General features: G+C 69.7%; 53 protein-coding genes and 1 riboswitch (1 of these 54 cut by a window edge). Of the genes, 31 read left to right on the top strand and 22 right to left on the bottom strand.

Translation table 11 applies throughout. The annotated features are described in order from the left end of the window. Positions 1-1,007 carry the 5' portion of an ergothioneine biosynthesis protein EgtB gene (egtB, locus tag BXA03_RS03340; RefSeq protein WP_076503856.1) on the bottom strand. Its footprint begins 253 nt before the window's first position, so the window shows 1,007 of its 1,260 coding nt (coding positions 1-1,007); the start codon lies at positions 1,005-1,007; its stop codon lies beyond the left edge, outside the window. 147 nt (positions 1,008-1,154) lie between these two features. Here egtB and BXA03_RS03335 point away from each other — a divergent pair, with 147 nt between their 5' ends. Continuing rightward, on the top strand, positions 1,155-2,489 hold the full coding sequence (locus BXA03_RS03335) for an NAD(P)/FAD-dependent oxidoreductase (RefSeq protein WP_076503853.1): 1,335 nt from the start codon (positions 1,155-1,157) through the stop codon (positions 2,487-2,489). Positions 2,490-2,660: 171 nt separating this feature from the next. Here the strand turns inward: BXA03_RS03335 and BXA03_RS03330 are convergent, their stop codons facing one another. Beyond that, positions 2,661-2,879: a hypothetical protein gene (locus tag BXA03_RS03330; protein ID WP_083715857.1), complete on the bottom strand. Its 219-nt coding sequence runs from the start codon at positions 2,877-2,879 to the stop codon at positions 2,661-2,663. A 348-nt stretch (positions 2,880-3,227) separates the two neighbouring features. Between BXA03_RS03330 and BXA03_RS03325 the strand changes: the two genes are divergently transcribed. From BXA03_RS03325 to BXA03_RS03315, 3 genes are all read left to right on the top strand, one after another. Next, entirely contained in the window at positions 3,228-3,443 is a 216-nt protein-coding gene (locus tag BXA03_RS03325; protein WP_076504784.1) for a hypothetical protein, read from the top strand. Between the two features lie 30 nt (positions 3,444-3,473). Further along, on the top strand, positions 3,474-3,746 hold the full coding sequence (gene infA, locus BXA03_RS03320; RefSeq protein WP_017760753.1) for a translation initiation factor IF-1: 273 nt from the start codon (positions 3,474-3,476) through the stop codon (positions 3,744-3,746). A 69-nt stretch (positions 3,747-3,815) separates the two neighbouring features. Beyond that, positions 3,816-4,157 (top strand): RNA recognition motif domain-containing protein, encoded by a 342-nt coding sequence (locus BXA03_RS03315; RefSeq protein WP_076503847.1) that lies wholly within the window; start codon positions 3,816-3,818, stop codon positions 4,155-4,157. Positions 4,158-4,292: 135 nt separating this feature from the next. Here the strand turns inward: BXA03_RS03315 and BXA03_RS03310 are convergent, their stop codons facing one another. The 3 genes from BXA03_RS03310 to BXA03_RS03300 all read right to left on the bottom strand — a co-directional run bounded on the left by BXA03_RS03310 (position 4,293) and on the right by BXA03_RS03300 (position 9,019). After that, positions 4,293-5,993, bottom strand: coding sequence for a long-chain fatty acid--CoA ligase (locus tag BXA03_RS03310; RefSeq protein ID WP_076503844.1), 1,701 nt, complete (start codon positions 5,991-5,993; stop codon positions 4,293-4,295). Positions 5,994-6,077: 84 nt separating this feature from the next. Then, the gene (locus BXA03_RS03305; protein ID WP_076503840.1) at positions 6,078-7,856 is read right to left on the bottom strand and encodes a PAS-domain containing protein; all 1,779 of its coding nucleotides are present in this window, start codon (positions 7,854-7,856) and stop codon (positions 6,078-6,080) included. Between the two features lie 245 nt (positions 7,857-8,101). After that, complete coding sequence (locus tag BXA03_RS03300; RefSeq protein WP_076503837.1) at positions 8,102-9,019, bottom strand: LysR family transcriptional regulator; 918 nt, start codon at positions 9,017-9,019, stop codon at positions 8,102-8,104. 129 nt (positions 9,020-9,148) lie between these two features. Between BXA03_RS03300 and BXA03_RS03295 the strand changes: the two genes are divergently transcribed. From BXA03_RS03295 to BXA03_RS03235, 13 genes are all read left to right on the top strand, one after another. Beyond that, positions 9,149-9,820, top strand: a complete 672-nt coding sequence (locus tag BXA03_RS03295) for an orotate phosphoribosyltransferase (RefSeq protein WP_076503834.1) — start codon at positions 9,149-9,151, stop codon at positions 9,818-9,820. Beyond that, complete coding sequence (locus BXA03_RS03290; protein ID WP_076503831.1) at positions 9,817-11,103, top strand: hydantoinase/carbamoylase family amidase; 1,287 nt, start codon at positions 9,817-9,819, stop codon at positions 11,101-11,103. The genes BXA03_RS03295 and BXA03_RS03290 overlap by 4 nt, the downstream gene beginning before the upstream one ends. Next, positions 11,100-11,963: a dihydroorotate dehydrogenase electron transfer subunit gene (locus BXA03_RS03285; RefSeq protein ID WP_076503828.1), complete on the top strand. Its 864-nt coding sequence runs from the start codon at positions 11,100-11,102 to the stop codon at positions 11,961-11,963. Before BXA03_RS03290 ends, BXA03_RS03285 begins: the two co-directional genes overlap by 4 nt. Beyond that, positions 11,956-12,906, top strand: a complete 951-nt coding sequence (locus BXA03_RS03280) for a dihydroorotate dehydrogenase (protein WP_076503826.1) — start codon at positions 11,956-11,958, stop codon at positions 12,904-12,906. The genes BXA03_RS03285 and BXA03_RS03280 overlap by 8 nt, the downstream gene beginning before the upstream one ends. 121 nt (positions 12,907-13,027) lie before the next feature. Then, positions 13,028-13,867 carry a GntR family transcriptional regulator gene (locus tag BXA03_RS03275; protein ID WP_369822390.1) on the top strand — a complete coding sequence of 280 codons (840 nt, stop codon included), beginning with the start codon at positions 13,028-13,030 and terminating at the stop codon, positions 13,865-13,867. Beyond that, a complete protein-coding gene (locus BXA03_RS03270; protein WP_076503823.1) occupies positions 13,864-14,652 on the top strand; it encodes a transporter substrate-binding domain-containing protein in 789 nt (262 codons plus the stop codon). Before BXA03_RS03275 ends, BXA03_RS03270 begins: the two co-directional genes overlap by 4 nt. 171 nt (positions 14,653-14,823) lie before the next feature. After that, on the top strand, positions 14,824-15,477 hold the full coding sequence (locus tag BXA03_RS03265) for an amino acid ABC transporter permease (protein ID WP_017757454.1): 654 nt from the start codon (positions 14,824-14,826) through the stop codon (positions 15,475-15,477). Between the two features lie 12 nt (positions 15,478-15,489). Then, positions 15,490-16,143: an amino acid ABC transporter permease gene (locus BXA03_RS03260; protein WP_076503820.1), complete on the top strand. Its 654-nt coding sequence runs from the start codon at positions 15,490-15,492 to the stop codon at positions 16,141-16,143. Next, positions 16,127-16,903 (top strand): amino acid ABC transporter ATP-binding protein, encoded by a 777-nt coding sequence (locus tag BXA03_RS03255; protein ID WP_076503817.1) that lies wholly within the window; start codon positions 16,127-16,129, stop codon positions 16,901-16,903. The genes BXA03_RS03260 and BXA03_RS03255 overlap by 17 nt, the downstream gene beginning before the upstream one ends. 63 nt (positions 16,904-16,966) lie before the next feature. Then, positions 16,967-17,956, top strand: a complete 990-nt coding sequence (locus BXA03_RS03250; protein ID WP_076503814.1) for a Bug family tripartite tricarboxylate transporter substrate binding protein — start codon at positions 16,967-16,969, stop codon at positions 17,954-17,956. Between the two features lie 154 nt (positions 17,957-18,110). Further along, positions 18,111-18,692 (top strand): YceB family lipoprotein, encoded by a 582-nt coding sequence (locus tag BXA03_RS03245; RefSeq protein ID WP_076503811.1) that lies wholly within the window; start codon positions 18,111-18,113, stop codon positions 18,690-18,692. Between the two features lie 122 nt (positions 18,693-18,814). Then, complete coding sequence (locus BXA03_RS03240) at positions 18,815-19,864, top strand: glycerophosphodiester phosphodiesterase (protein ID WP_083715856.1); 1,050 nt, start codon at positions 18,815-18,817, stop codon at positions 19,862-19,864. 54 nt (positions 19,865-19,918) lie between these two features. Further along, positions 19,919-20,218, top strand: a complete 300-nt coding sequence (locus tag BXA03_RS03235; protein ID WP_076503808.1) for a hypothetical protein — start codon at positions 19,919-19,921, stop codon at positions 20,216-20,218. Between the two features lie 38 nt (positions 20,219-20,256). Here the strand turns inward: BXA03_RS03235 and BXA03_RS03230 are convergent, their stop codons facing one another. The 4 genes from BXA03_RS03230 to BXA03_RS03215 form a co-directional block, all read right to left on the bottom strand. After that, positions 20,257-21,126 carry a Bug family tripartite tricarboxylate transporter substrate binding protein gene (locus tag BXA03_RS03230; RefSeq protein WP_234983580.1) on the bottom strand — a complete coding sequence of 290 codons (870 nt, stop codon included), beginning with the start codon at positions 21,124-21,126 and terminating at the stop codon, positions 20,257-20,259. A gap of 125 nt (positions 21,127-21,251) precedes the next feature. Further along, the gene (locus tag BXA03_RS03225) at positions 21,252-21,641 is read right to left on the bottom strand and encodes a chorismate mutase (protein ID WP_076503803.1); all 390 of its coding nucleotides are present in this window, start codon (positions 21,639-21,641) and stop codon (positions 21,252-21,254) included. A 10-nt stretch (positions 21,642-21,651) separates the two neighbouring features. Beyond that, positions 21,652-22,134 carry an aromatic-ring-hydroxylating dioxygenase subunit beta gene (locus BXA03_RS03220; protein WP_076503796.1) on the bottom strand — a complete coding sequence of 161 codons (483 nt, stop codon included), beginning with the start codon at positions 22,132-22,134 and terminating at the stop codon, positions 21,652-21,654. Then, positions 22,131-23,489, bottom strand: coding sequence for an aromatic ring-hydroxylating dioxygenase subunit alpha (locus BXA03_RS03215; protein ID WP_083715855.1), 1,359 nt, complete (start codon positions 23,487-23,489; stop codon positions 22,131-22,133). Before BXA03_RS03215 ends, BXA03_RS03220 begins: the two co-directional genes overlap by 4 nt. A 108-nt stretch (positions 23,490-23,597) precedes the next feature. Between BXA03_RS03215 and BXA03_RS03210 the strand changes: the two genes are divergently transcribed. From BXA03_RS03210 to BXA03_RS03195, 4 genes are all read left to right on the top strand, one after another. Next, complete coding sequence (locus tag BXA03_RS03210; RefSeq protein WP_076503793.1) at positions 23,598-24,503, top strand: LysR family transcriptional regulator; 906 nt, start codon at positions 23,598-23,600, stop codon at positions 24,501-24,503. Between the two features lie 43 nt (positions 24,504-24,546). Continuing rightward, a complete protein-coding gene (locus BXA03_RS03205) occupies positions 24,547-25,233 on the top strand; it encodes a substrate-binding domain-containing protein (protein ID WP_076503790.1) in 687 nt (228 codons plus the stop codon). A gap of 186 nt (positions 25,234-25,419) precedes the next feature. Beyond that, positions 25,420-28,134, top strand: coding sequence for a response regulator (locus tag BXA03_RS03200; protein ID WP_083715854.1), 2,715 nt, complete (start codon positions 25,420-25,422; stop codon positions 28,132-28,134). A gap of 76 nt (positions 28,135-28,210) precedes the next feature. Continuing rightward, complete coding sequence (locus BXA03_RS03195; RefSeq protein ID WP_076503786.1) at positions 28,211-28,522, top strand: GNAT family N-acetyltransferase; 312 nt, start codon at positions 28,211-28,213, stop codon at positions 28,520-28,522. A gap of 24 nt (positions 28,523-28,546) precedes the next feature. On the opposite strand, the gene BXA03_RS03190 is transcribed toward BXA03_RS03195, so the two are convergent. Beyond that, positions 28,547-30,643, bottom strand: a complete 2,097-nt coding sequence (locus BXA03_RS03190) for a PAS domain-containing protein (RefSeq protein WP_076504777.1) — start codon at positions 30,641-30,643, stop codon at positions 28,547-28,549. Positions 30,644-30,751: 108 nt separating this feature from the next. On the opposite strand from BXA03_RS03190, the gene BXA03_RS26490 reads away from it, so the two are divergent. Together BXA03_RS26490 and BXA03_RS03180 are read left to right on the top strand one after the other, a co-directional pair. After that, positions 30,752-30,991: a hypothetical protein gene (locus BXA03_RS26490; protein ID WP_076503783.1), complete on the top strand. Its 240-nt coding sequence runs from the start codon at positions 30,752-30,754 to the stop codon at positions 30,989-30,991. A 188-nt stretch (positions 30,992-31,179) separates the two neighbouring features. Further along, the gene (locus BXA03_RS03180; protein ID WP_076503782.1) at positions 31,180-31,638 is read left to right on the top strand and encodes a ferritin-like domain-containing protein; all 459 of its coding nucleotides are present in this window, start codon (positions 31,180-31,182) and stop codon (positions 31,636-31,638) included. A 112-nt stretch (positions 31,639-31,750) separates the two neighbouring features. Here the strand turns inward: BXA03_RS03180 and BXA03_RS03175 are convergent, their stop codons facing one another. The 10 genes from BXA03_RS03175 to BXA03_RS03130 all read right to left on the bottom strand — a co-directional run bounded on the left by BXA03_RS03175 (position 31,751) and on the right by BXA03_RS03130 (position 42,449). Further along, a complete protein-coding gene (locus BXA03_RS03175) occupies positions 31,751-32,626 on the bottom strand; it encodes an alpha/beta fold hydrolase (protein ID WP_076503781.1) in 876 nt (291 codons plus the stop codon). Then, on the bottom strand, positions 32,623-33,687 hold the full coding sequence (locus BXA03_RS03170; RefSeq protein ID WP_076503779.1) for a branched-chain amino acid ABC transporter permease: 1,065 nt from the start codon (positions 33,685-33,687) through the stop codon (positions 32,623-32,625). The genes BXA03_RS03175 and BXA03_RS03170 overlap by 4 nt, the downstream gene beginning before the upstream one ends. An 18-nt stretch (positions 33,688-33,705) precedes the next feature. Continuing rightward, positions 33,706-34,698: a branched-chain amino acid ABC transporter permease gene (locus BXA03_RS03165; protein ID WP_058643720.1), complete on the bottom strand. Its 993-nt coding sequence runs from the start codon at positions 34,696-34,698 to the stop codon at positions 33,706-33,708. After that, positions 34,695-35,420 (bottom strand): ABC transporter ATP-binding protein, encoded by a 726-nt coding sequence (locus BXA03_RS03160; RefSeq protein ID WP_076503776.1) that lies wholly within the window; start codon positions 35,418-35,420, stop codon positions 34,695-34,697. Before BXA03_RS03160 ends, BXA03_RS03165 begins: the two co-directional genes overlap by 4 nt. Then, a complete protein-coding gene (locus tag BXA03_RS03155; RefSeq protein WP_076503773.1) occupies positions 35,417-36,181 on the bottom strand; it encodes an ABC transporter ATP-binding protein in 765 nt (254 codons plus the stop codon). The genes BXA03_RS03160 and BXA03_RS03155 overlap by 4 nt, the downstream gene beginning before the upstream one ends. A gap of 20 nt (positions 36,182-36,201) precedes the next feature. After that, positions 36,202-37,653, bottom strand: a complete 1,452-nt coding sequence (locus tag BXA03_RS03150) for an extracellular catalytic domain type 2 short-chain-length polyhydroxyalkanoate depolymerase (protein WP_076503771.1) — start codon at positions 37,651-37,653, stop codon at positions 36,202-36,204. 237 nt (positions 37,654-37,890) lie between these two features. After that, entirely contained in the window at positions 37,891-39,081 is a 1,191-nt protein-coding gene (locus BXA03_RS03145; RefSeq protein ID WP_076503768.1) for a substrate-binding domain-containing protein, read from the bottom strand. A 144-nt stretch (positions 39,082-39,225) separates the two neighbouring features. After that, complete coding sequence (locus BXA03_RS03140) at positions 39,226-39,501, bottom strand: hypothetical protein (protein ID WP_076503765.1); 276 nt, start codon at positions 39,499-39,501, stop codon at positions 39,226-39,228. Then, positions 39,498-41,015 (bottom strand): sigma-54 interaction domain-containing protein, encoded by a 1,518-nt coding sequence (locus BXA03_RS03135; RefSeq protein ID WP_076504775.1) that lies wholly within the window; start codon positions 41,013-41,015, stop codon positions 39,498-39,500. Before BXA03_RS03135 ends, BXA03_RS03140 begins: the two co-directional genes overlap by 4 nt. Positions 41,016-41,042: 27 nt before the next feature. Next, a complete protein-coding gene (locus tag BXA03_RS03130; RefSeq protein ID WP_076503763.1) occupies positions 41,043-42,449 on the bottom strand; it encodes a DUF2130 domain-containing protein in 1,407 nt (468 codons plus the stop codon). A gap of 92 nt (positions 42,450-42,541) precedes the next feature. Between BXA03_RS03130 and BXA03_RS03125 the strand changes: the two genes are divergently transcribed. From BXA03_RS03125 to BXA03_RS03110, 4 genes are read left to right on the top strand one after another with little or no spacing between them, the layout of a single operon-like run. Next, positions 42,542-43,222, top strand: coding sequence for a CerR family C-terminal domain-containing protein (locus tag BXA03_RS03125; RefSeq protein WP_076503761.1), 681 nt, complete (start codon positions 42,542-42,544; stop codon positions 43,220-43,222). Continuing rightward, positions 43,219-44,817, top strand: a complete 1,599-nt coding sequence (locus BXA03_RS03120) for an efflux transporter outer membrane subunit (RefSeq protein ID WP_076503759.1) — start codon at positions 43,219-43,221, stop codon at positions 44,815-44,817. Before BXA03_RS03125 ends, BXA03_RS03120 begins: the two co-directional genes overlap by 4 nt. Before the next feature lie 28 nt (positions 44,818-44,845). Next, the gene (locus tag BXA03_RS03115) at positions 44,846-46,003 is read left to right on the top strand and encodes an efflux RND transporter periplasmic adaptor subunit (RefSeq protein ID WP_076503757.1); all 1,158 of its coding nucleotides are present in this window, start codon (positions 44,846-44,848) and stop codon (positions 46,001-46,003) included. Between the two features lie 16 nt (positions 46,004-46,019). Next, positions 46,020-49,133: an efflux RND transporter permease subunit gene (locus tag BXA03_RS03110; protein ID WP_076503755.1), complete on the top strand. Its 3,114-nt coding sequence runs from the start codon at positions 46,020-46,022 to the stop codon at positions 49,131-49,133. On the opposite strand, the gene BXA03_RS03105 is transcribed toward BXA03_RS03110, so the two are convergent. After that, positions 49,108-50,001, bottom strand: a complete 894-nt coding sequence (locus BXA03_RS03105) for an MBL fold metallo-hydrolase (RefSeq protein ID WP_076503753.1) — start codon at positions 49,999-50,001, stop codon at positions 49,108-49,110. The genes BXA03_RS03110 and BXA03_RS03105 overlap by 26 nt on opposite strands. A gap of 86 nt (positions 50,002-50,087) precedes the next feature. Here BXA03_RS03105 and BXA03_RS03100 point away from each other — a divergent pair, with 86 nt between their 5' ends. The 4 genes from BXA03_RS03100 (at position 50,088) to BXA03_RS03085 (ending at position 53,061) form a co-directional block, all read left to right on the top strand. Beyond that, positions 50,088-50,450: an ArsR/SmtB family transcription factor gene (locus tag BXA03_RS03100; RefSeq protein WP_083715851.1), complete on the top strand. Its 363-nt coding sequence runs from the start codon at positions 50,088-50,090 to the stop codon at positions 50,448-50,450. A gap of 33 nt (positions 50,451-50,483) precedes the next feature. Beyond that, complete coding sequence (locus tag BXA03_RS03095; RefSeq protein ID WP_076503751.1) at positions 50,484-50,918, top strand: YeeE/YedE family protein; 435 nt, start codon at positions 50,484-50,486, stop codon at positions 50,916-50,918. Between the two features lie 7 nt (positions 50,919-50,925). Further along, positions 50,926-51,357 carry a YeeE/YedE family protein gene (locus tag BXA03_RS03090; protein WP_076503749.1) on the top strand — a complete coding sequence of 144 codons (432 nt, stop codon included), beginning with the start codon at positions 50,926-50,928 and terminating at the stop codon, positions 51,355-51,357. Positions 51,358-51,765: 408 nt separating this feature from the next. Then, positions 51,766-53,061 carry an Hsp70 family protein gene (locus tag BXA03_RS03085; protein WP_076503746.1) on the top strand — a complete coding sequence of 432 codons (1,296 nt, stop codon included), beginning with the start codon at positions 51,766-51,768 and terminating at the stop codon, positions 53,059-53,061. An 18-nt stretch (positions 53,062-53,079) separates the two neighbouring features. On the opposite strand, the gene BXA03_RS03080 is transcribed toward BXA03_RS03085, so the two are convergent. After that, entirely contained in the window at positions 53,080-54,210 is a 1,131-nt protein-coding gene (locus BXA03_RS03080) for an HDOD domain-containing protein (protein WP_076503743.1), read from the bottom strand. Positions 54,211-54,414: 204 nt separating this feature from the next. Further along, positions 54,415-54,486: riboswitch (Fluoride riboswitch) on the top strand. The last annotated feature ends 67 nt before the right edge of the window (positions 54,487-54,553 follow it).

Below are 54,553 nucleotides of genomic sequence, written 5' to 3'. Positions count from 1 at the left end.
GTGGTCGCCGCGACTTCCCATTCGGCTTCCGTGGGCAGGCGGGCGCCAGCCCACTCGGCATAGGCGGCCGCCTCGTAGAAGCTGAGCTGTGCCACGGGGGCCGCGGGGTCCATGGGCCGCACGCCTTCCAGGCCGAAGACATGCCAGCCCGCCGTGCCGTGGTGACCCGACAGCGCCAGGCGCGGATCATCCGGGGGCAGCCAGTAGGCTGGATGCTGCCAGCCCTGCGACTGCACCGCGGCCCAGCCGTCGGACAGCCACCAGCGGGCCTGCGCGTAGCCGCCCTCGGCGATGAACTGCGCATACTCGCCGCAGGTCACCAGCCGGTCGGCCATGGCAAAGGGTTGAAGCAGTACGGCATGCCGCGGCCCCTCGTTGTCGAAGGCGAAGCCCGCACCCTCGTGCCCGATCGCCGCGAGTCCACCGGCGTGCGAGAGCCAGTTCAGAGCCGGCATGCCTGCTGCGAGTCGCAGCGAGGGTGCGGACGGCGAACGGTAGGCAGGAAGCAGCGGATTGCACGAGAAGGCATGCAGGATGTCGGTGAGCAGCAATTCCTGATGCTGCTGTTCGTGGTTCAGCCCCAGGGTGAGCACGGGCTCGATGCGTGCGAGCGTCTCCTCGTCGGCCGACGCGAGCAGGGCTTCAACCGCGGCATCCACATGCGCGCGGTAGGCCATCACCTCCTCCAGCGAAGGCCGCGTGAGCAGCCCACGATGAGGACGCGGATGCCGCGGCCCCAGTGCCTCGTAATAAGAATTGAACAGATAGTGGAACCGGCGATCCAGGGCTTGGTAGCCAGGCGCATGGTGATCGAGCAGCACGGCCTCGAAGAACCAGGTGGTATGTGCAAGATGCCACTTGGTGGGGCTCGCATCGGGCATCGACTGGATGCACTGGTCTTCGGCGGAAAGCGGCCCTGCGAGGGCCCGGCTGTGGGCCCGCACGCTCCGGAAGGCCTGCAGCAGGTCGGGCCCTTCGAACGCGGCGTTCGGGTGGTGTGAGGTCATGAGTCTCCGTACAAGTGCCCGCTTCCGGAAGCAGGCAGGCCTTGGGGATCGATGTTTGTAGCCGGCCACATGGCCGCCAGGCGTAGGACGACAGCGCGCAGGTCGCCATGCCCGGTCGGCGTGCCGGCCCCCTTCCATAATGAACCGATGTCCTCCCTCTCAAGCGCCCCCGCCCTTCCTCGCGTGGTGATCATCGGCTGCGGCTTCGGTGGCCTGGAGGCCGCGCGGACCTTGCGCGGCGAGCCAGTGGACATCGTGGTCATCGAGAAGACCAACCACCACCTCTTCCAGCCCCTGCTCTACCAGGTGGCAACGGCCGGACTTGCGGCGCCCTCGATCGCGGCGCCCACGCGATGGCTGTTCCGCGGGCAGCCGAACGTCACGACGATGCTGGGCGAGGTCTGCGGGATCGACCCCGCCGCCAGATGCGTTCGACTCGACAACGATCACGTCGTGCACTACGACCATCTCATCGTGGCAGCGGGCGCGACGCACAGCTACTTCGGCCATGACGACTGGGCGGCCCAGGCGCCGGGACTCAAGACCCTGGCGGATGCCTTCGAGATCCGGCGGCGCGTGCTGACCGCCTTCGAACGGGCCGAGCTTGAAGAAGACCCACAGCGCCGCCGCGCCCTTCTCACCTTCGTGGTCATCGGGGGTGGCCCGACCGGGGTGGAAATGGCCGGCACCCTGGCCGAGATCGCCCGGCACACGCTGGCGGGCGAGTTCCGCCGCATCGTGCCGTCGACGGCCGAGGTGCTGCTGATCGAAGGGAGCAACCGCGTGCTGCAGGCCATGCCCGAAGACCTCAGCGAACGGGCGCGCCAGCAACTCGAGAGGCTGGGAGTGAGGGTGCGACTCGATGCCCTCGTCACCCGGATCGACGCCCAGGGACTCGACGTGCGCGAGGGTGGTGCCAGCGGCGCCGCGACGCGCATCGACAGCGGCTGCGTGATCTGGGCCGCGGGCGTTGCCGCTTCGCCCCTGGGCCGTCTGCTCGCGCAGGCCACCCACGTCGAATGCGATCGCGCCGGCCGTGTCCGGGTGCAACCCGACCTCAGCCTGCCCGACCATCCAGAGATCAGCGTGGTGGGCGACCTCGCGGCGGCCTTGAGTCATGTTCCCGGCCAGGAACCCCGACCGGTACCGGGTGTCTCACCGGCGGCCAAGCAGATGGGCCGCCATGCCGCCCGCAACGTCCTGGCGCGGATCGCTGGCGGCGCCACCCACCCCTTTCGCTACAAGGACTGGGGCAACCTGGCAACCATTGGCCGGAATGCTGCCGTGGCCGACGTGCCGACCCCGTTCGGCCCTCTTCGTTTCTCAGGCTATCCGGCGTGGCTCTTCTGGCTTTTCGTGCACGTCTACTTCCTGATCGGCTTTCGCAACCGGCTGATCGTTCTGATGGACTGGGCCAGCGCCTACTGGACGTTCCGCCGACATGCGCGGGTCGTGCCCGAGGTGCGGGAGAGCGAGCGCTGAAGGCTTCGACGCTGTGCTCAGATAAGCGGCAATCCAAGGAAACCCACCAAGACAATGGGGTTTGGAACCGCCGCCACCACCTTATCCCCAACGTTTTCCACAGAAAAACTGGATAGGCGGCATCATCATTTTTTCCGGCAGCCGATGCCTGTGAGGGCGCGTCGGGGGGGGTCAATCCTCCCGCAACTTCTGCTGCCTGCAGATGTTGGAGCCGGTGGTCGTCAGCTGCAGCGAGCCGCCCATCCATTCGAGCCACGACAATGCGACCAACTCGTCGATCATTGCTTCGTCGATCTCGCCGGCACGTCGGCGTTGCAGAAGGTTGGCCACCCGCGGAAGCTCGATGCGCAACGCATCCTGCCGAGGTTTAGAAAGCGAGGCAGTGTTCATTCGTGCCCTTCCAAGCGTCGATAACACAGCGTAACACCCGGGCCGCGCGCCATCAGGAATTTTTAAGCAGAGTTGCGCGCAAACCGCTATACTCCAACGATTGGCCGGGGCGTACTCGCCGCCCCCGCCCTTGATTGGCACCGCGCAGCCTCCCGAGCTGCCCAGGCTTCGGCCCCGACAAATGGCCGGACGCCCATCTTCTTCGGCGAGTTCATCGCCCGTCCGCATCACCCTTTCTTGCGGGCTGGATCTTCCCCCTTCAGGGTTTCACTTTTCTGCGCATGGCGGCCCTTGGCTCGCCACCCAGCGCAGGTCCGCGCCGAGACGCGGATCACGGATTTCGATTTCATGCAGAACACTCCCGCCCAATCGCTGGGCCGCTACCTCATCACACCGCTGACGCGGCTGACTGACTCCGGCCAGTACGCCGCGTCCGTCTCCATCCGCCGCGGCATGCACGACCGGATCTTCCGGCTCATTCCGCGATTCGACAGCGCCGCCAATGCCGAGCGCTATGCCCTCGCCCAGGGCCAGCACTTCGTGCTGAACAACCAGCTGGCCTGACAGGCCGCCTCATCACTGACAAGGAGCTTCGTGGCCAAGGAAGAACTGATCGAAATGCAAGGCAAGGTGGAAGAAGTCCTGCCGGACTCCCGCTTTCGCGTCACGCTCGACAACGGGCACACCCTCATCTGCTACACGGGCGGAAAGATGCGCAAGCACCGCATCCGCGTGCTGGCCGGCGACAAGGTCTCGATCGAGATGTCGCCCTACGACCTGAACAAGGGTCGCCTCACCTTCCGCCATCTCGAGCAACGCTCGGGTGGAGCCTCTGCCGCGCCGCGCAAGCGTCCGCCGCAGCGCTGATCGCTTCCCTTCAACCTTCACCCCCCCTTGCCGCATCGAACTTCAAACGCGGCAGAACGAAAGAACCCTATGGAAAACAGACTCTACGTTGGCAATCTGGCCTACAGCACCCGTGACGAAAGCCTGCAGCGTCACTTCTCCGAATTCGGCCACGTCAACTCGGCCAAGGTCATGATCGACCGCGACAGCGACCGCTCCAAGGGCTTCGGCTTCGTGGAAATGGGCTCTGCCGAAGAAGCCCAGGCCGCTATCAACGGCCTGAATGGCCAGAGCATCGACGGCCGCGCCGTGACCGTGAACGTGGCCCGCCCGATGACGCCCCGCACCGGCGGTGGCGGCGGCGGCGGCGACCGTCGTGGCAACGGCGGCGGCTACGGCGGCGGCGGCGGTGGCTATCGCAATTCGTACTGAAATCTGACCATTGCGCCGCTGGCACACCACGCCGGCAGGTGCATGGACTGAATGAAAACGGCCCGCTTCATGCGGGCCGTTTTTTTTTTGCGCCCCCGCGGCCGCCCGAGGCGTCCGGGTGGAGCGGCGGGCGATCTACTTCGTCCCGTCCTCCGCTTCCTGCAGCAGGCGCCACATGACCTTGCCGCTCCCGCTCTTGGGCAGCGCATCGAGAAACTGCACCTGCCGCGGCACCTTGTAGGCGGCCATGTTCTCCCGGCACCAGCCGATGATGTCCTCGGCCGTGGTGTTCTTGTGCGTGGGCCGCAGCACCACCATGGCCTTGACCGACTCGCCGCGGTAGGTATCGCGCGTCGCGATCACGCAGGCCTCCTGGATGGCGGGGTGACGGAACATCAGCAGCTCGACCTCCGCCGGCCAGACCTTGAAGCCGCTTGCATTGATCATGCGCTTAAGGCGGTCGGTGATGAAGAAGTAGCCCTCCTCGTCCATGCGGCCCATGTCGCCCGAGCGGAAGAAGCGCTTGCCCTCGAACTCGATGAAGGCCGCCGCCGTGGCGTCGGGCCGCTTCCAGTAGCCCTCGAACACCTGGGGGCCGTGGATGATGATCTCGCCCGCCTCACCCGGCTGCAATTCCTGCAGCGTGTCAGGATCGACGACCCGGGCGTCCACACCCATGAAGGGCATGCCCAGGCATTGTTGCTTGGGATGGTCAGGCGGATTGCTGTGGGAGGGTGCCGCGGTCTCGGTGAGGCCGTAGCCCTCCTGGTAGGCGAGGCCGAACTCCTCGAGCAGCCGCTGCGCCACCGCCTGCGGCATGGCCGCACCGCCGCCGCCGATGTAGATGAGGCTGGACAGGTCGTAGTTCTTGAAATGCGGGCTCGCCAGCAGATCGATCACCATCGTGGGGATGTTGGTCCAGCTGGTGACCTTGCGGGTGGAGATCAGGTGGCCCGCCACGTCGCGATCCCAGCGCGGCATGATGACCAGCGCCGCCGCGGCGAGGATGGCCGTGTGCATCATGCTGACGATGCCGGTGATGTGGAACATGGGCACCACGGCCAGCACGACGGTGTCGGCATGGGCGCAGCCCCACATCTGGCCCGAGACGGCGTTGTGCATCAGGCTGCGGTGCAGGTGGATGCAGCCCTTGGGCAGGCCGGTGGTGCCGCTCGTGTAGGGCAGCAGGGCCATGTCATCGGCGCCGACCTCGTGCGCCGGTGCCGGCGCATTGCGGGCCATCAGTTCGGTCCAGGCGTGCACCTCCCCGCCTTCGAGCCGTGGCATCTCATGCCGTGTGAGCAGCCAGTTCTTCCAGGCGGGCGCCATCGAAGGACCGTCCGCCGCAGCGGGATCGAAGGCATCGGTGAACTGGGTGACGACCAGGTGGGCGAGTCGCTCGCCTTCGGGCAGCGCATTGCTGGCCTTGGCCATCTCCGGCGCCAGGTCGCCGGTGGTGATGGCGATCTTCGCGTCCGGGTCGCTGATGTAGTGCTTGAGCTCCTCGGCCCGGTTCATCGGGTTGACGGGCACCACCACGGCGTTCGCGCGCAGGATGGCGAAGTGCGCCACGACCAGCTGCGGCGTGTTCTGCATGTCCAGCACCACGCGGTCGCCGCGGCGCACGCCCAGCGCGTACAACGCGCCGGCCAGCGTCTCGACCTGCGCCGCCAGCTCGCGGTAGGAGGTGACGTGGTCGAAGTACACCAGCGCCGCCTTGTCGGGATAGCGCTGCGCGCTGGTTGCCAGGTTGTGCCACAGCGAGGTGGCGGGCGGCGTGATGTCGTGCGGCAGGCGTTTGGGCCAGAAGCGATAGTGCGGGCGGTCGGCAGGCATGGGTGGAGGAATGCGAGGTCGCGACAAAAGCCGCAGCCTACGCCCCGCCCCCCGGCGGCCGACACCGGGAAAGCCCCTTTGGCGTCACATAGGCGACGAGTCGGCGCCCTCGCCTGCCCATCCGCCGGCCGCACCGAACAGGCACACGCCGCCCGCGCCACGCGCCTTGGCCAGGTACATGGCGCTGTCGGCCCGGCGGATCAGCTCGTCCGGATCGTCGCCCACGCCAGTGGACAGCGCGATGCCCACGGATGCCTTCACCGACAGCCGCTGCGTGTCCACCTCCATCGGCTCGCCCAGCGCCTGCAGCATGCGCTCGGCCAGGGCGCGGGCCGGCGCGGGCTCGTTGGTGCCGTACTGCAGCAGGGCGAATTCGTCGCCACCGATGCGCGCGAGAACGTCGCCCGGGCCGATCACCTCGCGCATGCGCCGGGCAGCGGTGGTCAGCACCTTGTCGCCGGCCGCATGGCCGTAGCGGTCGTTGATGGGCTTGAAGTTGTCGATGTCGATGTAGTGCACCGCGAAACCTTCGCCGCCATGGCTGCCGGCCAGTGCTGCGCCCGCCATGTGCTCCAGGAAGACCTCGCGATTGACGAGCGAGGTCAGCCCATCGTGGCGCGCCAGGTAGCGGATGCGCTCCTCGCTGCGGCGGCGGTCGGTGATGTCGGTGTAGGTGAGCACCGCGCCGCCGCCATCCATGGGCACGCTGTAGACCTCGATCACCCGCCCGTCGGGTTGCTGGCGCTCGTAGCGGTAGGGCTGGTCGAAGGGAATCGCCTGCGGCTGGGCCGCCAGGCCGGGCGGCATCCCACGGGCCACGCGCTGGGCCAGCTGGATCGCCTGCACCTCGCGGAAGGACGGCCGCGACGCCATCAACTCCGGCGGCAGGTCCAGCAGCTCCACCACGCGCTTGTTGCAGACCTCCACCACGCCCTGCGGATTGACCATGATGATGCCCTGCTCCATGCGCTCGAGCGCCGCCTCCAGCATGGTGGACTTCTGGCGCAGCAGCGTGTCGCTCTCCCAGGTCCGCCAGTTCGCCATCAGCAACTGCTGCTGCTGGCGCTTGAGCAGCGTAATGTCGACGTGCGCGAAGAAGCAGGTGCCCCCCGCGCTGCGCTCGCCGATGACCCGGCTCCAGCGCGCGTCGGGCAGCGGCAGTTCGAAGGGCGCGCCGATGAAGTTCAGGTTCTCGCCCAGGATGGCGATGCCCTCGTCGAACATGGCCCGTTCGCCTTCGCGCGCGGTGGCCGACCAGGCCGACCGGAACACCTGCTCGAAAGTGCTGCCGATGGCGGCTTGCCGCTCGCGCAGGCCGTACATCGCCAGGAAGGGCTCGTTCACCCAGACGATGCGCTGATCGGGCGAGGTGATCATGACGCCGTCGGGCATGTGGTCGAGCAGCGCGTGGCTGTCGAGGCCGGCGATCCCGGCGTTGCCCGTGCTGCCAGACAGTTGGACGCCGCCCTCCTCGCGCCACATGCGCACCCGGCCGATGCCCGCCATCGGCAGGGACGACACCCACAGGCATCGCCCCCGATGCTCGAAGGCGAAGGGCCGGTGCTGCGCGCGGTGGCGCTGCAGGCCTTCGGCGACGAAGCGCTCCAGCTGGCCCAGCTCGTCCCCGGTCAGCCGCACGCCATAGAAGCGGCGCAGGTTGTCGCGGTAGGACTCGCCGACGTGCACATGGCCCTCATGCTCCGGAAAGAAGCGCAGGAACGTGCGGTTCCAGAGCAGGCAGCGGTCCTGGTCGTCGAAGAGGCACAGGGCCACCGCCAGGCCGTCCAGGGCATCGGCCATCACGCGGACGGGCGCGCTCAGGTCATGGACCAGGTCAGGCTTCAGCGGGTCGTCGAGATCCATCGAAAGAGGCGTGGCGCTGGCGATCAGGGCAAGGGCTTTCAGGGGGACATGCCTGCGGCCGGCAGACGGTCATCCGGAGTTTTCTTCTCTTATCGGCATTTCCGCGCCGTCCTGAATACATTTTGCCTCGTTCTTGACAATCTAAAACGCACGTTTGCTGAATTTGAAGAACTCGTCGCTCATGGCAGGGCCCTCGTGGAGGCTGCCCGCGCATCAGGCCGCTGGCGGCGGCCCCAAGCTCCGCGTCAGACCGGCGCGATGTGGTCGGCGAAGCGCTGCGCCACCGCCGGCAGCCCGGCGAAGCGCGGGGCGTACAAGCGCAGCTCGCGCTGCGCCCAGGCGTCGGTGAGCGGCACGGCCCGCAAAGGTGTGCCCTCGGCCAGCGCGCGGAAGGCGCCCTGCGGCATCACGCCCACGCCCAGCCCGGCCTCGACCATCCGGCACAGGGCGCTGAGGCTGTCCACCTCGATGTGGCGGCGCAACACGCGTCGGGTGCTGCTGGCCTCCTGCGCGAGGGCCTGCTGCACGGTGCTGCTGTCGCGCAGCCCCACCTGCGGCCAGTCGAGGGTTCGGGCATAGGCGACCCGCCGCAGCCGCGCCAACGCATGACCCCGCGGCACCACCAGCACCAGCTGCTCCTGCCGGTAGGGCCGGCTTTCCAGGCCCAGCACATCGTCGCTGGGCCCGCACACGCCCACGTCGGCCGTCCCCTCGCGCACCGCCTGTGCCACCGCGCGGCTGGCGGCCTGGCGCAGGTCGATGCGGATGTCGGGATGCTCACGCATGAAATCGGACAGATCGGCCGGCAGGAACTGCTCCACCGCCGACGCACTGGCGCACACGCGCACCCGGCCGCGGATGCCCTGCGCCGCCTCGGCAAGGTCCTCCCTCAGGTGCTCGACCGCCAGCAGGATGGCCTGGGCATGCTCCAGCAGCAACTGACCGAGCGGCGTGGCCCGCACCCCACGGGCGTGGCGCACGAGCAGCGGCGCCTGGGCCAGCGACTCCAGCTCGGCGATGCGCTTGCTGGCGGCCGAGGCGACCAGCTGCGCGCGCTCGGCCGCGCGGGCGATGCTGCCCGTCTCGCACACCAGCACGAAGAGGTCGAGGGTGCCGACATCGAGCTGACGGGCAAAGCTGCGGGGAGAAGGTGGACGGGACATGCAGGCCTTCAGGCGTCGGACCGCCCGGGTTCGAGCCATCGCGGATCGGAACGGCTGGCGGAGATTTTTGCACTTCGTCGCGCCGCAGCCGCTGCCTAGGATGCGCCGCTTGCTCCTTTCTGCAAGCCCATGATCTTTTCCGAATCCGACGCCGCCTCCGTGGCCCGCGCCCTGGTCGAAGCCGACGCCGTGCGCCTGGCCGAAGGCACCCCCTTCTTCTACACCTCGGGCTGGGCCAGCCCGGTCTACGTCGACGTGCATGCGCTGCTGGCCGAACCGGCGCGGCGCCGCCAGTTGCTGGACCGCATGGCCGAGGCCGTGGCGCCGCGGGTGCGCGAACAGAGCATCGGCGCCGTGGTCGGCACGGAAAGCTCGGGCATCGCCCTGGCCGCCTGGCTGGCCGAACGCCTGTCGCTGCCCCTGCTCACGCTGCGCAAGCGGCCCATCGGCTGGGGGGTGCAGGCCCAGTTGCAGGGCCGCCTGGCCCCAGGCTGCCGCACGCTGCTGGTGGACGACGTGAGCACCGACGGCCGCTCCAAGAATGCCGCAGCCGCCGCGCTGCGCCAGACCGGCGCGCAGGTGGACGACGTGCTGGTGCTGTTCGACTACGCGATCTATCCGCAGGTGCCACCCGCCCCGGCGCCGGTGACGCTGCACGCCCTGGCCTCGTGGCGCCATCTACACGCGGCCCTCCAGCAGGCGGGCCGCCTCGACGCCGCCGCGCTGGAGATGCTGGCCGAATTCAGCGCCTCGCCCATCGAATGGTCGGTGGCCCACGGCGGCACGGGGGTGGCGGCATGACGCCCTTCGATCTTCTGGACCGGATCGGCCAGGCCACCCATGACGGCCTCGGCATCACCCGCGAAAGCTATGGCGACGGCGAAAGCGCCGCGCTGACGCTGCTGACGCAGGAGGCCGAAGCAATGGGCCTGGCCGCCGAGACCGACCGCGCCGGCAACCTGTGGCTGCGCATCGCGGCCGACTGCCGGGACGCGCCGGCCGTGGTCATCGGCTCGCACGTCGACTCGGTGCCACAGGGCGGCAACTACGACGGCCTGGCCGGCGTGGTGGCGGGCATCGCGGTGCTGCAGACGCTGGAGGGCGACTGGCAAAGCCTTCCGCCGCTGCGCGTGCTGGCGCTGCGCGGCGAGGAAAGCGCCTGGTACGGCCGCGCCTATGTCGGCTCCCTGGCGCTGCTGGGCCGCCTGCCCGCCGCGGCGCTGGCGCTGCGCCATCGCACAGGCACCGGCACGCTGGGCGAAGCCCTGGCCGGCTGCGGTGCCGACGTGGCGGCCATCGCGCGCGGCGAGCCGCTGCTGCCGGCGCCCGTCGCCGCCTACCTGGAACTGCACATTGAGCAGGGTCCGGTGATGGTGGCGCGCAACTGGCCGGTGGCGGCCGTCACCGGCATCCGCGGCAACCTGCGTCACAACCGCGTGCGCTGCGTGGGCGAGACCGGCCACTCCGGCGCCGTGCCGCGCTGGCTGCGCCACGACGCCGTGCTCGCCGTGGCCCAGTTGCTGGCGCGCATGGACGAGCACTGGCGCGTGCTGCTGCAGATGGGCATGGACCTGGTGATGACCGCCGGCATCTTCACCACCCCCGCCGCCTCGCATGCGGTGTCGGTGATCCCGGGCGAGGTGCAGTTCAGCTTCGAGGTGCGCAGCCAGGACGCCGAGACGCTGCGCCGTTTCCATGCACTGCTGAAGCAGGAATGCGAGACGGTGGCCGCGGAGCGCGGCGTGCGCTTCGAATTCGACGAGCCTGTCGCCAGCGCGCCGGCCACCATGGACGAGGGCTGGATCCGCCGCTTCGAGGCCGCCAGCGCCGCGCTCGGCCAGCCGCTGGAGCGGCTGCCCAGCGGGGCCGGCCACGACGCCGCCGTCTTCGCCGCCGCCGGCATCCCTTCGGCCATGCTCTTCGTGCGCAACGCGCACGGCTCGCACAACCCGCACGAAGCACTGTCGGCGGAGGACCTGGACGCCGGCATCGCCGTGCTGCGCAACGCCGTCGCGTCGCTGCGTGCCGCACAGCCGACCGCCCCCGCCCTCCCCGTCCTGCTTCCCGCAGAGGCCGCGCCATGAACTGCACCGTTGTCGACGATCTGCCCGCCACCTGCGCCACGGCCGCGCCGGCCCGGGTGGCCAGCCACCGCTGCCGCGTGACGGCCCACCGGGCGGTCAACGCGCGCTACCGCTACCTGCGGCTGCAGGCCGAGGCCGACCTGGCCGGCAGCACGCGGCCCGGGCAGTTCTATCAGCTGCGCTGCCCGCAGACGAGCGCGCTGCAGCCCTTCCTGCTGCGACCCATGAGCGTCTACGGCACGGGGCCCGACGCAGGCACGGTCGAATTCCTCTATGCCGTCGCGGGCACCGGCACGCAGGCGTTGGCCACGCTGGCAGAAGGCCAGTCGATGGAGATCGTCGGTCCGCTGGGCCGGGGATTCACGCTCGACGCGCAGGCCCGGCGCGTGCTGCTGGTGGCACGCGGCGTGGGTTTGGCCACCATGGCGCCGCTGGTGCGCCAGGCGGCGCAGGCGGGCGTGGCCATCGACGTGCTGCTTTCCGCCCGCAGCCCGGCCGACGCGATGGCGGACGAACTGCTGCGCGGCGCCCCGGCCGCGGTGCATGCCGTCTTCGACAGCGACGGCAGCTCCGCCGTGGACCGCGTCGAGCCGCTGCTGGCAGAACTGCTGACCGCGGGTTGCGACGCCGTCTACACCTGCGGCTCCGAGCGACTGGCGCTGCTGCTGCGCCGGCTGCTGCAGCCGCATCCGCAGGTCCGGGCCGAGGTGGCGCTGGAGCAGCGCATGGCCTGCGGCATGGGCGTGTGCCTGTCCTGCGTGCGGCCCTTCGAGCGCAAAGGCCACGTCGCCCTGCAGCGCGTGTGCCGCGAGGGCCCCGTCTTTCCGCTACGCGAGATGCTGGGAGGCTGGCATGGCTGAGCTCTCGGTGCGCGTCGGCAGCCTGGCGCTGCGCAACCCGGTGATGCCGGCCTCCGGCTGCTTCGCCGTCGAATACCAGGAGGCGCTGGACCTGGGCGGCCTGGGCGCGCTGGTGATCAAGAGCGTCACACCCAAGACGCGCGTGGGCAACCCGACGCCCCGGGTGGCGGAGGTGCAGGGCGGCCTGCTCAATTCCATCGGCATCCCCAGCAAGGGGCTGGACGCCTTCGTGCGCGACGTGCTGCCGGCCTACCAGGGCTTCGGCACGCCGGTGGTCGTTTCGCTCTCGGCCGACACGGTGGCCGAATTCGCGGCGGCCGTGCAGGTGCTCTCGCGCCCCGGCGTGGCTGCCATCGAGGCCAACATCTCCTGCCCCAACCTGGAGGCCGACGGCCTGGCCTTCGCCATGCAGGCGCGCAGCACGCACGACGCCATCGCCGCCATGCGCCGCGCCACCGATTTGCCGCTGTGGGCCAAGCTGACGCCGAACGCGGGCGACGTGGCCGCCATCGCCCGCGCCGCCGAAGAAGCCGGCGCCGACGCGGTGGTGATGGGCAACACGGCGCTGGGCATGGCCATCGACGTGCACACCCGCCGGCCGCGGCTGGGCAACGGCATGGGCGGGCTGTCGGGGCCGGCGCTCAAGCCGGTCACGCTGCGCATGACCTACCAGTGCGCGCGGGCCGTGCGCATCCCGGTCATCGGCTGCGGCGGCATCGCCACCGCCGAGGACGCCGTCGAATACCTGCTGGCCGGCGCCACCGCCGTGCAGGTGGGCACGGCCTCCTTCATCGACCCCGGGGCGATGCAGCGCATCGTGGCGGGACTCCACGATTACTGCGCCGCCCACGGCGTGGCGCGGGTGGCCGAGCTGACCGGGGCCGTCCAGATGGAAGGCGAGGAACAACGCAGCTGGCGGGCACAGGCCGCCGCCTGGGCCTAGCGCCGCCGCCGCGACCGCCGCACTCCAAGCGTGCGGCCATCGCATGGCCGTGGTGCACGCCAGGGCGGTTCATCCCAGGAATGAACCACATTCGTGCGTCAGACTTGCATACCAGATGGGCATGCTTCGTGCTCACCATCCCGGCATGGCGATCTCGTCCACCGACATCAGCAACCGCATCGTCGAAGCGGTCCTGGCGCAGAAGCTGGCGCCCGGCTCCCGCCTGGGCGAGCAGGAGCTGGCGCTGCTCTTCGACTGCAGCCGCACCATCGTGCGCGAGGCGCTCACCCGCCTGGCGGCGCGCGGCATCGTCACGGTGAGCGCCCGCCGCGGCTGGTACCTGATCGAGCCCTCGCAGGACGAGGCGCGCGAGGCCTTCGAGGCCCGCCGCGTGATCGAGACCGGCCTGATCCGCCAGAGCGCCGGCGGCGTGCGCAAGGAGGCCCTCAAGCGCCTCAAGCAGCACCTGCAGCAGGAAAAGGCCGCCCTGCGGCAGGACGACATCGGCAAGCGCAGCTACCTGCTGGGCGACTTCCACGTCTGCCTGGCCGACTGCCTGGGCAACTCGCTGCTGGCCGACACCCTGCGCGACTACACCGCCCGCACCACGCTGATCGCGATGCGCTACCAGTCCACCCACGATGCCGAGCAGTCCTGCGAGGACCATGTGCGCATCGTCGAGGCCCTGGAGCGCGGGGCCATCGCCGAGGCCGAGGCGCTGATGGCCGAGCACATCGGCACGGTGCAGGCCGCCCTGAGCGTCTCTACCGCGCCCGACCCGCTGGCGCGCCTGCGCGAAGCCCTGGCGCCCGTGCGGGCGGCCGGCGCCAACCCCGACGCCGCCACCTCGGCACAGCTTTTGCGAACCACCCCGCCCAAGGCCGCTGCGCGCAAGCGCAGCGCCGCCGGCGGCCCCGATTCCTCCGACGACTCCTCCACCTACCTGGGAAAGCTCCTATGACGCCCTCCAAACGCCTCTTCACCCTCGGCCTGGCCGCCGCCGCCCTCTTCGCCGGTGCCGCGCATGCCCAAAGCGCGCTGGACAACGTGCTCAAGTCCAAGACGCTGAAGGTGGCCATTCCCACCGACTACCCGCCCTACGGCTTCGTCGGCACCGACATGGCGCCCCAGGGCCTGGACATCGACATGGCCAAGCTGATCGCCACCAAGATGGGCGTCAAGCTCGAACTGGTGCCCGTGACCAGCGCCAACCGCATTCCCTACCTGCAGACCAAGAAGGCCGACCTGGTCATCAGCACGCTGGGCAAGAACGCCGAGCGCGAGAAGGTCATCGACTTCAGCTCGGCCTACGCGCCCTTCTTCCAGGGCGTGTTCGCCAAGAAGACCGCCGCCATCAAGGACTTCAAGGATCTGACCGGCATGACCGTGGCCGTGACCCGCGGCGCCATGGAAGATCAGGAGCTGAACAAGGTGGCCCCGAGCGGCGTGGACTACCGGCGCTTCGAGGACAACAACGCCACCGTCGCCGCCTACGTGGCCGGCCAGACGCAGGTGATCGCCATGAGCGGCGCCGTGGCCGCCGAGATGATCCGCAAGAACCCGCAGATCAACACCGAGTTCAAGCTGCTGCTCAAGGACAGCCCCTGCTTCGTGGGCATCGCCAAGGGCGAGGATGCCCTCAAGGCCAAGGTGAACGAGATCATCGCCGCCGCCAAGAAGGACGGCACGCTGGACAAGATGTCCAAGCAGTGGCTCGGAAAAGCCGCTGGCGATCTTCCGGTCTGAAGCCCACCCCCGTTGCTTGCTCACTTCGTGTAGCCGCCTCCCCCCTCAAGGGGGCGCACCCAGCGGCCCGGCAAAGCCGGTTCCGCGGGTGCTCCCGAACGGGCTTCGCTTCGCTTGCCCTTGCCAATGGCGACTCGCGAGGCCGGTCTCCCTCGTTTCTCAGGGCCTTCCATGACTTTTGACTTCTGGGCCATCCTTTCGGAATGGCCGCTGCTCCTCAAGGGGGTGGCGTGGACCCTCGGGCTCACGGCCATCGCCACCGTGATCGGCATGGCGCTGGGCATCGGCTGCGCATGGGCGCGGGCCTGGGGGCCGGGCTGGCTGCGCTGGGTGGTGGGCACCTATGTGGAGCTGATCCGCAACACGCCCTTCATCGTGCAGTTGTTCTTCATCTTCTTCGGCCTGCCGGCCGCAGGGGTGAAGCTCACGCCCGAAGTGGCGTCGATCATCGCGATGGTGCTCAACCTGGGTGCCTATGCCACCGAGATCATCCGCGCCGGCGTCGAGGCCACGCCCAAGGGCCAGATCGAGGCCGCCGCCAGCCTGGCGCTGACGCGGGCCCAGACCTTCCTGCGCGTGGTGCTGCCGCCCGCCATGAAGAAGGTGTGGCCGGCCATGGTCAGCCAGATCATCATCGTCATGCTGGGCTCGGCGGTGTGCGGCCAGATCTCGGTCGAGGAACTGAGCTACGCGGCCAACCTGATCCAGAGCCGCAACTTCCGCGCCTTCGAGGCCTTCATCGTCGCCACGGCCATCTACCTGCTGCTGGCCGTCGGCGCGCGGCGCCTGTTCAACTGGGCCGGCCCCCGGTTCTTCGGCCGCTGAAGGAGCACCACGATGGTCGAATTCACCCTCTGGGACATCCTTCGCAACCTGCTGCTGGCCGCGCGTTGGACGGTGGTGCTGTCGCTGATCGCCTTCATCGGGGGCGGCATCGTCGGCGGCCTGCTGCTGGCCGCGCGGCTGCGCGGCGGCAATGCCGTGCAGCGCCTCATCGGCGGCTATGTGCAGCTCTTCCAGGGCACGCCGCTGCTGATGCAGCTCTTCCTGGCCTATTTCGGCATCGCGCTCTTCGGCATCGACGTGTCGCCGTGGACCTCGGCGGCCTTCGCCCTCACGCTCTACACCAGCGCCTTCCTCACCGAGATCTGGCGCGGCTGCGTGGCCGCCATTCCGCGCGGCCAGTGGGAGGCGTCGTCCAGCCTGGCACTCAACTTCGGCGAGCAGATGCGGCATGTGATCCTGCCGCAGGCGGTCAAGATCGCCATCGCGCCGACGGTCGGCTTTCTGGTGCAGGTCATCAAGGGCACGGCCCTGGCCTCGGTCATCGGCTTCGTGGAGCTGACCAAGGCCGGCGGCATGATCGCCAACGCCACCTTCCGCCCCTTCACCGTGTTTGCCTGCGTGGCGCTCATGTACTTCGCGCTGTGCTTCCCCGTCAGCCTCTACGCCAAGCATCTCGAAAGAAAGACCCATGGCCGCCGTTCCTGAAACCCACGCCCATGTCGAGCCCGGCGCGCCCATCGTGCGCATCACGGCGCTCAAGAAGTCCTACGGCAGCAACCAGGTGCTCAAGGGCATCGACCTGGAGGTGGCGCGCGGCGAGGTGATCGCCATCATCGGCAAGAGCGGCTCGGGCAAGAGCACGCTGCTGCGCTGCATCAACGGGCTGGAGGAGTTCCAGGAGGGTTCGCTCACCGTCGACGCCAAGCCGCTGCTGCACGACAGCGCCATGGCCATGCGCGAGCTGCGCCAGCGCGTGGGCATGATCTTCCAGAGCTTCAACCTCTTCCCGCACCTGTCTGTGTGCCGCAACGTGATGCTGGCGCCCACGCTGGTCAAGAAGAAGAACAAGGGCGAAGCCGAGGCGCAGGCGCGCAAGCTGCTGGCCCGCGTCGGCCTGGCCGAGAAGTTCGACGCCATGCCCGACCAGCTCTCGGGCGGCCAGCAGCAGCGCGTGGCCATCGCCCGTGCGCTGGCCATGGAGCCGGCCGTGCTGCTGTGCGACGAAATCACCTCCGCGCTGGACCCCGAACTGGTGGGCGAGGTGCTGCGCGTGGTGGAGTCGCTGGCCGACGAGGGCATGACGCTGCTCATGGTCACGCACGAGATGAACTTCGCCCGCAAGGTGAGCGACCGCGTGATCTTCATGCACCAGGGCCGCGTGCACGAGATGGGCCCGCCGGCCGAGCTGTTTGGCAATCCGCAGACGGCGGAGCTGAAGCAGTTCCTGTCGTCGTTGCACGACTGATCGCCTCCAAGGCGGCAGAGGCCGCTCACTATCATCGGCGCCCTCACAAGAACGGAGACGCCGATGAAGCAAGAGCACCGCATCTATCGCCGCCGCGGCCTGGCCGCCCTGCTGGGCGCGCTGGCCCTGGTCACCAGCCTGGCCGCGCAGGCCGCCTTTCCCGACAAGCCGCTGAAGATCGTCATCGGCTTTCCCGCCGGAGGTCCGCTCGACCAGCATGCCCGCCTGCTCACCGACCGGCTGCAGGCCATGCTGGGCCAGCCCGTGCTGGTGGACTACAAGCCCGGCGCGGGCGGCTCGGTCGGCGCCGACTTCGTCGCCAAGAGCCCGGCCGACGGCTACACGCTGATGCTGGCCAACACCGGCGTGGCGGTGATCAACGGCGCGCTCTACCGCAACCTGCCCTACAACACGCTGCGTGACTTCACGCCCGTGGCGCGCACCGCCATGCAGCCACTGGCGCTGCTGGTCAACAACAACGTGCCCGCCAAGACGCTGGGCGAGTTCATCCAGTACGCCAAGGCACGGCCGGGCCAGATCAACTACGGCTCGGCGGGCAACGGCGGCATCAGCCACCTGGTGCCGGAGATGTTCAAGAGCGCGGCCGGGATCTTCATGGTCCACATCCCCTACCGCGGCAGTGCGCCGGCCTTCACTGACCTGATGGGCGGACAGGTGCAGTTCATGGCCGAGTCCATTCCCCAGGCTGCGAGCTACCACAAGCAGGGCAAGGTGCGCGCGCTGGCCGTGACCAGCCGCGAGCGCAACCCGGCGCTGCCGGACATTCCGACCGCCATCGAGGCCGGCCTCAAGGGCTTCGAGGTGGTGGGCTTCTACGGCTTCTTCGTGCCGGACGGCACGCCCAAGGACGTGGTCGACAGACTGAGCGGCGCCTTCCAGCAGGTGCTGGCCCAGCCCGACCTGAAGAGCCGCATGGTGAGCCAGGGCGCCGATCCGGCTTTCCTGGGCAGCGCGGACTTCGGCCGCTTCCTGCAGACGGAGACGCCGCGCTGGGCGGCGGCCGTGAAGGCATCGGGCGCCCGGCTCGACTGAACAGCACGACAGCTTTGGGTGGCCACATGCCCACTCGACGCCGACGGGTTGCGCAACCGCATCGGCTTCTACGATCGAGCGCCAGCGAAACACGCTGACACCACGTCGGCGCTGGCCCAGGAACCCACCCGAAGCTGGCCCCTCCAATTCCCGCATGACGCACCGTGACCTCGCTTTCCGCCGCCGCCTGCTCACTGGCGGCGGCGCCCTGCTCCTGCTGGGTGCCGCCCCGCTGCGCAGCGCCTGGGCCGGCTTCAACTTTTTCACCAGCGAATACACCGCCTCGCGCGAGGAACTGCAGGCCCAGGTGGCCAAGAAATTCCCGCTGCGGCAGAGCGCCGGTGGCCTGTTGGACGTCACGCTGCGCGACCCGCGGCTGGACCTGGACCCGGGCGCCAACCGCGCGATGCTGACCACCGCCGTCACCATCGCCAGCCCCTTCCTCAACCCCTCGCAGGTGGGCGGCCAGTTGGCCGTGAGCAGCATGCTGCGCTACGACCCCGAGACACTGAGCCTGCGCCTGGACCAGCCGCGCGCCGAGCGCGTCGTGTTCGACGGCGTGGGCGGCCAGGACGCCGTGCGCCTGCAGCGTGCGGGCGCCGCCGTCGCGCAGGAACTGCTGCAGGGCCAAGCCCTGCACACCTTCCGCAAGGAAGACCTCACCGTCGGCCGCAAGACCTATGCGATCGGCGACATCACGATGCTGGCGGACGGCATCAAGGTGCAGCTGAAGTAGCCGCCTGGCTTGGCAGTGCGGCAGCCGGTGCCGCCATCGGCTGCACAACACGCTCTCGCCTGCGGGCAAACCCCGGCGCCCGCCCAGGCACCACCGTCATCGACGGCATCCAGAATCAGGGCATGTCCACGCCATCTCTACCGTCTCTGTCCCGCCGCGCGCTGCTCGGTCGCGGCACCGTCATCCTTCTGCCCGCATTCGCCAGCCTGGCGGCCTGCCGCGCCCTGCCCACGGCGCCTGAGCAGCGCCTGCTGGACCTGCAGGCGCATCGCGGCGGCCGCGGCCTCGCGCCCGAGAACACGCTCGCCGCCTTCGACAACGCGATCAGCCTCGGCGTCACCACGCTCGAGCTGGACATCGGACTCACGGCCGACGGCGTTGCCATGATCTCGCACGACACCGCCCTCAACCCCGACCACACGCGCGATGCGCAAGGCCGCTGGCTGAACGCCACGGGCCCGGCCATCCACCAGCTGACCCTGGCCCAGCTCAAGACCTATGACGTGGGCCGGCTGAACCCGAACACCCAATACGGCCAGCAGTTCCCCACCCAGGTGCCGCGCGATGGCGAGCGTATCCCCACGCTGGCCGAACTGTTCGCACTGGCCGAGCGTCGCGGCGCGAGCCAGATCCGCTTCAACATCGAGACCAAGGTCGACCCCACCAAGCCGACGGAGACCGCGTCGCCCGAAGCCATCACCGACGCCATCCTGGCCGAGGCGCGGCGCGCCGGGCGCCTGCCCCACGTGACGCTGCAGAGCTTCGACTGGCGCAGCCTCGTGTATGCCGGGACGCGCGAACCCCGTCTCTGGCGCGCCTGGCTCACCAGCCCGCGCACCGTGCAGGACAGCCGCTGGACCGCGGGCCTGCGGCTGGCCGACCATGGCGGCAGCGTACCGCGGCTGATCGATGCCGCATCGCGGCGCGGCAAGGGCCTGTCCATCTGGTCGCCGGCCTTCGGCGACCTGCAGCCGCAGCAGGTGAAGGAGGCCCACGACCTGGACCTGAAGGTGCTGCCCTGGACAGTCAACAACCCCGCCGACATGGCGCGGCTGATCGACATGGGCGTGGACGGCCTGATCACCGACTATCCCGACCGGCTGCGGGCGCTGATGCAGGAACGCGGCTTGCCGCTGCCGCCTGCGCAGCCCGCACGGCCCGCCTCCGCCTGACCGTTGCAGGCTGCGCCCTTGCACCGTACCGATCTCGAACACCCCGCTTGCGCCATGAACACGACCACCGACGCCGCCACCGCCCAGGACCAGCTCGCCCGACTCGCCGACCTGCTCGCCGCCACCCGCCGTGATCCGCTGCAACTTGGCCGTCTTTGCGACCACGCACGGCAAGCCTCTGCACTGCAGACCGCCTTGCCGCCGCGCTATGCGCCCGTGCTGCTCGACGTGGTGGACCGCCTGGAATCCAGCGCCCTGTTCAGCGAGGAAAGCTGCTCCTTCAGCCAGAAGGACCTGCTGGACAGTCTGCAGCTGTGGGTGGACAAGGCGCGGGGCGTGCTGCTGGGCGGCTGAATCGTGCGCGTCCGCCCCGATGGAATGCGGTGGGGGGCTCAGTCCGGCTTGAGGCCGGCGCGCTCGATCACCGGCTTCCATCGCTGCAGCTCTTCACGCATGAAGGCCGCGAGTTGCTCCGGGGTCCCGCCGACCGGATCGAAGTAGGCGCCGAGCAGACGCTGGCGGACCTCGGGCTCGGCGAGCACGGCGGCGATCTCCCGGCTCATGCGCTCGACCACCGGCCGCGGCGTGTCGCGCGGTGCCATGTAGGCGAACCACGGCACGGCCTGGATGTCCGGCAGGCCGGACTCGCGCAACGTGGGCAGATCGGGCAGCAGGGCGGAGCGCTGCGCGGAGGTCACAGCCAAGGCCTTGAGCTTGCCCGCCTTGACCTGCGGCATCACGGTCACCGGCGGCAGGCAGGCGAACTGCACATCCCCCTGCACCAGCGCCGTCACGGCCTGCGCCGACGAAGCGTAGGGAATGTGGACGGCGAATGACTGGGTCTTCGCCTTGACGAGTTCCACCCCGAGGTGCGCGATCGAACCGTTGCCGGTGGAAGCGAAGTTGTACTTGCCAGGGTTGCGCCGCAGCGCATCCAGCCATCCCTTGACCGAGTCGATGCCGGTCTGCGCGTTGACGGCACAGACGTTGGGTGTGGTGGCTGCCAGCGATACCGGGGCCAGGTCGCGGAAGGGGTCGTAGGGCAGGTTGCGGTAGAGCACCGTGTTGTAGACCAGCGGGGCATTGACCGACAGCAGGAAGGTGTAGCCATCCGGATTGGCCTTGGCCACCACGTCGGTGCCGGCGTTGCCGCCCGCCCCCGCGCGGTTCTCGACGATCACCGGCTGGCCCAGCCGCGGCGCCAGGCGGTCATTGACGATGCGCGCGAGGATGTCCGGCGACGAGCCGGCGCCAAAGGGCACGACGATTCGAATCGGGCGCCTGGGCCAGTCCTGCGACGCGGCAACGTTCTGGGCTTGAGCGGGCAAGACTGCCGCAACGATGGCAGCGAGCGCCGTCCATCGGAGGGTATGTCGACGCAGCAGGGTCATCGCCCATCCTCCACCGGGGCCATGGCCGCATGGTCCTGCTGCTCGCGCGCGATGAAACCGGCCACCATCGCGCGATAGCAGGCGTCCACCACTTCGGGATAGGCGCCCTTGGCCTCGGCCAGCGCTCGCACCTTGGCGAACACCTGCTCCTGCCGGGCAGGCGCCGAGACCTGGAAGGCGTCACGCTTGAATCGCGCGGCATCGCGCACATAGCGCCCCCGCTCGGCCAACAGCGCGACGATCTGCTCGTCCAGCGCATCGATGCCGGCGCGGATCTCGGCCAGGGAGTTGCAAAGCGGCCTGTAGCCGGGATCGAGGAACCGCCGCAGCGGCGGGCCGTGCGGATCGGGCTCCGCGCCTGAAAGGTGGGCAGTGGGAATGTTCATGAAGCCGGCCTCAGATGGGGTAGATGATCGAGTTCGGGATCATCTCGCTGTCGTACACCACCAGCCGCGACGCGAACTTGAGCGCGCCGTCGGGCATACGCACCACCTCGTCGATCGTGCGGCCCACGTTGAACACGGTGGTCAGCTGCGACAGCTTGGTGCGGAAGACGGCGTAGTTGGCCTCGCAGTGGATGCGGCCGTCCACCACCTCCCGCACCAGCGGCGTGCCCACCACGTGGCGCTGGTAGTAGGGGTCGTGGTAGAGCGTCTCGCGGATGCCGTAGACCCGGTCCCGCAGCATGGCCTTGCTCTCGAAGGACAGCGTGGCCAGCGGAAAGCCCCGTTCGTGGTTCTCGCGCGGCTGGAGCCGGTAGGAGCAGTCCTCGGTGAAGAACTCGGGCCAGGCGTCCCAGTCGGCGGCATCGAGCGCGCTGGCGTAGCGGGCATAGAGCTGGCTGAGCGCGAACCAGTCCTCGAAATTGAGCGGGCTCATCGGGCGGCGCTCCCTTCCCCATGGCCGTGGGACGCGTCGCCTCCGGATGCACACGGCGACGGTCGGGGCGCCGCCGCGGCCGGTGGGCCATCCGCACCAGGCGCCTCCATCACACCGCGCCAGTAGTCGTACATGCCGCGGATCAGCGTCTCGGTGACCATGTGGTCGGCATCGCCCACGTCGCGGCCGCCCAGTTCGGCCAGGGCCCGGTGGCCGGGCTTGCTTTCGAAGGCCATCTGCGACAGCTCGATCACCTCGCCGTCGTCGGCGGACACGAAGCCCGCCGGGCCGAAGAGGTTGGCCTGGCGCAGGCGGCGCTGCTGCATCTCCTCGGTGTCGTCCTCGAAGCCGAAGTGCGTCCATTCGAAGAAGAAGGCGCCGTGGCCGTCGGGCTGGATGTGGCGCGTCGAGACGCTGTTGACCTGCTGCTGCAGGATCACGCTGGGGAACAGCGTCGTCATGACGGCAGTCGGGCCGCCCCACCACGACTCCGGCACGATGTCCAGGAAGCGCGCGTCCTCCAGCGACATCTTCTCCTTGAAGCTCGACACCTGCGTCACCTGCGAGGCGGCGCCCTGCTGGCCGCGGGTGGAGATCATGGCCGCGTGGCGGTGGCGCGCGTCCATCACCAGCTGCGACTTGTTGTCCGCGCGCCAGAGGCCGAAGGTCACGAACCAGGTGTGCAGCAGGCCGGGGTGGTACGGGTCCTTGATGTTCTCCTGCATCAGCTTCCAGTTGCCGGGAATGCGCTGGCGGTTGTAGCCCAGGATCTTGAGCTTGCGGCCGTTGAAGAGCCGGTCGAACCAGCGCAGGATGACCGGGCCCATGAAGTCTTCCAGCGACTCGACCTCATGGTCGAAGCTGGCGAAGACCACGCCACCGCGCGTGGCCACCTTGAGCTTGGTGAGGCCGTGGTCCTCGGGCTTGAAGTCCTCGGGCATGCCGCCCTGCATCTCCCCCGCCTCGTCGCGCACACCGCGGCGGAAGGGCACGCCCATCAGCTTGCCGGTGAGGTTGTAGTTCCACTGGTGGTAGGGGCAGGTGAAGCTCTTGCGGTTGCCGTGGCGCTCGCGGCAGAAGGCCATGCCCCGGTGGGCGCAGACGTTCTCCACCACATGGATGCTGCCGTCCTGTGCGCGCACCAGGATCACCGAGCGCTCGCCGACGGCGGTGCGCTTGAAGTCGCCGGGGTTGGGAATCTCCGCCTCCAGGCCGACGTAGCACCAGTGGCCCCGGTAGAAGAAGCGTTCCAGCTCCTTGCGGTGCAGGTCGTCGCGGGTGTAGGCGGCAAAGGGAATGCGGCTGGTGCCGCCGGCTTCCCAGCGCAGCGGGGCCTCGTGGGGCGCGCTGTTCATCGTGCGTGTCTCCGTCGTTGTCGTAGTGGGGCGCATCATCCGGCCGGGCACACTATCCACCAATAGAATCCGGTGAATAGGCCCCATCACTATCGTCAATAACACGCCATGGATCTCAGGCAGCTCGACCTGAACCTGCTGCTGGTGTTCAACCAGCTGCTGGCCGAGCGCAGCGTCTCGGGCGCGGCGCGGGCGCTGGGGCTGAGCCAGCCGGCGGTGAGCAACGCGCTGGCGCGGCTGCGCAAGGCGGTGGGCGATGAGCTCTTCCTGCGCACCTCGCGCGGCATGGAGCCCACGCCGCGGGCCGTGCAACTGGCGGAGCCGGTGGCCGCCGCGCTGCAGCTGCTGCAGGGCGCGCTGCGGCAGGACCAGGGCTTCGACCCCGCCACCAGCAACCGTGCCTTCACCATCGGCATGACCGACATCGGCGAGATCTACTTCCTGCCCGGCCTCATGGAAGCCCTGGCCGAAGCCGCCCCCGGCGTGACCGTGAGCACCGTGCGCAACACCGCGGTGCAGCTCAAGGACGAGATGGAGTCCGGCCATGTGGACCTGGCCCTGGGCCTGCTGCCGCAGCTGCGCACCGGCTTCTTTCAGCGGCGCCTGTTCACCCAACGCTATGTGTGCCTGATGCGCCAGGGCCATCCGCTGGACAAGCGCCGCATCGGGCTGCGCGAGTTCAGCGCGGCCGAACACCTGGCCGTGGTTTCCGCGGGCACCGGCCACGGCGTGGTGGAGGACGAGCTGGCCCGCCAGGGCATCGAACGCCGGGTGCGGCTGACGGTGCCGCACTTCGTGGCCCTGGGCCACATCCTGGCCGGCACCGACATGATCGCCACCGTGCCCGAGCGGCTGGCCCAGCGCATGGCCGGGCCCTTCGGCCTGCGCTGGCTGGCGCACCCGGCGCCGCTGCCCGAGATCGGCATCCACCTGCTGTGGCACGCGCGCCTGCACCGCGAGCCGGCCAACCAGTGGCTGCGCCAGCTGATCGCCACGCGCTTCGGCGACGGCTGACACAATCCGCCGTTCATCCGACAACCCCTCATCGACCCGCAGCATGACCGCCCCCCTGACGCTCATCTCCTCCATGGCCACCCGGCAGATCCTGAACGACCTGGCGGCCGATTACGAACGCCGCACCGGCCAGGCGGTGAAGGTGGAATCGGTGGGCGGCGTGGATGCCGCCAAGCGCGTGCAGGCCGGCGAGGCCTTCGACCTGGTGGTGCTGGCGGCCAACGCCATCGACCAGCTGGCCGCTGCCGGCAAGACGGCCGGCCCGCGCAAGGACCTGGTGACCTCGGGGGTGGCCGTGGCCGTGAAGGCCGGCGCGCCGCGGCCCGCCATCGACACCGAAGAGGCCGTCAAGCAGGCCGTGCTGGGCGCGCAGAGCCTGGCCTACTCCACCGGCCCCAGCGGCGTGCAACTGGCCAAGCTCTTCGAGCGCTGGGGCATCGCCGCCGAGATCCAGCCGCGCATCGTCACCGCGCCGCCCGGCGTGCCCGTGGGCAGCCTGGTGGCCAAGGGCGAGGTGGCGCTGGGCTTCCAGCAGCTGAGCGAAATGCTGAACCTCGAAGGCATCGACATCCTGGGCCCGCTGCCCGATGCGATCCAGATCGTCACCACCTTCTCGGGTGCCGTGGCGGCCACGAGCGAGCGGGCGGCTGAGGCCCAGGCGGTGCTCGACTTCATGGCGGGCCCCGACGCGGCCGATGCCATCCGGCGGCAGGGGATGGATCCGGCCTGACCCAGGCCTGGCGATGGCCTGCGCGGCCGGGTCGGTGCAAGACGGCGGGCGAAAGAGGCCCATGCGGGTCGCGGCTTTGTCCGTCACCATTTCGGCCTCCGGCAGTCGAAGATCCAAAGGCGGGCTGCGTGCGTAGGAAGCGGGCCCGCCTCGCCGTTCTTCCACCGCCATCACCTCCTGCCCACCATGCCGAATGCCACCGCCGCCTCGTTACTGTCCGCAGCAGACGAGCCACGCCCTGGCGTGACGAAGAGCGCATGGCCGCCGGCCGGCGGCGAGTGCGGCGCGCTGATCAGGGCACGGGACTGGAGCGCGACATCGCTCGGCGCCGTGGGCGAGTGGTCGCCCGCCCTGCGGATCACGGTGTCCAACATCGTGAACTCTCCCGTGCCCAAGGTTCTGATGTGGGGGCACGACCATGTCATGCTCTACAACGATGCCTATACGGCCGTGCTCGGTGCGCAACATCCGGCATCCCTGGGCCGCACCTCGCTGGAGGTCTGGCCCGAGATCGCGGAATGGAACCGCGACGTGCTCCAGCGGTGTCTGGGTGGCGAGATCGTCTGTTTCCGCGAGCACACGATGACGCTGGTGCACGACGACGGGCCGAAGGCGCATGTGTTCGACCTTTTCTACACGCCCGTCTACGACTCGGCAGACCTGGCGGCCGGCGTGATGTGCACCGTGCTCGACGTGACCGACCGCGCCCGGCAGGAAGAGGCGCTGCGCATCAGCAACCGACGCTTCCGCACCGCCATGGATGCCGTTCATGGCGTGCTCTGGACCAACACCGCCGATGGCCGCATGACCGGCGAGCAGCCGGGCTGGGCCGCCCTCACCGGCCAGACGCAGGCGCAATACGAAGGTTATGGCTGGGCCGACGCATTGCATCCCGATGATGCCCAGGGCGCCATCGCAACCTGGAACGCCGCCGTCGAGGGACGCACCCTGTTCATCCACGAACACCGTGTGCGCCGCAGCGATGGCGTGTGGCGCAATTTCGCCGTGCGGGGCCTGCCCATCCTGCGCGAGGACGGCAGCATCGACGAATGGGTGGGCGTGCACACCGACATCACCGAGCAGCGCGCTGCCGAACGAAGCCTGGTGGCCCAGGCCACGGCGCTCGCCGCGCAGGTGCGCCACCGGGAGCGGGCCGAGGAACAGCTGCGTCTGCTCAACGAGAACCTGGAGACCCGCGTCATCGCCGAGATCGACGAGCGCCGGCAGGCCGAGGCCAAGCTCGCCCAGGCGCAGAAGCTGGAGTCCATCGGGAAGCTGACCGGTGGCGTGGCCCACGACTTCAACAACCTGCTGCAGGTGATCTCGGGCAGCCTGCACCTGCTGTCCAAGGACATCGCCGGCAACGACCGGGCGCAGCGGCTGGTGGGCAATGCCATGGCCGGCGTGTCGCGCGGGGCCAAGCTCGCGGCACAGTTGCTGGCTTTCGGTCGCCGGCAGCCGCTGGAGCCGCGCGTGGTCAATGCCACGCGCATGGTGCAGGGCATGGACGACATGCTGCGCCGCGCCCTGGGTGGCGCGATCGAGATCGAGACGGTGCTCGGCGGCGGGCTGTGGAACACCTTCGTCGATCCGACGCAGATCGAGAACGCGGTGCTCAACCTGGCCATCAATGCGCGTGACGCGATGAATGGTTCGGGTCGCCTCACCATCGAACTGGCCAACGTGCATCTGGACGAGGCCTATGCGCTCAAGCACGACGAGGTGGCGCCCGGCCAGTATGTGATGCTGGCGGTATCGGACACCGGCTCCGGCATGCCGCCGGAGGTGATCGCCCGCGCCTTCGAGCCCTTCTTCTCCACCAAGCCGGAAGGCAAGGGATCGGGCCTGGGCCTGTCGATGGTCTACGGCTTCGTCAAGCAGTCCAACGGGCACATCAAGATCTATTCGGAACTGGGCCACGGCACCACCGTCAAGGTGTTCCTGCCCCGCGCCATGCAGGCGGAGGACGTGGCCGTCCGCGTGGACGCCGGCGCCATCGAGGGCGGGACCGAGGTCGTGCTGGTGGTGGAGGACGATGCCGAGGTTCGCGAGGTCGTCGTGGCCATGCTGGTCGACCTGGGCTACCGCGTGCTGCAGGCCTCCGATGCGTCCAAGGGGCTGGCGGTGATCGAGAGTGGCATTCCGGTCGACCTGCTGTTCACGGACGTGGTGATGCCGGGCCCGCTCAAGAGCCCCGAGATGGCCCGCCAGGCCCGCCAGCGCATCCCGGATCTGGCGGTGCTGTTCACCTCGGGCTACACCGAGAACTCCATCGTTCACGGCGGACGCCTCGATGCAGGCGTCGAACTGCTGTCCAAGCCGTACTCGCGCGAGGCGCTGGCGCGCAAGGTGCGCCACCTGCTCGGCAATCGGGCGCAGCGGCAGACCGCGGCGCCTGCGGCGACCGGGCAGGCCGGTGCGGCTGCTGCGGCTTCGCCCACACCGGCTGCTGTGCGGCAGACGGCTGCACCGGCATCCGCCCCGGCCGCGCGTGCGAGTGCCGGCGTGGTGCTGCTGGTCGAGGACGATCCGCTGATCCGCGTGACCTCGGCCGCCATGCTCACCGACGCCGGCTACGCCGTGGTCGAAGCCGGCAGCGCGGAGGAAGCCGAGTCCCTGGCCCAGCGCCATCGTCCGCAGGTCATGGTGACCGACATCAACCTGCCCGGCGCTTCGGGCACCGAGCTGGCCGCAGCCCTGCGCACGCAGCTGCCCGAGCTGGTGACGATCTTCGCCAGCGGCGATGCCTCGCCCCTGTTGCGGGGCGAGCTCAGCGGCAGCCTGATCCTGGCCAAGCCCTATACGTCGGCCGCCCTCGTTGCCGCCGTCAAGTCGGCGCGCGAGCCCGCGGCGCCGGCGCCGGATGCCCCGCCGGCGGCCGCCTCGGAAAGTCGCAGCTGACACAGGTCGCGGCAGGCGGCCTGCCGCGGCCTGAGCGATGATGGTCCGCCCACTTCGACGACGCCAAGGACCCCGCATGCCGCAGACGCCCACCCTCCGCAAGAACGAAGCCGTCCATCGCTACGAGATCCTGCTGGGCGACACGCTGGCGGGCTTCTCCGAGTACAACGTGCTGGCGAACGGGCTCATCTTCACCCACACCGAGATCCTTCCCGAATTCGAAGGACAGGGCCTGAGTTCCACGCTGGTCCGACATGCCCTGGAGGATGTGCGCGCCCTGGGCACGCGGGTGATCCCGGTGTGCCCGTTCGTGGCGGCCTATCTGCGCAAGCATCCCGAGTTCCACGACCTGATCGCGCCCGAAAGCCGGCGCGCTTTCGGGATCTGAGGCCGCGCCGGGCGCGGCCCGTACTCAGCCCCCCAGCATCTCGCGCACCCGCACGCCCAATTGCTCCAGCGGGAAGGGCTTGGTGAGCACGGCCATGCCGGGCTCAAGGTGGCCGTTGCCGATCAGCGCGTTTTCCGCATAGCCAGTGACGAACAGCACCTTGAGCTGCGGCCGGTGCACGCGCGCTGCATCCGCCAGCTGCCGCCCATTGAAGCCGCCGGGCAGGCCGACGTCGCTCACCAGCAGGTCGATGCGAACGCCTGATTCCAGCAGACGCAGGGCCGACGGCCCGTCATGCGCTTCCAGCAGCGTATAGCCGAGCTCGCCCAGGCATTCGAGCATCAACATGCGCACGGCCGGCTCGTCGTCGACCACCAGCACGGTCTCGCCCGCCGCACCCTGCGGCGCCAGGGCCTGGGTCATGTCCGCGGGCGCTTCGGCTGGACCGAAGTGGCGTGGCAGGTAGATGCACATGGTGGTGCCCTGCCCCAGCTCCGAATAGATGCGCACATGCCCGCCCGACTGCTGGGCGAAGCCGTAGATCATCGACAGCCCAAGTCCGGTGCCCTGCCCCATGGGCTTGGTGGTGAAGAAGGGGTCGAAGGCCTTGGCCTGCACTTCGGGCGTCATGCCGGTGCCGGTGTCGGTCACGCTGAGCGAGACGTACTGGCCCGCCGCCAGCCCCAGCGTGCGGGCGGTCTGCGCATCGATCCAGCGGTTGGCCGTCTCGATGGTGATGCGTCCGCCATCGGGCATGGCATCGCGGCCGTTGATGCACAGGTTGAGCAACGCGTTCTCGAGCTGGGGAACGTCCACGAAGGTGGTCCACAGGGCCATGGCGCCCACCGTCTCCACATGGATGCTCGGGCCGACGGTACGCCGGATCAGCTCCTCCATGCCAACCACCAGGTCGTTGAGGTTGGCGGCGGTGGGTGCCAGGGTCTGCCGCCGCGAGAAGGCCAGAAGCCGGTGCGTCAGCGCCGCCGCGCGCCGCGCCGCCGCCTGCGCCGTGCCCACGTAGCGGTCGATCTCGGCGAAGCGTCCCCGGGCGGCATGACGCTGGATCAGCTCCAGCGAGCCGGTGACGGCGGTGAGCAGGTTGTTGAAGTCGTGCGCCAGCCCACCGGTGAGCTGGCCCACCGCCTCCATCTTCTGCGAATGCCGCAGCGCCTCTTCCGCCGCCATCAGCTCCTTCACGGCCAGATTGACGCGTTGCTCGAGTTCGCGGTTGGCCTCGGCCAGCAGCCGCTCGGCCCGGACCCGCTCGGTCACGTCGTAGCCACCCACGAAGATGCCGGTCACCGCGCCGGCCGCATCGCGGATCGGCTCATACACGAAGTCGATGAAACGGTCGGCCTCCTCCGGCGTCTTGTTGCCCAGGTGGATGGGCATGGCCTTGGTGGCATAGGACTGGCCGCTGGCATAGACCTGGTCGAGCAGCTCGTAGAAGCCCTGCCCCTCCAGTTCATGCAAGGCCTCGCGCACCGTGCGGCCCAGGAAGTCGCGCTGACCCGCAATGGCGACATAGGCGTCGTTGACGTAGTCGTAGCGGTGATCCGGCCCGCTCAGGATGGCGACAAAGCCGGGCATCTGCTGCAGCGACTGGCGCTGGCGCTCGGTCACTTCGCGCAGGGCGGCGTCGGCAAGGACCTTGTCGGTGGTCTCGTTGGTGAAGATGAACAGCCCAGCGATCTCGCCGTCGGCATCGAGGATGCGCGAGTACGAGAAGGTCCACCAGGTGTCCGACTGACCGCGGTCGGTGGCGAGCTTCCAGTACAGGTCGGTGAAGCGCTGGCGCTGGCCGGCCATGGCCTGCGCAATGATCGGATGCGCCTGCGCCAGCGCGTCGGCCCACACCTCGTCGAAGGGAGCACCCATGGCCCATTCGACGCGCGGGCCGAGCAGCGGGATGTAGGTGTCGTTGAAGAAGAAGTGGAGCTGCGGGCCCCAGCAGAGGATCATCGACTCGGGCGAGTTGACGACGAGGCTGAGTGCGACCTTGAGCCCTTCGGGCCACTGTCCGGGCGGCCCAAGAGGATGGTCCCGCCAGTCCCGCTGCAGGATGAGTTCGGTGGCACGGCCGCCACCGGCCAGGAAGGGAGCGGAGCACGGCGTGTTCACCGGCGGATTGTAGGGAGGCACACTGCACCCACGGACGCGGTCGAGGCTCGCACGAAGCTTGCTTCGCCCGTCTGCGCGTTTCCACCTGCCACACACCCGCCGAGTTCCATGACCGACACCGCCCCTCACGTCCCGCCCGATGAAGCCGTCCAGTTCGAGGTCGTCGTCGACGAGATCCTGGCGCATCTGCGCGAGCGCAGCTTCTTCGTCTCGCGCATCACGCTGCGCAACAGTCTGCTGGCCTATGCCGCGCGCGAGGGCGTGACGCCGCTGAGCGGCGCCCGCGTGGCCGACGAGCTCATGCGGCTGCACATGGCGAGTCCGGCCGAGCTGCTGCAACTCTCGTAGCGCACGGTCCACGCTGACCCGGCACCCGCGCTTGGCGGGCGGTGCCAAGGCTGCTGCACCTACAGCGGCGCGCGCGGCGCGACGACGATCCGCGCGGGTGCGACCCTCAACCATGGCGGTTCCGCAGCCGGATGTCGCGCTCCCGCGAAATCCGGCCCTCGACACCCCCATCGGACAAGGAATCCACCATGGCCCAGACCACCAACGACATCATCGACACCCTGAACGACCTGCTGGAGAACTCGCGCGACGGCGAGTATGGCTTCCGCCTGTGCGCCGAAGAGGTGGAGAACAGCAGCCTGCGCACCACCTTCGCCAATCGCGCCACCGAATGCGCGCAGGCCGCGCGCGAACTGGAAGAACTCGTCGTTCGCCTGGGCGGCAAGCCCGCCGACGGCGGCACCGCCTCCGGCGCCCTGCACCGCGGCTGGGTGCACGTCAAGGGCGCCGTCGGCGCCAACAGCGAAGAGTCCATGCTCAACGAATGCGAGCGCGGCGAAGACGCGGCAGTGGCCCGTTATCGCAAGGCGCTGCAGCAGGATCTGCCGGCCGACGTCCGTGCAGTGATCGAGCGCCAGGCCCAGGGCGCCCAGAAGAACCATGACCAGATCAAGAGCCTGCGCGACCAGGCACGCGCCGCCAGCTGATCATCGGCACCAGGCCGGCGCCCGCATGCGGCGCAGGCACGAACGACAAGGCCCGCACATGCGGGCCTTGTTGCGTTTGGGGCCTGTCGACGGCCCGCACTGCCTGGGCGTGCTAGCGGGATGCGCCCAGGAAGGCAGCGATGGGCTCCAGCTGCGCTGGGACGTTCAACGCCGGCGCATGCCCGCACCCCGGCACCTCCAGCACCGTCAGCCGCCCCGCCGCACCGGGCCCGCGGTGGCGCATCGCCTCGACGGTCTCCGGCAGCACCAGATCGGACTCGGCGCCGCGCAGGATCATCACCGGCACTTCGATGGCGTCGTAGTGCGGCCAGATCAAGTAGTCGTCGTCGTGCACGGTGAACTGGCGCACCATGGCGGGGTCATAGTGGGGCGTCACGCGCCCGTCGGGCAGGCGTCGCGTCGAGGTCTCCGCCATGCGCCGCCACTGCACATCACTGAGCCAGCCGTAGGGCTTGTAGACCGTGCGCAGGAAGCCTTCCAGCTCACTGACCGTGTCGAAGGCCGGCGGGTTGCCCGCATACGCCTTGATGCGCTCGATGGCGGCCGAGGCGAGCTGCGGCGCGTTGTCGTTGAGCACCACGGCGGCGATGCGCTTCTTCATCGTCGGGACCACGAGGCCGGATGCGCAGACCGTGCCGATGGCGCCGCCCATGGAGGTGCCCACCCAGTGCACGCGCGCCAGACCCAGGTGTTCGCACAGCGCGTCGGCCAGGCGCGCATAGAAGGCCAGCTGGTATTCCTCGTCCGGCGCAGGGCTCCACTGGCTGAGGCCGCGCCCCAGTGTGTCGGGGCAGATCACGCGCCAGCCCTCGGCCACCAGGTGCGCCGCCAGTTCGTCCATGTCGCGGCCGGTACGGGCCAGGCCATGCCAGGCGATGACGGCCGGCGCGGCTGCATCGCCCCAATCCATCCAGTGGATCTCGCGGCCGACCAGCTGCGCATAGTGGGAAGTGGGGGTGACGCTCATTTCGCGCTCCTGCTGCGCAGCTTGCCGACGATGCCGGTGGGAAAGTAGTAGACCGAGAGCACGAAGAGCACGCCCAGCCACAGCAGCCAGCGGTCGGGCGAGAGCACGGCCGACAGCCAGGGCAGCCCGCTCGCCGCCTCGCTGCCCAGGCGCAGCAGGTCCTGCAGGTAGCTCTGCGCCACCACGAACAGCACCGCGCCGATGGCCGCGCCGTAGATGGTGCCCATGCCGCCGATCACCACGATCAGCAGCACGTCGACCATGATCTCGAAGCTGAGCGAGGTGTCCGGGCCGTTGTAGCGCAGCCAGATGGCGAGCATGGCGCCGGCCAGCGTGGCGAACAGAGCCGACAGCACGGCCGACAGCGTGCGGAACACCACCACGCGGTAGCCGATGGCCTCGGCCCGGAACTCGTTCTCGCGGATCGCCTGCAGCACGCGGCCGAAGGGCGAGTTGACGATGCGCAGCAGCGCCAGCACCAGCACCACGGCCAGCACGAAGAGCAGGTAGTAGCACAGCAGCCGGCCATCCAGCGAGACACCGAGGAAGGGCTCCTCGCTGAATTCGAAGCTGGGCGAGATCAGCTCTGGCAGCTTGAAGGTCAGCCCGTCCTCGCCGCCGGTGAAGTCCGACAGCTGCGAAGCCAGCGTCTGGAAGGCCGAGGCCACTGCCAGCGTGATCATGGCGAAGAAGATGGCCCGCACCCGCAGCGAGAACAGGCCCACCGCCAGTGCCAGCACCAGCGAGACCGCCAGCGCGCACAGCACGCCGACGACCACCGCGTCCCAGCCCGCGCCCATGCGCGTGGCTGCAATGGCCACGCCGTAGGCGCCGATGCCGAAGAACATGGTGTGGGCGAAGCTCACGATGCCGGTGTAGCCCAGCAGCAAGTCGAAGCTGGCGACCAGCACGATGAAGACCAGGATCTTGGCCGCCACGTTGAGCGCCTTGACGCCCGGGAACAGGAAGGGCGCGAAGGCCAGGCCCAGCAGCACGGCCAGCAGCAGCACCGCCAGCACCTTGCTGCGCGGCAGGTCGTTGGAGAGAAGGCGTCGAAGCATGATCGGTCCCCTCCCCTTTCAGCGGCTGCCCGCCACGGGATAAACGCCCTGCGGCCGCCACAGCAGGATCGCCACCATCAGCGCGATGTTGGAGAACAGCGCCACCTTGGGCGCGACGAAGCCGGTGTAGTTGGCCATCAGCCCCACCAGCAGTGCACCGATCAGCGCGCCGGTGGTCGAGCCCAGGCCGCCGATGATGATGACGATGAAGATCAGCACATTGACCTGCGCCCCCATCTGCGGGATCACGTTCTGCTGGTACAGGCCCCACATCACGCCGCCCAGGCCGGCCAGCGCGCTGCCCGCCACGAAGATGCCGACGAAGAGCACGCGGATGCGGTAGCCCAGGGACTCGACCATCTCGCGGTCCTGCACGCCGGCGCGGATCAAGAGGCCGATCTTGGTGCGGGCCAGCGTCCAGGCCAGCAGGCCGAAGACCAGCGCGCCGACGATCACCGCGAGCACACGGTACTTCTCCACCGCCGCATCGCCCCACAGCCAGGAGCCGCGCAGGCCCTCGGGCAGCGGCAGCGGGATCTGCGCCGGGCCCCAGATCACCTTGATCAGCTCCTCGCCGATGATCATGCCGCCCATGGTGATGAGGATCTGCTTCAAGTGCTGGCCGTAGACCGGCCGCACGATGAAGCGCTCGAAGGCCAGGCCCACCGCGCCCGCCACCAGCATGGCCACCACCATGGCCGGCAGCACCGCCACCAGGTTGGTGAGGATGGAGGTGGACTGCGTCCAGTCGCCCATGGCGCCCAGCACGCTGGTGGCCACGAAGGCACCCAGGGCGATGAACACCCCGTGGCCGAAATTCAGCACGTCCATCAACCCGAAGACCAGCGTGAGGCCCGAGGCGATGATGAACACGATCATGCCCATGGCCAGGCCGGCGATGGTCAGCGTGAGCCAGGTGGAGGGCGAGCCCACCAGCGGCAGGGCCACCAGCGCGAGCGCGGGCACCAGCAGCAGCGGCTTCCAGTCGATGTCTTTGGCGAGGGTCGTCATAGGGCCAGTCCCAGCAGGCGTTGCTGCAGTTGCGTGTCGGCCGAGAACTCGGCCATGCCGCCGGCGTGCACCACGCGGCCGTTGTCCATCACGGCGACGGTGTCGCCCAGGCGTTGGGCGAAGTGGATGTTCTGCTCCACCAGCAGGATGGTCACGCCGCTGGCCTTGAGCTCGGCGAAGGCGTCGATCATGTTGTTGATGATGGCGGGCGCCAGGCCCTTGCTGGGCTCGTCGATGATGAGCAGCTCGCGCGGCTCGACGATGGCGCGGGAGACGGCCAGCATCTGCTTCTGGCCGCCGGAGAGCTTGCCGGCTGGGTGGTTCCAGAACTTCTCCACCGCGGGGAAGAGCCGGAAGATCCACTTCAGGCGCGCCTCGTCCATGTCCTGCGCGCGGCGGGCGCCGCGGGCGGCCAGCAGCATGTTCTCCTTGACGGTCAGGTCCGCGAAGATGCCCATGGTCTCGGGCACATAGGCGATGCCCAGGTCGGCGATCTGCGGCGTCGGCAGGTTGGCGATGCTCTTGCCTGCAAACTGCACGCGGCCCTGCGCAACCTTCCACAGGCCCATGATCGTGCGCAGCGTGGTCGTCTTGCCGGCGCCGTTGCGGCCCAGCAGCATGGTGAGCTGGCCCTTGGGCACCACCAAGTCCACGCCGTGGAGGATGTGGTAGGCGCCGATGTGGGTGTGCACGCCTTCGAGCGTGAGCAGTGCGTCGTTCATGCCGCCTCCTTCGCCACGCCCAGGTAGGCTTCCTGCACGACCGGCGAGGCGATCACCTCGGCCGGCTCGCCATCGGCCACCAGCGTGCCGTTGTGCAGCACGATGATGCGGTCGGCCAGCTCGCGCACCACGTCCATCTTGTGCTCGACCAGCAGGATGGTCTTGGTCTTGTCCTGCTTGAGCCGGCGGATCAGGTCGAGGATGACCGGCGCCTCGGCCGCGTTCATGCCGGCCGTGGGCTCGTCGAACATGAAGACCTGCGGCTCCAGCGCCATCAGCAGTGCCACTTCCAGCTTGCGCTGGTCGCCGTGCGGCAGGCTGGCCACCACGTCGTGCTCGCGGGCCTTGAGGTTGGTCTCGGCCAGCAGCGCGTCGGCGCGCTCGGTCAGCGCGCGGTGGTCGCTCCAGATGCTCCAGAGGTTGAGGCCGCGCCGGTGCGGCCCTTCGTGCGCGGCCTGCACGGCCAGGCGCACGTTCTCCAGCACCGTGAGGTTGGGGAACAGATTGGTCAGCTGGAAGGCGCGGCCGAGGCCGGCGCGGGTGCGCGCCGAGGCCGGCAGCCCCGACAGGTCGCGGCCGTTCAGCAGCACCTTGCCCTCGGTGGCCTTGAGCTGGCCCGAGACCAGGTTGAAGTAGGTGGTCTTGCCCGCCCCGTTCGGGCCGACGATGGCCGTCAGCGTGCCCGGCGCGAAGCGGCAGCTGACGGCATTCACCGCCACATGCCCGCCGAAGCGGATGGTGAGGTTCTGGGTTTCAAGCAATTGCGGATGTCCTGTCGCGTTCAGTAGCAGGTGCCGACCTCGTAGTAGCCGGCGGCGGTCTTCTTCAGGGTGGTCTCGATGTAGATGTTCCACAACCCCATGCCCTGGTTGGAGCCATAGGCATAGGCGAAGCCGTAGAGCGCATAGGCCCGCGCGGCCACGGTGTGGCTGTAGTTGTCGGTGGTGGTGCACACGGGCGCCATACCGGTGGTGCTGGCGGTGGCCGTGGCCGAGGGCGCGCCGCGGGCGCCGGCGGCATTCACCGCACGCACCGTCCAGCCGTAGCTGCTGCCCGCGACGAGGTCGGTGTCGGTAAAGCTGGTGCCGGCGACCGGCGTGGGGTTGCGCCGCCCGCCGTTGCGGTAGACCACATAGCCCGCCGCACCCGGCACGGCAGACCAGCTCAGCTTCATACTGCTGGCCGTGGCGGCAGAGGCCGTCAGGCCGCCCGGCGCCGCGAGCGCGGCCGTGGCCGTGCCGCCCGACAGGTGTTTGACCATGGCCTGGATGGCGGCCATCTGCGGGCCCGCCTTTTTTGCATAGTCGGGGCTGTCATAGCCCCACCAGTCCCAGCAACCGTTGGTGGCCGTCACGCCGGTCTGCGGGTACAGCACGACGATGTTGTTCGTGTCGGCCCAGCGGTTGTAGCCGGTGTTGCGCACGTACTGCTGGCCGATCTGCGCCGTGTTCTGCTTGCAGCCGTGCAGCGCCACGTGCAGCCGGCAGGTGGCACTGCCGCTGGCGCAGGCCGCGGGCACATAGGCCCAGCCGGTCTGCGCCATGGCATGGCCGCCGACGAAGCCGCGCTGGTCGAACTCGATGAAGCTGCCGCCCAGCGTCGACACGTTGCGCGCATTGAGCGGGCCGTAGATCTGCTGCAGCAGCGCGCCGGCCAGGTCGAAGTTGCAGTCGTCGATGTAGGGGTCGCCCTTGACCGAGCAGGCGCTGCCGTAGTCGTCCGTCACAAAGGAATGCTCGGCCGCCAGGTCCTTCTTGTAGGCGATGTTGGCCGCCGGCACGAAGGCGCCGTAGTAGCTGCGCAGGTCGTCCATCACGGCCGTCTTGACCACGCTGTCGAGCGTGCCCGAGAACAGGTAGAGCCGGCTGGCCGCGAGGTTGGCCACCGGGTCGATGGCGCCACTCGTGGCCCAGTTGTTGGTGGTGGTCACCAGGCTGCTGACCGGGATGCTCGTGTCGTGCGCCATGCAGCGGCCGGTGGCGTAGACCACCGAGCCCTCGGCACAGTAGTACGGCCCGCCCGCCACCACGCCCGCACCCTTCTTGAAGGTGGCCGAATAGGCCACGTGCAGTTGCACCGCCATATAGCCGCCCGAGGACACGCCCGACACGCTGACCTGTGCCGGGTCGATATTGAGCTCCGGCAGCGGCACGGCCGCCGCCGCGCCAGCCAGCAGCCAGGCCGACACGAGCACACCGGCGGCGCGCCTGAGGGGCGCGGTGAACTTCTGCATGGTGCGTCTCCTGAAGGAAGGTGAGCCGTAGTGGCGCTGGGCGGGGACACCCACGGAACCGGCTTTGCCGGGCCGTGGGGTGTGCCCCCTTCGAGTATCAGAAGGGGGAGCCGCTAAGCGGCCTGGGGGATGTCGGTGGTCCGTTATCCACGGAACCGGCTTTGCCGGGCCGTGGGGTGTGCCCCCTTCGAGTATCAGAAGGGGGAGCCGCGAAGCGGCATGCGGGATGTCGCCCTGTTATCTCTTGTTGCGGATCGGAATGTCCATCTCCGACGGCTTGATCTCGTGCACCAGTTCCGGCACGCCCCAGGCGAAGGCCGGGTCCACCTTGATCTTGAAGTGGTACATGCTCTGCAGGGCCTGGTGGTCTTCCTTGCGGAAGGTCATGGTGCCCTTGGGCGTGTCGAAGCTCATGCCTTCCATGGTGCTGATGAGCTTGTTGGTGCCGGTGTCGCCGCCGGTCTTCTTGAGCGCGGTGACGACGGCCATGGCGGCCGAGAAACCGCCGGCGGTGAAGAAGTCCGGCGGGCTCTTGAATTCCTTGTAGTGCATGGACACCAGCGCCTCGTTCACCGGGTTTTTCGGAATGCCGAAGTAGTAGTAGGTGGCGCCTTCCATGCCGGGGAAGTTCTTGTAGCTGGCCATGGCCGGCAGGATGTTGCCGCCGGTGGCGATCTCGATGCCGTAGCGCTTGAGGTCCAGGTCGGCGATCTTGAAGGGGTTGCCCGCGCCGGCCCACACGATCCAGATCACCTTGCGGCCGGGCTGGTCCTTGAGCTTGTCGATCAGGCGCTGCGCACCGGCGGTGAAGTCCGTGGTGTTCTGCGGCAGGTATTCCTCATGGACGATCTTGGCCTTCTTGACCGCGTCCTTGAAGGCCTTCACGCCGTCGCGGCCGAAGGCGTAGTCCTGGGCCAGCGTGGCGATGGTGGTGCCCGGCTTGTCGAGCGCCACGGCGTTGGAGATGGCGTCCTGGCTCGAATTGCGGCCGGTGCGGAAGATGTACTTGTTCCACTTGTCGCCGGTGATCGAGTCGGCCACCGCGGGCTCGACGATCAGCAGCTTCTTGTATTCCTCGGCCACCGGCAGCATGGCCAGCGCCACGCCCGAAGAGGTGGGGCCGACGGCCAGCGCGGCCTTGTCGTCGGAATAGGCGGCGGCGAGCTGCGACTTGCCGAGGTCAGGCTTGCCCTGGTCGTCCTTCTCGATCACGACGATCTTCTTGCCGTTGACCATCATGGTGCCGCCCGTGGCGTAGTCCAGGCCCATCATCAGGCCGGTCTGGGTCTGCTTGCCGTAGGCCTCCAGCGGGCCGGTCTTGCTGTAGACGTGGGCGATGCGGATCTCGTTGGACTGGGCCCAGGCCGAAGCGGGGACCGCGACAGAGGCGGCGAGCGCGGCCAAGGCGACGAGGTGGCGACGGTTCATTCGTTGTCTCCTGAAAAAGGTGACTGAACATTGCACAGTTCGTGCCACTTGCTAAACCGTTGATATCAAAGGCTACTTCATTCGATCAAACTGCTTTATGCCTGATCTACGAACATCTGGCATGCCTGATTTTCGGTCGAATGTTCAATTTTCAGGCAGGGCTTTCCCGGAGGTCTGGCGCTCGGTGATCCACTGCTCGAACTGGCGCTCGGCCTGCTGGCGGAACTGGTTGCGCGCATGGTTGCAGGCCGCATGCGCCAGCCGCCGGTGCTTCGAGGAGCGGACACCGCCGAAGGTCGAGTCGACCAGATGCTCGATGGTGGCCGACTCCGGCCGGCCGGCGGGCTCGTCGAAATCCATCGGCAGGCCGCACCAATGGCAGTTGGGCCCGAAGGTGGCGCGCAGTGCCTTGACGCTCACGGGTTCGCCATCCGTTCGTACAGGGTCGCACGAGAGATGCCCAGCAGCCGCGCCGTCGCCAGCTTGTTGCCGCCGGTCGAAGCCAGTGCCGCGGCGATCGCCTTGCGCTCGAGTTCGGCCACCTGCTGCGACAAGGGGCGCAACAGCGCCGCCTGCTCGTCGGCATCCTGGCTGGTCTGCAGGGTGGCCGGCAGCTCGACCTGCTCCAGCCCGGCTTCGCGCAGGATGCGTTCGAGCTGCACCGCGTCGATGCGCTGCGACTCGCTTCGCATCGTGACCTGCTCCAGCACGTTGCGCAGCTCGCGGATGTTGCCGCGCCAGTGCTGGCCGGCCAGCAGGGCCAGCGCGTCGGGCAGCAGTTCGGGCGGCGCGTCGCCAGTGCGTTGGGCCACCTCGTCGCCCAGCGCCTCCACCAGCGCCGGGATGTCGCTGCGTCGCGCACGCAGCGGCGGCACGCGGATGGGCAGCACGTTCAGGCGGTAGTACAGGTCTTCGCGAAAGCGCCCCTGCGCCACCAGCGCCGGCAGGTCGCGCGAGGTGGCGGCGATCACGCGCGCATCGAAGGCCACCAGCTTGTTCGAGCCCAGCGGCTCGATCTCGCCCTCCTGCAGCGCGCGCAGCAGCTTGGCCTGCAGCGTGAGCGGCATGTCGCCGATCTCGTCCAGGAACAGCGTGCCGCCGTCGGCGAACTTGAACTTGCCCTCGCGGCCGCGCCGGTCCGCGCCGGTGAAGGCGCCGGGCGCGAAGCCGAAGAACTCGGCCTCCAGCAGCGTGTCGGGCACGGCCGCGATGTTGACGCTGACGAAGGGCCCGGCCGCCCGGGCCGAGGCACCGTGGATGGCATGGGCCAGCAGCTCCTTGCCGGTGCCCGTCTCGCCCAGCAGCAGCACCGGGCTGCTGGACTGGGCCGCGCGCCGCGCATGGCGCTTGACCTCCACGGCCGCCGGGCTGCTGCCGATGAAACTGGCGAAGCTGTATTTGGCCTGGCGCGGCAGCCCGCCTTCCAGCCCATTGCGCGCCGCGCGGCTGGCCTGGCTGGCCAGTTCGCGCCGGGCCTCGTCCAGGTCGCGCTGCAGCAGCGCGAACTTGGCCACCAGCGGCTGCAGCGTGGTCTGCGGATGGTCAAAGAGCACGATGCCGATGGCGCCGATCACCGGCCCCGTGCCATCGTCGTGCTCCTCGCGCAGCGGCAGGCGGCTGACGACGAAGGTGCCGGCCTTGTTGGTCAGCAGGTCCACCAGCACCGGCTCGCCGGTCTCCAGCACGCGGCGCATCTGGGTGTTGGGGATCACCTCCTCCACCATGTGGCCGACGAACTGGTCCACGCCATCGAAGCCCAGCGCCGGCAGGAAGCGGCGGTAGCCCTCGTTCACCCACACGATGCGGCCGCTGCGGTCGATCAGGAACATCCCCTGGCTGATGCTGGAGAAGAGCTGGAACATCGAGCGCGCCGCCAGCGCCAGGATGCCCTGGGCGTCCTGCGGCAGCGTGGGGTCGGAGGTTGCGGCAGACATGGCGCGCGATCGTAGCGGCGCCATGGCCTAGTCGTCGGTGCTGCCGGCGTCCTTGAGCTCGGCGAACTTGGCCGCCATGGTCGGGTTGCCGCGCGTGAGCTTCTTGATCGTCAGGTCCTCGGCCTTGTCGTTGGCCAGGCGCAGGTTGTTGGCCGACTTGTAGAGCGCGTCCTTGGTCTTCTCCAGGTCCTTGATGGCTTCGTCGATGCGCTTGACGGCCTCCTCGAAGCCATCGGACGCCAGCCGCCAGTTGCGGCCGAAGGCGGCCTTGAAGTCGTCCAGCTGCGTCTCGAAGCGGGTGATGTCCAGGTTCTGCGCCTTGACCAGCGCCAGCTCCGACTTGTAGGCCAGCGCCTTGGTGGCCGCATTGCGCAGCAGCGTGACCATGGGCAGGAAGAACTGCGGCCGCACCACGTACATCTTCGGGTAGCGGTGGAACACGTCGACGATGCCGGTGTTGTAGAGCTCGCTCTCGGGCTCCAGCAGCGAGACCAGTACCGCGTACTCGCAGCCCTTCTCGGTGCGGTCCTTGTCCAGCTCGCGGAAGAAGTCCTCGTTCTTCTTGCGCGTGGCGGTGGCGTCGCTCTCGTTCTTCATCTCGAACATGATCGAGACGATCTCGGTGCCGTCCTCGTCGAGGTCGCGGAAGATGTAGTCGCCCTTGCTGCCGCTGCGGGCGTCGTTGTCCTTCTCGAAGTAGGCACGCGGAAAGGCGGTGGCGCGGATGCGGTTGAACTCGGTCTCGCAGTGCTGCTCCAGCGTCTCGCCCACCATCTTGGTGGACAGCCGCGCCTTCATGTCGCGCAGGCGCTCGATGGCGTCGTCGCGGTCGCGGATCTGCGTCTCGTACTTGTCCTTGAGCATCTGCTCGGCCACCTGCTTTTCGAGCGCCACGCGCTCCAGGTTGTTGCGCAGGGCATCGCGCTCCTTCTCGACCGCGCCAACGGCTTCGGTGACGGCCAGCCGCTGCGCCATGCCGCCAGCGTCGAGGCGGGACTTCAGCGCCTGGATCTCGGCGTCCTTGGCAGCCGCGGCCTTCTGCACTTCGCTCGCGAGCCGCGCCTCGGCCAGGCGGGCCGCGGATTCGCGCTCCTGCCGGGCCTGTGCCAGTTCGTGAGCCAGCTGGTCGCGCTCGCGCTCGATGCTGCCCAGCGCCTCGTTCACCGCGAGCCGGCGCGCCACCTCGCCGGCGTCGAGCCTGGCCTTGAGCGCGAGGATCTCGGCCTCCCGGGCCGCGGCCTTTTTCTCCAGCTCGCTGGCGAGCTGGGCCCGCGCGAGTTCGACCGCACTGCGCTTGTCCTGCTCGGCCAGTTCCAGCCGCTCGTGCAGCTGGCGGTCGAAGTCGCTGTCGCGCACCTGCTTGAGGATGTCCGCGTAGCCGGACTCGTCGATCTTGAAGGCCTTGCCGCAGTGGGGGCACTTGATGTCTTGCATGCGGGCGATCCTAGCGCGGCGTCGGACAAAGGCGCGACCGCGGCACAGACTTTAATCATTCGTTTGATTTCGGTGGTCTAATCCGCACCCGCATGACCACCGCCACGCCCAAGCCGGCCCGGGGCGACGGGGCCGAGGCCCGCCAGCGCCTGCTGCTGGCCGCGCTCGCCCTGTTCGCCGACCAGGGCTTCGCCAAGACCTCCACCCGCGCCATCGCCGCGGCCGCCGACATGAACATCGGCGCCATCAGCTACTACTTCGGCGACAAGGCCGGGCTGTACGCCGCCTGCTTCACCGAGCCCATGGGCGGCAAGGCCGAAGAGACCACCGCCCTGTGGTCCGCGCCCGGCCTGTCGCTCGACGAGGCGCTGACGGTGTTCATGCGCGCCTACCTGGAGCCGCTCAAGCTGGGTGAGCGCGTGCGCCAGTGCATGCGCCTGCACCTGCGCGAGATGCTGGAGCCCAGCAGCCAGTGGGCCACCGAGGTGGAGCGCGAGATCAAGGGCCCGCACCAGGCCATGGTGCGGCTGCTGGCCCGGCATCTGGATGCCCGCGTGGACGACGACATCCATCGCCTGGCCTTCGCCGTCACCGGCCTGGCGATGCAGCCCTACGTGACGCGCGACTTCATCGACGTGATCCGCCCCGGCCTGCTGCGCAGCCCCCGTGCCGTCGACCAGTGGGCCGAACGGCTGGCCGGCATGGCGCTGGCCCTGGTGGCGGCCGAACGGGGCCGCCGCGCGGCCAATGCCTCCGAGGAACCTTCCGCATGACGACTCGAACCGCCCCGCCCGCCGCGCGGCTGCTGGCCGCGCTGCCGCTCGCGCTGGCCCTGGCTGCCTGCGGCGTGACCCGGCCGCCCGCCGCCGTGCAGGCGCCCGCGCCCGCGCAATGGCGCAGCCCGGTGCCGGCCGACGCCCTGCCCCACCACGGCTCGACGGCCGACCTCGCCCACTGGTGGCGCCAGGCCGGCGATCCGCTGCTGGGCGAGCTGATCAAGGCCGCCCAGGCCGCCAGCCCCAACGTGGCCAGCGCCGCCGCGCGCGTGACCGAGGCCCGCGGCGCCCGCACCCAGGCCGGCGCCGCCCTGGCGCCGCGGCTGGACGGCAACCTGTCGGCCACGCGCAGCGCCTCGCCGCTCAGCGGCACCAGCACGGGCAGCACCACGACCACCGGGACCGGCAGCACCAGCGTGCCCCCGGCGACCGTGCTGCAGGCCACGCTGCAGCCCAGTTGGGAGATCGACCTCTTCGGCGGCCTGCGCGCCAGCCGCGACGCCGCCATCGCCCGCCTCGATGCCGGCGAGGCCCGCTGGCACGACGCCCGCATCGCCGTGGCGGCCGAGACGGCCAATGCCTACTTCGCCGAACGCGCCTGCGCCCGCCAGCTGGCCGTGGCCGAGGCCGACACCCGCTCACGGACCGAGACGGCCCGCCTCACGGGCCTGTCGGCCGACGCCGGCTTCACCGCGCCGGCCGATGCGGCCCTGGCCCGCGCCAGCGCGGCCGATGCGTCGGGCCGGCTCACGCAGCAGCGCGCCCAGTGCCGCGTGCTGCGCCACGGACTGGTCGCGCTGACGGGCCTGTCGGCGGAAGACCTGGACCGGCGACTCGATGCCCAGTCCGCCGTCACCGCCCTGCCCACGCCACCGGCCGTGGACGCCGTGCCGGCCCAGACGCTCTCGCAGCGGCCCGACCTGTTCTCCGCCGAGCGCGCCGTGGCGGCTGCCAGTGCCGAGGCCGGCGCGGCGCAGGCCCAGCGCTATCCGCGCCTGACGCTCAGCGGCAGCGTGGGCCGGCTGCAGCTGCGCAGCCAGGGCTTCCGCGCCTCGCTCGACACCTGGAGCGTGGGCCCGGTGGCGCTGTCGGTGCCGCTGTTCGACGGCGGCGTGTCGGCCGCCAATGCCGAATCGGCCCGCGCCCGCTACGACGAGGCCGTAGTGCAGTACCGCGCCAGCGTGCGTCAGGCCGTGCGCGAGGTCGAAGAAGCGCTGACCAACCTCGACAGCACCCGCCAGCGCGCCGCCGATGCCGACACCGCCGTGCGCGGCTACCAGGCCAACTTCGACGCTGCCCAGTCGCGCTATCAGACGGGGCTGGCCAGCCTGTTCGAGCTGGAGGACGCGCGCCGCACGCTGTTCGCCGCGCAGACGGCGCGGGTCTCGCTGCAGCGCGAGAGCAACGAGGCGTGGGTCGCGCTCTACCGCGCAGTGGGTGGCGGCTGGCAACGGCCCGACGCCGACGGCGCAGCCACCGCCCCGGCCTCCACCGCCGGCATGTCGAACGCCGCCGTCGCCGCCCCAGGCGCCAAGCCCGCTTCGACGACCAGCCCGACCCCGTCCGGCGCCACCGCCACGCCGCGCCCCTGAACCCTGCCCCGCGCCCGGAAAGATCACCATGCAACGCTCCCGACGCCCGCTCCTCATCGCGATCCTGGTCGTGGCCCTCGTGGCCGTGGCCGCCTTCTTCCTGCTGCGCGGCAAGCCCGCGGAAGGCGAGGCGGCCAAAAAGGCCGACAAGCCCGCCGCCACCGCCCGCCCCGCGCTCACCGTCACGGTGGTGCAGCCGCAGCCCGCCGACCTGGTGGCCGGCCTGCCGGCCAACGGCAACATCGCCGCGTGGCAGGAGGCCATCATCGGCTCCGAGGCGGCCGGCCTGCGCCTGGCCGACGTGCGGGTGAACGTGGGCGACCTGGTCAAGAAGGGCCAGGTGCTGGCCACCTTCTCGGGCGACACGGTGCAGGCCGAAGTCGCCCAGGCCCGCGCCAGCCTGGCCGAGGCCGAGGCCGCCGCAGCCGATGCCGCCGCCAATGCCGAGCGTGCCCGCACGCTGTCGGCGACCGGCGCGCTGAGCCAGGCGCAGATCAACCAGTACCTCACCACCGGCCAGACCGCCAAGGCCCGCGTCGAGGCCGCCCGCGCCGCGCTGCAGGCGCAGCAGGTGCGCCAGCGCAACACGCAGGTGCTGGCACCGGACGACGGTGTCATCTCCTCGCGCACGGCCACCGTGGGCGCGGTGGTGGGCTCGGGCGCCGAGCTCTTCCGCCTGGTGCGCCGCGGCCGCCTCGAATGGCGGGCCGAGGTGGCCTCCAACGAGCTGCCCAGGGTGCGCGTGGGCCAGAAGGCCCGTGTGACGGCCGCCAGCGGCGTGACGGTCGAGGGCACGGTGCGCGCTCTGGCGCCCACGGTCGATCCGCAGACGCGCAATGCGCTGGTCTACGTCGACCTGCCCGCCAACGGCGACGTGCGCGCCGGCATGTACGCGCGCGGCGAATTCATGCTCGGTCGCATCGAGCAACTCACCGTGCCGCAGTCCGCCGTGGTGGTGCGCGACGGCTTCGCCAGCGTGTTCGAGGTGGGCGCCGACGGCAAGGTCGCCATGCGCCGCGTGACGACTGGCCAGCGCGCCGGCGACCGCATCGCCATCGCCGAAGGCGTGAAGCCGGAGATGAAGCTTGTCGAGCGCGGCGCCGCCTTCCTCAACGACGGCGACGTGGTGCAGGTGCAGGGCCAGCCGGCCCCGGCGGCCGCCGCCCCGGCCCCGGCCGCCAAGTGACGCGGGAGCATCCGGCATGAACCTTTCCGCCTGGTCGATCCGCAACCCCATTCCGGCGGCGATGCTCTTCGTCCTGCTGACGCTGGCAGGGCTGCTGTCCTTCAAGTCCATGAAGGTGCAGAACTTCCCGGACATGGACCTGCCGGTGGTGGTCGTCACCGCTGCCCTGCCCGGCGCCGCGCCAGGGCAGCTCGAAAGCGATGTGGCGCGCAAGATCGAGAACGCCATCGCCACCATCCAGGGCGTCAAGCACATCACCTCCACCCTGGTCGACGGCCAGGCCACCATCGCCACCGAGTTCGAGCTGGAGAAGCCCGTGCAGGAAGCCGTGGACGACGTGCGCTCGGCCGTGAGCCGCGTGCGCGCCGACCTGCCGGCCGACCTGCGCGACCCCATCGTGGCCAAGCTGGAGCTGTCGTCGCAGCCGGTGCAGGCCTATGCCATCGCCTCCGACAACTGGGACGACGAGCAGCTGTCGTGGTTCGTCGACGACACGCTGTCGCGCCGCATGCTGGCCGTGCCCGGCGTGGGCGCCATCACCCGCGTGGGCGGCGTCACGCGCGAGGTGCGCGTCGCGCTCGATCCGGCGCGCATGCAGTCGCTGGGCATCACCGCAGCGACGGTCTCGCGCACGCTGCGGCAGGTGCAGATGGAAAGCGCCGGCGGCCGGGCCGAGCTGGGCGGCGCCGAGCAGCCGCTGCGCACCCTGGCCACCGCCAAGACGGCGGCCGAAGTCGCCGCCATGCAGATCCCGCTGGGCAATGGCCGCCATGCGCGCGTGGACGAGGTGGCCACCGTCACCGACACCGTGGCCGAGCCGCGCGCCCTGGCCCTGCTGGATGGCAAGCCGGTGATCGGCTTCGAGATCTCGCGCAGCCGCGGCGCCAGCGAGGTGGAGGTGGGCGACGGCGTGCAGAAGGCGCTGGACAAGCTGCAGGCCGACTACCCGCACCTGAGGCTGCAGCGCACCTTCGACTTCGTGGACATCGCCCGCGGCGAGTACGACAGCTCCATGCGCCTGCTCTACGAAGGCGCGCTGCTGGCGGTTGTGGTGGTGTGGCTCTTCCTGCGCGACTGGCGGGCGACCATCGTCTCGGCCGTGGCGCTGCCGCTGTCGGTCATCCCGGCCTTCATCGGCATGTACCTGCTGGGCTTCTCGATCAACATCATCACGCTGCTGGCGCTCTCGCTGGTGGTGGGCATATTGGTCGACGACGCCATCGTGGAGGTCGAGAACATCGTGCGCCACCTGCGCATGGGCAAGAGCCCCTACCAGGCGGCCATGGAGGCGGCCGACGAGATCGGCCTGGCGGTGATCGCCACCACCTTCACGCTGATCGCGGTGTTTTTGCCCACGGCCTTCATGAGCGGCATTCCGGGCCGCTTCTTCAAGCAGTTCGGCTGGACGGCGGCGCTGGCCGTGTTCGCCTCGCTGGTGGTGGCGCGGCTGCTCACGCCCATGATGGCGGCCTATATCCTCAAGCCGCTGGTGGCCCATGACAAGGAGCCGGGCTGGATGCGCAGCTACATGCGCGCCTCGGCCTGGTGCCTGCGCCACCGCGGGCTGACGCTGCTTGGCGCGCTGGTGTTCTTCGTCGGCTCGCTGGCGTTGATCCCGCTGCTGCCCTCGGGCTTCATCCCGCCGGACAACAACGTGCAGACGCAGGTCACGCTCGAACTGCCGCCCGGCAGCAAGCTGGCCGACACGCGCCGCGCGGTCGAGGCGGCCAGCGAACGCATCCGCAGGGTGGGCCACATCGAGAGCATCTACGTCGCCATCGGCGGCGGCGCGGCCGGGGCCGACCCGATGGCCGGCGGCGCCGGCAGCGATCCGCGCAAGGCCACCATGACACTGCGCCTGGCGCCGCGCGGCGAGCGCCCGGTCAAGCAGGTGATCGAGCGCGAGCTGCGCCAGGTGATGGCCGAGGTGCCGGGCGTGCGGGTCAAGGTGGGCCTGGGCGGCTCCAACGACAAGTACATCCTGGCGCTGTCCAGCGAGGACCCACAGGCGCTGGCCACCGCCTCGCGCGACGTGGAGCGCGACCTGCGCACGATTCCCGGCGTGGGCAACGTCAGCTCCAACGCCAGCCTGGTGCGGCCCGAGATCGCGGTGCGGCCCGACTTTGCCCGCGCCGCCGACCTGGGCGTGACCAGCAGCGACATCGCCGAGACGCTGCGCGTGGCCACGGTGGGCGACTACGAGCAGTACCTGCCCAAGCTCAATCTTGCGCAGCGGCAGGTGCCGATCGTGGTGCGGCTGGCCGACAGCGCGCGCGAGAACCTGTCGACGCTGGAGCGTCTGACGGTGCCCGGCACCCGTGGCCCGGTGCGGCTGGGCGAAGTCGCCACGCTGGAGCCCGCGGGCGGCCCGGCCGTCATCAGCCGCTACGACCGCGCGCGCAACGTCAACTTCGAGATCGAGCTGGGCGAACGCGGCCTGGGCGAGGTGGCCGAGGCCATCCGCGCGCTGCCCGCCATCCAGGGCCTGCCGCCCAGCGTGCGCACCGTCGACGTCGGCGACGCCGAGATGATGGGCGAGCTGTTCAGCAGCTTCGGCCTGGCCATGCTGACGGGCGTGCTGTGCATCTACATCGTTCTGGTGCTGCTGTTCAAGGACTTCCTGCAGCCGGCCACCATCCTGGCGGCGCTGCCGCTGTCTCTGGGCGGCGCCTTCGTGGCGCTGCTGCTGGCGGGCAAGAGCTTCTCGATGCCGTCGCTGATCGGGCTGGTGATGCTGATGGGCATCGCGACGAAGAATTCGATCCTGCTGGTGGAGTACGCCATCGTGGCGCGGCGCGACCACGGCATGAGCCGCTGGGACGCGCTGCTCGACGCCTGCCACAAGCGCGCGCGGCCGATCATCATGACCACGCTCGCCATGGGCGCCGGCATGATGCCCATCGCCCTGGCCTGGGGCGAGGCGGACATGAGCTTCCGCTCGCCCATGGCGGTGGCGGTGATCGGCGGGCTGGTCACCTCCACCATCCTGAGCCTGCTGGTGATCCCGGCCACCTTCACCTATGTGGACGACCTGGAGCAGTGGGTCAAGCGGTTGTTCCGCCGCGGGCGGCCGGCCGCGCACGAGGGCGCGGCGGCACCGGCGGCTACAGCACGTCCACCGGAATCTTGAGGTAGCGCACGCCGTTGGCCTCGGCCGGCGGCAGCGCCCCGGCGCGGATGTTGACCTGGATGGCCGGCAGGATCAGCACCGGCATGGCCAGCGTGGCGTCGCGCGCCTGGCGCATGGCGACGAAGCCGGCCTCGTCCACGCCCGCGTGCAGGTGGATGTTGGCGCGGCGCTGGTCGGCCACCGTGGTCTCCCAGGCCGGCGCCCGGCCGTCGGGCGGGTAGTCGTGGCACATGAAGAGGCGCGTGGCCGGCGGCAGCGCCAGCAGCCGTTCGACCGAGCGGTAGAGCTGGTGCGCATCGCCACCGGGGAAGTCGCAGCGCGCGCTGCCCACGTCGGGCATGAAGAGCGTGTCGCCCACGAAGGCCAGCTGCGCGGTGCCTCCTTCGTCCTCCAGGACATAGGCCATGTCGGCGGGCGTGTGGCCGGGCACATGCATGGCCCGCAGGCGCAGCGCGCCGACATGGAACACCTCGTCGGGCTCGAACAGGTGGCCGAACTGCGAGCCGTCGAGCGCGAATCCCGGCTCCAGGTTGAACACCTTCTTGAACACGCCCTGCACCGTGCGGATGGCCGAGCCGATGGCGATGGTGCCCCCTAGCGCCTTCTGCAGGTAGGGCGCGGCCGAGAGATGGTCGGCATGGGCATGCGTCTCCAGCAGCCACTGCACCGTGAGGCCGTGTGCGCGCACGAAGTCGATGAGGCGGTCGGCCGAATGCGTGGCCGTGCGGCCGGACTTGGGGTCGTAGTCCAGCACCGAATCGACGATGGCGCAGGCCCCGCCCTCGCGCTCGAAGAGCACGTAGCTGATGGTGAAGGTGGCCGGGTCGAAGAAGGGCTGGACGCGGGCGGAGACAGGCTGGTCGATCATCGGTGGCTCCTCGAAATCAGGGGATGCGGAAAGGATTGGCCAACAGTTTATTGAAAGATATTTTGTGTTTCAATAAACTGTTGGACATGCCCACCACCGCCACGACTTCTTCCTCCACCGACCTGCACCACGACGCCGCGCCCGGACCCGAGGCGCTGGCCCAGTTGCGTGCCTCCGCCGGCCGCGCCTGCGCCCTGCTCAAAGCCATGGCCAACGAGGACCGGCTGCTGCTGCTGTGCATGCTGGCCGAAGGCGAGCGCAACGTCGGCGAGCTGCAGGCCGCCACCGGCATCGTGCAGCCCAGCCTGTCGCAGCAGCTGGGCGTGCTGCGCGAGGAAGGCCTGGTGCAGACGCGGCGCGAGGGCAAGTTCATCTACTACGCACTGGCCAGCACCGAGGTGCTGCGGCTGATGCAGGCCCTGCATGCGAGCTTCTGCGCGCCGCAGTGAGGCCTTTTTCCCCTCTCATCCAGGAACCTTCCCATGACCCTCGACTGGCTCCACTTCACGCCCTGGCGCTCGCTCGCCGGCGGCGCCCTCATCGGCCTCTCCGCCGCGCTGCTGGTGCTGGCCAATGGCCGCATCGCCGGCATCAGCGGCATCCTGGGCACGCTGGTGGGCCGCAGCCCCGCGGGCGAACGCCCCTGGCGGCTGGCCTTCCTGATCGGGCTGCTGGCCGCGCCGATGGTGTGGCAGATCGGCGGCACCCTGCCGGCCGCGCACATCGCGGCCAGCCCCGGCCTGCTGATCGCAGCCGGCCTGCTGGTGGGCATCGGCACCCGCTACGCGAGCGGCTGCACCAGCGGCCATGGCGTGTGCGGACTCTCGCGCGGCTCGGTGCGCTCGCTGGCCGCCACGCTCGCCTTCATGGCCGCCGGCTTCGCCACGGTCTTCCTGCTTCGCCACCTGATCGGATGAACCCGCCATGCCTGCATTGACCGCCTTTCTTTCCGGCCTCGTCTTCGGCCTCGGCCTGTTGCTCTCCGGCATGGCCGACCCGGCCAAGGTGCTGGGCTTCCTGGACCTGGCCGGCAACTGGGACCCATCGCTCGCCTTCGTGATGGGCGGCGCCATCGCCGTGGCGGCGCCCGCCTTTGCCCTGGCGCGCCGACGCAGCCATGGCCTGCTGGGCGCGGCCATGCAGCTGCCCAAGGCCACGCACATCGACCGCCGGCTGGTGCTGGGCAGCCTGGTCTTCGGCGCCGGCTGGGGCCTGGCCGGCTTCTGCCCGGGGCCGGCCCTGGTCAGCGCCGCCGCGGGCTACCGCGAGGCCTGGCTCTTCGTCGCGGCGATGGTGGCGGGCATGGCCTTGTTCTCGTGGCTCGAAAGCTCGCGCGCTTCTGTGGCCCGCGCGTAAGCGCCGTCCCAGCCCCAGCGGCCCGTGCCCGGGCCTCAGCTCCAGCCTCGTAGCGGCACCGGCACCGGCCAACATCCGAACCGGCACCGCGACCGCTCGCCATGCCATCTATGTCACGACCCGGCCGTTCGCGCGCAGCGTCGAGGCGGAGGATGCCGGTGTGCGTGCGGAGGTGCCATTCGCGGCGCCGTGCAGTGCCGTAAGCGCGTCGGTGGAGGGCGGGCACCCGTCCTGCGCTTCAAGCCGGCTGGCGCGAGCGTGCACCGGGAGCGCGCATGCCGGCGTCCTCTGCCGGGTCAGCGCCCCGGAGTCCGCCATGCCATTCCAGCAGACCATCGCACCCATCCCAGTCCCGCAGCAACAAAAGGCGCACACCCCTAGAATCCGCGCCCTTTGCCTGCCCCTGCCATGACCGCTCCGTCCTGCTGCGCCATCGACTTCGGCACCTCCAACTCCGCCATCGCCCTGCCCCAGGCCGATGGCAGCGCGCGGCTGGTGCTGGTGGAGGACGGGCGGCCCACCATGCCCACCACCGTCTTCTACGACGTGGAAGACCTCGAAGGCCACGAGCCCCCGCGTCGCCTCCATGGCCGCGCCGCCCTGGCCGCCTACGTGGAAGGCCGCGAAGGCCGGCTGATGCGCTCGATGAAGAGCATCCTGGGTTCCGGCCTGGCCGAACAGTCCACCGAGGTGGGCGAAGGCCGCTCCGTGCGTTACCTCGACGTGATCGGCGACTACCTGCGCCATCTGCGCCGCCTCGGCGAACAGGCCGCCGGCGCCCCACTCGAACGTGTGGTGCTCGGCCGGCCCGTGCACTTCGTCGACGACGACGCCACGCGCGACGCCAAGGCCCAGGCCTCGCTCGAAGCCGCCGCACGCGAGGTGGGATTCGCCGAGGTGCACTTCCAGTTCGAGCCCATCGCCGCCGCCCTGGACCACGAGCAGTCGGTCACGCAGGAAGAACTGGTGCTGGTGGCCGACATCGGCGGCGGCACGTCCGACTTCTCGCTGGTGCGGGTCGGGCCGCAGCGCCGCGAACGCCTGGACCGCAAGGACGACATCCTGGCCAACCACGGCGTGCATGTGGCCGGCACCGACTTCGACCGCCGGCTGGATCTGGCCGCGATCCTGCCGCTGTGCGGCTATCGGGCGCTGGGCCCGGCACGCCCCGGCGAGCGTCCGCGTGAGGTGCCCAACGCGGTGTACTTCGACCTCGCGACCTGGCACCTGATCAACGGCGTCTACGCCACCAACCGCGTGCTGGAGCTGCAACGCATGCGCAGCTTCTATGCCGATGCGCGGCTGCATGCCCGCCTGATGCATGTGGTGCAGGCCCGCCTCGGCCATGCCCTGCTCTCCCGTGCCGAGGCGGCCAAGATCGCCGTGGCCGACGGCGGCGCCACCACGCTGGCGCTGGAGCTGATCGAACCCGGCCTGGCCACACCGCTGGACGCGACGACGGCCCTCGACGCGCTGGACGCCGACCTGCAGCGTATCGCCGATGCAGCCACCGAGACGCTGGCCCAGGCCGGAGTGACGGCGCAGGACGTGCGCACCCTCTACTTCACCGGCGGCTCGACCGGACTGCGCGCACTCACCGAGCGGATCGCCGCGCGCGTGCCGCCCGCCCGCGTGGTACATGGGGACCGCGAATCGAGCGTGGCCCGCGGCCTCGGGCTGCACGCTTTGCGCGTCTTCGGCTGAGCGGCGCGGGCCGCGCCTTCAGACGCGCAGACCTTCGAGCGTCCGCTCCTCGCGCAGCAGGGCGGGCAGCCCCGCCAATTCCGGAAGTCCCAGATAGCTGCGGACATGGTGGAAGTCCGGGTCGCTGTGGAACACGGCGTCCAGCTCCTGCGGCCCCAGCATCTGCCCACAGGCCAGGCGCTCGCCGAGACGGGCACACAGGTAGCCCAAGGCCAGCGCAGGCGCGCGCGACGGTGGGGCCGCCTCCAGCGGCGTGACCAGCACCGACTCGAGTGCCCAGGCGTCCGCCACCAGCGGCGCGGGCACCTTCCATTCGCGCATCAGCAGTTGGCCGAGGGCGCTGGCCGAGACGCCCCAGTGCGCCTGCTGCAGGCGCAGACGCGGCAACAGCGCGCCGGGCGCGACGGCATCGTCCGGTGCATGGCTCGCATGCTGGAAGGTGGTGGCGGCCAGGTGGCCCACGAAGGAGATGACGACGCCGGTCGCCAGCCCACCCGGATCCGCCAGCTGCAGGCGGGGCGCGAGGCGCAGGCACAGCGCCCCGGCCAGGCCGCCCGAGGCATCCAGCGTGTCGAGCACCCGGCGGCCGAAGGACGAGCTGCTGTTGAAGGACATGCCCAACATATGCCTCAGGCAGATGTTGCGCACCGTGGTCAGGCCCAGGAAGGTGATGGCCTGGCTGACGCTGCCCACGGGCTGTCGCACGCCGTAGAGCGGCGAGTTGACGGCCGCCATCACCTTGGCCGCCACCAGTGGCTCGCCCAGCACCAGCGCGGCCAGTTCGGACGCCCCGGCGCGCGAGACGAAGTCGGGCGAAACCAACTGCTGCAGCGCACGCGGCGGCGCCGGGATCGCGCGCAGCACCGTGCGTACCCGGCGGGCCTGCTCGTCGAGCAGCGCCTCGGCAGCGGTGATCTGGAAGCTGGCCAACTGTTCGGGCAGCTCACCTTCGGGTGGCGGGGTGTAGCCGAGTGCCACGTCGGCGTCGCCCTCGGTGGCGTCCGGGGCTGCGCGCCACTCGAACGTCGGGCCGAGCGAGGCCTCGGCGGTGGCCGGCACGGGACGCGGGTTCGGAGCGGGCGCCGTTTCGCCCGGCGCCCCGGGGCGACCGGTCAGCGACTGCCACCAGTGTTGCCAGCGCGCGTTCATGCGCGGGGGTGGCGCTGCGCGCCCCAACGGCACAGCCGGCCATGGGCAGGGTGGCGATCAGGACGGGGCGGACTCAGGAGCATGAGGAATGGCGGCAACGGAGGGTGCCGCGAACGCAACCGCAGCGGCACGCAAAAGGTAGACGAAGGAATTATTAACGCTTTGTTTCAATTGGCGCAATGGGCCGAACGCAAAGCTATGATCGACCGCCCTGGAGATGGCATTCCTCCATGAACCGCCGTGGCGCGCGCCGCGGCTGATGATGCCTACATGCCCCTGACCTCGTCGGGAAGCTGTAGGCGCTCGCGTCCGCACTGCCGGCTGGGTCAGGTCTCTCACCTCC

It is taken from the genome of Pseudacidovorax sp. RU35E, assembly GCF_900156165.1.
In the GTDB taxonomy this organism is placed as follows: Bacteria; Pseudomonadota; Gammaproteobacteria; order Burkholderiales; family Burkholderiaceae_C; genus Xenophilus.
Note: the sequence above shows the minus strand (reverse complement) of the source record. Positions and strands in the feature narration are given on the sequence as shown.

What these genes read in the sequence shown, in the direction of transcription:
- BXA03_RS03150 (WP_076503771.1), bottom strand. Translation starts at nt 37,653, where the DNA reads ATGCAGAAGTTCACCGCGCCCCTCAGGCGCGCCGCCGGTGTGCTCGTG.
- BXA03_RS26490 (WP_076503783.1), top strand. Translation starts at nt 30,752, where the DNA reads ATGACCGACACCGCCCCTCACGTCCCGCCCGATGAAGCCGTCCAGTTC.
- BXA03_RS03300 (WP_076503837.1), bottom strand. Translation starts at nt 9,019, where the DNA reads ATGTCCCGTCCACCTTCTCCCCGCAGCTTTGCCCGTCAGCTCGATGTC.
- BXA03_RS03295 (WP_076503834.1), top strand. Translation starts at nt 9,149, where the DNA reads ATGATCTTTTCCGAATCCGACGCCGCCTCCGTGGCCCGCGCCCTGGTC.
- BXA03_RS03210 (WP_076503793.1), top strand. Translation starts at nt 23,598, where the DNA reads ATGGATCTCAGGCAGCTCGACCTGAACCTGCTGCTGGTGTTCAACCAG.
- BXA03_RS03325 (WP_076504784.1), top strand. Translation starts at nt 3,228, where the DNA reads ATGCAGAACACTCCCGCCCAATCGCTGGGCCGCTACCTCATCACACCG.
- BXA03_RS03330 (WP_083715857.1), bottom strand. Translation starts at nt 2,879, where the DNA reads ATGAACACTGCCTCGCTTTCTAAACCTCGGCAGGATGCGTTGCGCATC.
- BXA03_RS03285 (WP_076503828.1), top strand. Translation starts at nt 11,100, where the DNA reads ATGAACTGCACCGTTGTCGACGATCTGCCCGCCACCTGCGCCACGGCC.
- BXA03_RS03100 (WP_083715851.1), top strand. Translation starts at nt 50,088, where the DNA reads ATGCCCACCACCGCCACGACTTCTTCCTCCACCGACCTGCACCACGAC.
- BXA03_RS03290 (WP_076503831.1), top strand. Translation starts at nt 9,817, where the DNA reads ATGACGCCCTTCGATCTTCTGGACCGGATCGGCCAGGCCACCCATGAC.
- BXA03_RS03240 (WP_083715856.1), top strand. Translation starts at nt 18,815, where the DNA reads ATGTCCACGCCATCTCTACCGTCTCTGTCCCGCCGCGCGCTGCTCGGT.
- BXA03_RS03220 (WP_076503796.1), bottom strand. Translation starts at nt 22,134, where the DNA reads ATGAGCCCGCTCAATTTCGAGGACTGGTTCGCGCTCAGCCAGCTCTAT.
- BXA03_RS03215 (WP_083715855.1), bottom strand. Translation starts at nt 23,489, where the DNA reads ATGAACAGCGCGCCCCACGAGGCCCCGCTGCGCTGGGAAGCCGGCGGC.
- BXA03_RS03170 (WP_076503779.1), bottom strand. Translation starts at nt 33,687, where the DNA reads ATGCTTCGACGCCTTCTCTCCAACGACCTGCCGCGCAGCAAGGTGCTG.
- BXA03_RS03255 (WP_076503817.1), top strand. Translation starts at nt 16,127, where the DNA reads ATGGCCGCCGTTCCTGAAACCCACGCCCATGTCGAGCCCGGCGCGCCC.
- BXA03_RS03335 (WP_076503853.1), top strand. Translation starts at nt 1,155, where the DNA reads ATGTCCTCCCTCTCAAGCGCCCCCGCCCTTCCTCGCGTGGTGATCATC.
- BXA03_RS03165 (WP_058643720.1), bottom strand. Translation starts at nt 34,698, where the DNA reads ATGACGACCCTCGCCAAAGACATCGACTGGAAGCCGCTGCTGCTGGTG.
- BXA03_RS03120 (WP_076503759.1), top strand. Translation starts at nt 43,219, where the DNA reads ATGACGACTCGAACCGCCCCGCCCGCCGCGCGGCTGCTGGCCGCGCTG.
- BXA03_RS03280 (WP_076503826.1), top strand. Translation starts at nt 11,956, where the DNA reads ATGGCTGAGCTCTCGGTGCGCGTCGGCAGCCTGGCGCTGCGCAACCCG.
- BXA03_RS03175 (WP_076503781.1), bottom strand. Translation starts at nt 32,626, where the DNA reads ATGAGCGTCACCCCCACTTCCCACTATGCGCAGCTGGTCGGCCGCGAG.
- BXA03_RS03245 (WP_076503811.1), top strand. Translation starts at nt 18,111, where the DNA reads ATGACGCACCGTGACCTCGCTTTCCGCCGCCGCCTGCTCACTGGCGGC.
- BXA03_RS03090 (WP_076503749.1), top strand. Translation starts at nt 50,926, where the DNA reads ATGCCTGCATTGACCGCCTTTCTTTCCGGCCTCGTCTTCGGCCTCGGC.
- BXA03_RS03105 (WP_076503753.1), bottom strand. Translation starts at nt 50,001, where the DNA reads ATGATCGACCAGCCTGTCTCCGCCCGCGTCCAGCCCTTCTTCGACCCG.
- BXA03_RS03260 (WP_076503820.1), top strand. Translation starts at nt 15,490, where the DNA reads ATGGTCGAATTCACCCTCTGGGACATCCTTCGCAACCTGCTGCTGGCC.
- BXA03_RS03275 (WP_369822390.1), top strand. Translation starts at nt 13,028, where the DNA reads ATGCTTCGTGCTCACCATCCCGGCATGGCGATCTCGTCCACCGACATC.
- BXA03_RS03130 (WP_076503763.1), bottom strand. Translation starts at nt 42,449, where the DNA reads ATGCAAGACATCAAGTGCCCCCACTGCGGCAAGGCCTTCAAGATCGAC.
- BXA03_RS03235 (WP_076503808.1), top strand. Translation starts at nt 19,919, where the DNA reads ATGAACACGACCACCGACGCCGCCACCGCCCAGGACCAGCTCGCCCGA.
- BXA03_RS03160 (WP_076503776.1), bottom strand. Translation starts at nt 35,420, where the DNA reads ATGAACGACGCACTGCTCACGCTCGAAGGCGTGCACACCCACATCGGC.
- BXA03_RS03315 (WP_076503847.1), top strand. Translation starts at nt 3,816, where the DNA reads ATGGAAAACAGACTCTACGTTGGCAATCTGGCCTACAGCACCCGTGAC.
- BXA03_RS03310 (WP_076503844.1), bottom strand. Translation starts at nt 5,993, where the DNA reads ATGCCTGCCGACCGCCCGCACTATCGCTTCTGGCCCAAACGCCTGCCG.
- BXA03_RS03200 (WP_083715854.1), top strand. Translation starts at nt 25,420, where the DNA reads ATGCCGAATGCCACCGCCGCCTCGTTACTGTCCGCAGCAGACGAGCCA.
- BXA03_RS03085 (WP_076503746.1), top strand. Translation starts at nt 51,766, where the DNA reads ATGACCGCTCCGTCCTGCTGCGCCATCGACTTCGGCACCTCCAACTCC.
- BXA03_RS03195 (WP_076503786.1), top strand. Translation starts at nt 28,211, where the DNA reads ATGCCGCAGACGCCCACCCTCCGCAAGAACGAAGCCGTCCATCGCTAC.
- BXA03_RS03305 (WP_076503840.1), bottom strand. Translation starts at nt 7,856, where the DNA reads ATGGATCTCGACGACCCGCTGAAGCCTGACCTGGTCCATGACCTGAGC.
- BXA03_RS03080 (WP_076503743.1), bottom strand. Translation starts at nt 54,210, where the DNA reads ATGAACGCGCGCTGGCAACACTGGTGGCAGTCGCTGACCGGTCGCCCC.
- BXA03_RS03110 (WP_076503755.1), top strand. Translation starts at nt 46,020, where the DNA reads ATGAACCTTTCCGCCTGGTCGATCCGCAACCCCATTCCGGCGGCGATG.
- BXA03_RS03095 (WP_076503751.1), top strand. Translation starts at nt 50,484, where the DNA reads ATGACCCTCGACTGGCTCCACTTCACGCCCTGGCGCTCGCTCGCCGGC.
- BXA03_RS03115 (WP_076503757.1), top strand. Translation starts at nt 44,846, where the DNA reads ATGCAACGCTCCCGACGCCCGCTCCTCATCGCGATCCTGGTCGTGGCC.
- BXA03_RS03225 (WP_076503803.1), bottom strand. Translation starts at nt 21,641, where the DNA reads ATGAACATTCCCACTGCCCACCTTTCAGGCGCGGAGCCCGATCCGCAC.
- BXA03_RS03265 (WP_017757454.1), top strand. Translation starts at nt 14,824, where the DNA reads ATGACTTTTGACTTCTGGGCCATCCTTTCGGAATGGCCGCTGCTCCTC.
- BXA03_RS03125 (WP_076503761.1), top strand. Translation starts at nt 42,542, where the DNA reads ATGACCACCGCCACGCCCAAGCCGGCCCGGGGCGACGGGGCCGAGGCC.
- BXA03_RS03180 (WP_076503782.1), top strand. Translation starts at nt 31,180, where the DNA reads ATGGCCCAGACCACCAACGACATCATCGACACCCTGAACGACCTGCTG.
- BXA03_RS03135 (WP_076504775.1), bottom strand. Translation starts at nt 41,015, where the DNA reads ATGTCTGCCGCAACCTCCGACCCCACGCTGCCGCAGGACGCCCAGGGC.
- BXA03_RS03250 (WP_076503814.1), top strand. Translation starts at nt 16,967, where the DNA reads ATGAAGCAAGAGCACCGCATCTATCGCCGCCGCGGCCTGGCCGCCCTG.
- BXA03_RS03205 (WP_076503790.1), top strand. Translation starts at nt 24,547, where the DNA reads ATGACCGCCCCCCTGACGCTCATCTCCTCCATGGCCACCCGGCAGATC.
- BXA03_RS03270 (WP_076503823.1), top strand. Translation starts at nt 13,864, where the DNA reads ATGACGCCCTCCAAACGCCTCTTCACCCTCGGCCTGGCCGCCGCCGCC.
- BXA03_RS03145 (WP_076503768.1), bottom strand. Translation starts at nt 39,081, where the DNA reads ATGAACCGTCGCCACCTCGTCGCCTTGGCCGCGCTCGCCGCCTCTGTC.